Genomic DNA, 41,620 nt, shown 5'->3' on the forward strand with positions numbered 1-41,620 from the left:
ACAAAATCAACAAGCCGATGATTGTTTTGCAGGGAGCAAATGACCCGCGTGTCTTGAAGGTTGAGTCCGACGAAATCGTCGCCGCATTAGAAAAGAACAATGTACCGGTGGACTATATCGTCTTCCCTGATGAGGGACACGGGTTTCTGAAAAAAGAAAACAGGATAAAAGGCTACCAGGCCGTACTGGATTTCTTGGAACAATATTTAAAGTAATAATACTAAAAAGAATCGCCTGGAGTGTCTTCCAGGCGATTTCTCAATACAGGTCCACGAGACAAGGGACACATGTACGGTTCTAGCCAAAAAACACAGGTACGGTTCTAGCGTTTCATAAATTGTTAAAATATTCCATTTATTGAAACAGAAGAACCTAGGTTTCACCTGATAGACTTCCCATGATTGGAATAAGGATCGTCGTAATAACGGTTGATACCATGACAGAACCTAACACAGCAGAGCGGCTGAATCCTAGAACAGAAACAGCGAAGCCCTTGGGGACTTCGCTAGTTTTTATCTACTGACTAATAGTTGGTTGGGACAAAGGGACGATTCCGCCAAATGATATTATTGAATCTCCTAATTATTGAGACACTTGAATCGTCCCCTTTCCTCGTCCCCATGTTATTTAATTTCACTTTATAGAATATAGAAGACCCATAACATGATCAAATTGATTGGCAAACTGATAATCATGAACATACCCATATAGTTTTTCGGATTATTACCCTTTTTAATATTGAGAAATACTAAACGCCAAGATTATTTATAGATATTAATAAGACAAAAATCGAGAAAAGAAGAACCTTCTCTTGATACATAGATGTGAATGCAGGTGAAAAAAGTTTAGAAAGGTGAAGATTTGAAAACTACCTCTCGAAAACATATCGTATTCCCGCCTAAAAACTGTTTGAGTTTGTATTCTTTAACCATTTTGTCATTCATCCCTATATTCTTATCCTAAACAACCTGCAGCTGCTTGTGCAGACAGCCAAGTTCCACCGACTGCAGTTCCAATTATCCAGCCTGTAAAACACCGGAACGTTTCTTCTAGGTTTTCCTCTTCTAAGAAAATTAAAATGCAATTTTTTTATGAATTTATATTTGCAGATAGATTTTACTTTTTGTCTTTAAGTTCTCTAAATTTTTCGTCTAAATATCCAATGAGTTTAGGACTGAATTCTAAGTTAAAACTTTCTATGGTTCTGTTAACGCTGAAAACTTCCATCCCTTCTAGAACTCTATCAATAAAGTCATTAAATTCATCTGTATTCCTTCTTAATACTTTTAAAGGATTAAAGCTATATTTAAGCTCTACTTCATATTCAAGCTCCAAAACTTTTTGAGGATTAATATTTTCAAATGTTAATAATAATTTTGAATATTTTCCGTTTTTTCGAGCTCTTTTAAAAATCATCCTAAAGTTGACATAACCGTATTTAGAAGTAATTCGAATATTATTTGTGGTAGAAGGTACAATTTTAAACCCTTTGGGTAATGTTAATTCTACAGATTTAATACCATTTTTAAAAATTTCCCCACCAAGAATATCATCAGTATCTATGTACTTGTATTTGACCAATATTTCTTTTAATCTCTCTCTACTAACCTTTTCTTCATATCCTATAGAATGTTTGATAAAGTGAGAAAGAATAATTTGAACTATTGCATTTTCACTAAATATTTTCATTTCATCTGAGGGTCGGACTTCACCCTTGTGGTCTTCTATAATTTTTTCTTGATTTTTATTACTAAGAGCATTATAATGCATTCTTACATTAACACTTGTCGGACTATACGGAACATCTATAAATCTTTTATTTTCTATATCATAAGTAATTATCATGCTAATCGAATAAATTTGTTGATCATCGTACTTGAACATAATCCGTATAACTATCCAAATTATTATTATTATATTTAAAGTTACAATTGAGATAAAAAGAACTTTATGATTAGCATAAAACTCAGAAAATAATATATTACCTAATATTCCTATCTCCAATCCAAGTATCAGAACAGAAAATAAGAAAAGCCATAACTCTTTTCTCTTTGAATTTATATTCACAGAACCCCTCCATCGGTAATACTTTAAGTTAATCCCTCAATTCCTCCTATATTCCATTATGATTAATCATCTAGAAAACCCTCAGCTTGAATATAATAAATGCTTCTCTCCCCTTAATCACAAAACTACTTTACCTAATTATAACAAAAAGGCCGGACATTTACTCTGGAATTACACAACAGATTGTGCAGCTCTATCAGAACGAAAAGCCTAGCGGCAGCATAGGGACGTACCTTTTGTTTCCAAAAACAATTACGAAAAAAGGAGCAAAAGGTCACCGTCCCCTTGCTTCACACAATTATAGAAATCTTCAATTTTCAAAGAGTTTTTCTAGAGTTAATACCGCATCATTTTTTTACGATTTAGACATTGCACCATTCAATGAAGTGAAACCACTAAATTTCTATTATTCTCCGTTAAAACCTGAGAATAAAGTTCAACATTATTTCTCATGTCCACCCCCGTGCTTCCACTATACCTTTACTCTCCTCCATTTGAAGAAGCTGCGACTGCTGCCCCCGAAATAGCTGCAATCGATGCTGCTTGCTGAGCTTGGATCAATGTTTCAATTGTGGTGGAAAGATTGGTCTGCAGCAAGGATGAATGGTCAATTTTGTCGCTGATGACGAAATTGACGGCCATCATAAAATTGATGTCTTTCTTCCACTTAAGTAGCTTCTCATCGTTCAGTTGCTCCCATATTGCTTTTATCTCCAAAAGATTATCGTTCCCTTTTTCAATTAAGGTGAGCAGTGCAATCTGCGAGTAGAACATGGATTTGGGTTTGATTCCTTCTTTTTTCATTCTGTCATAGATTTCAGTGGACAGAGCAACCATGTCATCTGCCTGACTATTTTCATTCAGAGATAGTATATGGCTCATGCTTTGCAGGTCATTTCCTTTCCGGAAACCGTTTTGCGAAAGCTTGCTGTACAAGTCTTCAATATGGAAAATCAACTCATCCGTCTGGCGGTCGTTTAGAGCCAGCATGACAGCAAGCGGATAATCGCTGTGACCAGTCAGGAACAAATGCTCTTCCCTCATTTTCTTGTAGACCACTCTTGCCCGTTTAGAGAGAGACTTAAGGTCTTCAGCATTTGCTGTGACCAGCAGCATGGCGGCAATGTAGGTGAAATTATTTTTGCTGAATCCGGCTGAAACCAATGAATTGTATGCAGCAATAAAGGCAGGGTAATGATCTTTGGGACTGTCAAACTTTGTGTCGAGCATGGCAGCAAAGGTAAAACGAGACTCAGAGCGCAAAGGCGAAAACAACCCCGATTCTCTTTTTATATAATCTGCAAGCTCCGTAAATCGATCAATATCAAAGGACCGGTTGTTGGAAATATACAATGAAGCAACCATCATCAAAACCGATTGATCATTAACCTTCCAGCGGTATCTTTCTCTAAGCTGGGAATAAATTTGGATATAATCCTGAATACTCCTGTTTGCTTTTTCCATAAAAACCTCCATTGATCAGTCATACCTTACATACGATTCAAAATGGAAAAAGTTTTCTATTTTTATAGCTGAGGGACGGCATTTTACAGAATCCAACTTATAATCACCCTACAAGACAGAAAAGAAACTGGGTAAAAAACACTATACTATAAGTTCTTCTATAGGATTTCGGTAATCCTAAACTTCCTAAAAATAACAAATATCGTCTAATTCTATGATAAAATATATTGGAAAATATTAACTCATGGGGAGAGTTGGACAATGTACAATGCAGGCATACTAGGAATCGGAGCAAACATTCCGGAAACAGTCATAACAAATGAAGTAATTGCCAAACGCTTTGGTATTACGGAAGAAGAGATTTACAGGAAAACAGGCATTTTGGAAAGACGCTATGAATCTACCGATGCTTCGCTTACGGACATGTGTGAAATTGCAGGCATACGGGCTATCAAAGATGCCGGACTTGATCCAATGGACATCGACATGGTCATTATTGGAACGAACACTCATGACACCCATATCACGGCTGCATTGGTGCAAGACAGAATTGGAGCTGTACAATGCGCAGGCCTGGACCTGCACTCTGGATGTTCCAGTTTTATTACGGCTTTGGCAACAGGGGCCCAGTTTGTCCAGACCGGATTATACAAAAACGTGCTGGTCATTGCCGTGGATAAATGCTCTTCCCTCTTGAATCCCATGGACAAGAAGACTGCGCTGCTGTTTTCTGACGGTGCTGCGGCTGTCGTTGTAGGCCAAGTTGGAGAAAACAAAGGGATCCTGGGAATCAATATGCAGATGGACGGAAGCGGAGGAAAATACCTTCACCTTGATGAAAACAAGAATATCAAAATGGACGGAAGGGCTGTTTTCGAATTCGCTGTCAACAAGTTCCCGGAGGCAGTTCATAAAGTATTGGAAGTTTCGGGGCTGAATCTGGCGGATGTCGATTTCATCGTTCCGCACCAATCAAACCTGCGTATTATCGAAAAAGGAATCGAGACTCTTGGATATCCAGTGGAAAAAGTCCATACCAAAACCATCCAATATTACGGGAATTCATCTGCACCAACAGTAGCAATCGGCCTTTACGAGGAAGTGAAGCAAGGGAAAATCAAGGATGGAGATTTAGTTGTTCTAGTCGGGTATGGCGCAGGCCTCGGCTGGGGAGCCATCACACTTCGCTGGGGGAAGTGATTGCTTAAACTAAAGTCTTCGGATGACAGGGACTGGGGAGTCAGCGGGCATTCGCTGATTTTAATCAAACGTTTGATTAAAAGAAGTATAAAGCTAAACAGAGACAGTACCCCTGTCCCAGAGATGATTCAGTTAACAGTTAAAACCTCCATGAATAGCCAATTGACCCTGGAAGTGATTCATTAAAATTAAATAAATGGTAGTATTGTTACAAATACCCAATTTAAAAGGTGACCACATGATATCAAACTATAAAGATATAATCTCAACACAGGAAGAATTTGAAGAGTTTCGTTCTTCGATCGGAAATCCAAGCCTGAGGGCAGCAAATAAAGTGATTTCTATTATTGACGATCATTGTAAGAACTTCATTTCAAAGTCTCCCTTTTTATCTATGTCCACTTCTAACGCCGACGGCCATTGTGATGTTTCACCACGCGGAGATTTTCCCGGGTTTGTGGCAGTTCTTGATGAAAAGCATCTTTTTATCCCCGAACGTCCTGGAAATCGCAGACTGGATTCAGCTCATAACATTATTACCAATCCTCATATCGGGCTGCTCTTTCTCATACCTGGACTGGGTGAAACGTTAAGAATCAATGGGAAAGCCTATATCTCCCGTGATTCTGACCTTCTCGAAAAAACAGCCGTCAACGGAAAGACTCCTTTGTTTGGTATTTTAGTAGAAGTCGAAGAATGTTACGCTCATTGTGCTAAAGCATTTATAAGATCAAACTTATGGCAGCCGGAATCATGGTTACAGACAGATGCCCTTCCATCTGTCCCAAACATGCTAGTTGCGCACTCAAAGCTGCCAAACACAACCGCTGAACAAGTTGCAAAGGAATTAAATGAAGGATATACAACCAGGCTTTATTGATCATAGAGACTAGTAGACGTCTCACTCAAAACCGAAATAGTTATGAAAACCCCTGAGCTAACAGATTAAAGAGGATAGCATAATGTCTATCCTCCTTCTTCAGCACAATTCATTTCATTTCCTTATTACCATCATCATTTTCCAGGGGCGAATTGGAAAAGGAAGATTCACTTTACCAGAGCGCATGGCAACTCCCTGTTTTCTCCAGTTCTTGAGACGCCCTGTCCCCTTCTTGTACATATTTCTATGACCGTCTGGCTCTGTTGTTCCCTCCATAACATCTACTCATATCCAATTTGTGGTATCCTGAAAACAGTGCAAAGGGGGAGTTACGATTAAAAGAATCACTTTAATAATAAGTCTATTACTATTTCTTTTCGCTTTATTTTTCCTCTTCGATCATTCCGTGAGAATTGTTCCAGTTACCGAATTTACTAGTGACCCTAATCTCCATCTTGAAATAACAAAAATGCGCGAACAAAAAGAGGCTGGCCGAAATTTGATTGATGTATATAAAGAGCTTCCTTTGATTGATGTACATAGTCACGACGTCCATTTAGTTGATCGCAATGAGAAAAGAATACAGGATTACGGTTCATATATGAATGTTTGGGAAACTTATGGAATTGACCAAACCGTATTATTCGGTGATATATCGGAACCATCTGCTGTCCAATCTGATCGTTTAACCTGGAAGTATTATAAAAAATACACCGATTATATCGTTCCTTCTTTTGCGGGAATCCCTCTAAAAAAAGATGAAAACGGGGTTGAACTTGTAAAGGAAAAATTAGAGCAGGGTTACTTGAACATAGGGGAAATTATGGCCTCTTCTACTTATTCGCCATTTGCAAATGTAAAATGGAAGGCTAAACACCCCTACGATGGTGCATTGCCGGAAATTTATCATCTTGCTGGAGAATATAAAGTACCTATTTTACTGCATATCGATCCTCCAAATGGTGTACCCATCAATTCCCTTAAAACAGCGTTAAAGAACCACCCAAAAACAATCTTTATCTTCGCACACGGGAATGTATATAATTCTCCTGGAAATTTAGATTCACTTTTAAAACAATATGATAATCTTTATATTGATTTTTACGCAGGGTTTTCACGTTATCATAAAGGCAGCGAACAAGACCTAGAAGATTTTGTACCTTTGATTGAAAAATACCCCGATCGCTTCTTATTGGGCTCAGATTCCGGGTACGATATTGGATTAGAAAATTCTTATCTAGCGATGTATGAATTAATTGATCTGTTATCTCCAGAAACAGCGGCAATGGTTGCATCAGAAAACTATAGAAGATTAATAGAAGAACAGCCTCCAACAGATTATCAGATTAAAGAAATTAAAGATCTAACAAAGGATCTGAACATTAAAGATAAAAGTTATTTTCTAAATAAGCGGCAAGCAAATGAACTCATTTTTTCCTTAGAAAAGAACAAGTAGCAACAATGCGACACTGGGACGGAAATATTCAAAAAAAACTAATTAATTTTGGCCGTGTCCATAATGTGCAAGACGAAAAAAGAAGCAAGGGGCACGTCCCCTCGCTTCTCGGATAGTAATCCTGTTCTTTTACCCTACTTCAAAATAGCTAAAATCGTATCCTTAAAACTATCATAAACATCTGACCAAAGAGCTGATTCCTCTGTATACCTTTTTCTTAAAGAACCAAAGGCTCCTTTTTGTTTCTCCGCAAAGGAGGAATCATCTTTTGGCGGCAGTGCCGCACGAACTTCATCAACGATTTGCTGAGCTTTGGGTGCACGAGGTCCCCACTTTCCAAGCAATTGTCCTTGATTATCAAAGATTAAAATCATTGGAATTGCCCGTCCGCCGTTTGTTAAGTGACGATCAATCAAATCTGTATCTGCATCCCGCAATGCGACGCGTACTTCAATATCTGCCCCTTCTGCTAATTTGCGGATAACGGGATTGATCATCATGGCATCTCCACACCAATCCTCGGTAATCGTCAGGAAATGCAGTTGATGTTTTTTTAACTCTTCAGCGAATCCAGCTGCTGGGAGTTGAAATTGTTCATAAACAGCAAAGCTTTCCTCTTTTAACATGCTCATTTCATCCATATAAGTTTGAATCGATTTTCCCTCTTCAAAATACTGTTGTTCCGTTTTCATTTAAATTCCTCCTAAGTTAAATCCGCCGGGAAGGGACTGCAGGTATCGTCACGGGAATCCTTGCTTTTCAACTTGATCCAGATAATAGGTAAATTCTTCTTTTGTCGAAATTTTTATAACGTTTTTCTAAATGAATAACACCATTTATCGTAATCTAGTTTCTCTTCATAAAAACGATGAGCTTTATCTCGCTGAATTCCTGATTCTAATGCCACATATTCAGCTCCATTTTCTTTTGCCCAGTTATGTATGTAACTTAATAATTTCTCTCCAAAGCCAGAAGATCGGTGAGCATTATCAGTCACCAGATCATAGATAAATACATGACGTTTATTATAGAAGTTAACCCTCCAGCTTAAACCAGCAAGGGATACAATCCGATTATCTTTATATAAAGCATATAAAGTATATCCATCTTCCCTCATTTCCTCTAGTAACTCTAAGTATGTCTTTTGTGTCAAATCAGTACGTAACTGATTCATAATTGGAAAGGCTTCTAACCATTGTTCTTTATTGGTTAATTCCTGTATTGTCTCTGCCGTAGAATTCATATTTACACCCCTTTAAAAGTTAAACTCATGTAACCTTCCTGGATTAACGCCGCCCGAAGTAGGAAATACAGCCCTCAAGGATCGGCGAATTGCGATTCGCTAAACTTTCCGTTCGTACACAGTAAAAATGTCACCATTGTTTGGTGACACTATGTTCTAAAACGTCTTTTTTTCAACTGGTACAAATAAATCCACTCGGCATTTCCCTTCAGGATCCTCGGATGGGTTATTCATATTAAATTCCAGATTCTCTCTCTGAAAATCGGCTGCGTACTCGCTATGTGGCAGCCATTCGCCAAACATATATTGATAGGCGGAATGTAGTTTTTCAGGTTTTTCATAAAAGGAATAAAGTGCGTATTGCCCGCCATCCAACTTCCTGAATTCCATATCTTCATGGTTGTCCTTATTAAAACCGTCTGGTAATGTAACGCAGGCATCGTGACGGCAATCCTTGCTTTCCACTTGATCCGGATTATCTAAAGATATGCCGATGAATGACTGCTGAGGAGGGTAAAGTCCATTGCTGGCTGCCCAATGGATCAGCTTTCCCCAGTGTTCCTGGGGTTCAAAATAACTCCCCGTTCGTCTGATATAGGCTATTTGCATTTCAGGTAAGTTCTTGATTAGGATATTCATTTTTTCTGCCCCTTTTTGAAAAGATTTGGCATACCGCATCCTTATTCATTATTCATAAAGTTTTGTCTCTCCAGGTAGTTGAGCACAGTTTGTGAAAATTCCTGATGCGATTGCTTCGTATACTTGGCGATCGTATAAATCTGAGCCAGGTTTTTTAATCCCAATTGCTCTGTCATTTCTTTAAGTTTTGGGACGGCCATGTAACGGTTCCAGCCTTTTTCATTACGATCTTGATAAATTTCCTGAATATCATCATCCGTATAATCGTGATACTGATCGTGGTGAACAAGTCCCTGCAATGGCAACCTGTCACGCGGGGCAGGATTTTCTGCTGGATACCCTAATGAATAGCCGACAACGGGTACGACATTCGGCGGTAAGTTCAGCAATTCACCAATTTGATCACAATTCGCAAGCGTTGAGCCCATATAGCAAATTCCCAGTCCCTCATTTTCCGCTGCTAAAGCGCAGTTCTGTGCGGCAAGGGCTGCATCAATCGATCCAATCATAAAGCTCATGTAATTATCAAAATGTACAGGTGCGTCGTTAAGTGCAAGCCATTTTCTCATTCTATTAAAATCAGCACAAAAGGTTAAAAGGATTGGCGCATCGACCACCATCGATTGCTCCATATGTGCATGGTATAGCTTTTTCTTAAGTTCCTTGTCTTTCGTGACGACGATTGAGTATGTTTGCATATTGCCGCTTGACGAGGCACGGATACCCGCCTCTAAAATCCGCTCTAGCAGCTCTTGACTGACTTCCAGATCTTCATATTCTCGAATCGACCGGTGCCCATGGATTACCTCATTCAACTCCAAAACAAATCACTCCTTTTGTTTCTATTTTTCTAGCTCCACTAAATATTCCTTCAATCGCCCTTTTGTTTCAGAGGAAAGCGGCGTCGACTTTCTAGTGTCGTCATCCATTTGCACAATGACGGTTTCTGCCACGGCAGCAACTTCTCCATTTTGATAGATTCCTTGAAATAAAGACAAGGAACTATTGCCGATTCTTGTAATGGCACTGCCGATCTCCACCGTTCCAGGCCACCGTATTTCTGAAAGTAAATCCAGCTTCTGGCTCGCGATCACAAACGAAGCCTTTTCAGCATGCAGCGGCTCCTTTACATAGAGAAGCTCCGTTCTTCCCGTTTCCAGGAAGGTTGAAAACAATGCGTTATTTACATGTCCCTGCCGATCCGTATCTGCATATCTAATCTTATCAAATGCCTTTAGTGGGAAATCTTCATATTTGGGTCTCATCTGCAATACCATCATTCCTCCTGCCACTAGCTTTTAGAGTCATATACTAGATACACTCTTCAACACCTTTAGCAATAAATCCTTCTTCACCATACCTTTACTACATTTCTTGCCCCAAAACACTGATGGGACACGGGGGAGGCTCTCGCGTCTCACGCGGGAACCGAAGTATTTTTGTTTGAAGCCATGTAGCCAAGGAAGAAAGAAGCATGACAATGCTCATTTCAGTCTGTACGCGAGATTATACGGCTAGATTCCTAGATTCTTACAATTCACAAGATACCAAAACCGTCCCCTTGCCTTCTCACATTGCCACTGTAAATTTTATTATTCAATGAACATATATTTAAGTTTCAACAATCCATTTTTTAGGTAAAAGTATCTAAAACTTTCATCTCAGGAGGAGTCTTATTTGGCTAATGAAGAAATAGTCATTTATCAAGGAAAAGAATATATCATAGTGCATCAGTATGATTCAGGCTATGTAGAAATCAGGATGCTAAAAAGCAGGAGTATTGAACTGGTACACGAGTCAGAATTAAAATCGCGCAACTAATTCTGATTCCTGGAAAAATGGTGATTTCATAAGATAAGACGGAGGTACAATGTCTCTTTTTACACGCAAAAGATACCCTTACGAGGCCTCGAATACTAGCCAAAAGGTATCTTCATGGGGGAAAGGTGCCCTTATGAAGCCCCAACATCGGGCATAAGGGTATCTTTATGGGGGAATGGTGCCCTTATGATGCCTCAACACCGTGCATAAGGGTCTCTTTAGGGGCGAAAGGTGCCCTTATGATGCCTCAACACCGTGCATAAGGGTCTCTTTATGCATGAAAGGTGCCCTTATGAAGCTTCAACACCGTGCATAAGGGTCTCTTTATGAGCGAAAGGTACCCTTATGAAGCTACAACACCGTGCATAAGGGTATCTTTATGGGGGAATGGTGCCCTTATGATGCCTCAACACCGTGCATAAGGGTCTCTTTAGGGGCGAAAGGTGCCCTTATGATGCCTCAACACCGTGCATAAGGGTCTCTTTAGGCATGAAAGGTGCCCTTATGAAGCTTCAACACCGTGCATAAGGGTCTCTTTATGAGCGAAAAGTACCCTTATGTGACCTCATTCCCCTGCATAAGGGTCTCTTTATGGGGGAATGGTGCCCTTATGAAGCCTCAACACCGTGCATAAGGGTATCTTTATGGGTGAATGGTGCCCTTATGAAGCCTCATCACCGTGCATAAGGATCTCTTTATGGGCGAATGGTGCCCTTATAAAGCCTCATCACCGTGCATAAGGGTATCTTTATTGGTGAAAGGTGCCCTTATGAAGCCTCAACACTATGCATAAGGGTGTCTTATACGCGAAAGGAACTCCCTTATGAGATCTCGAATCCCCGGAACCGTCCCCTTGTCGCATTCTTATCACATAATTAATCAACAAAAAAACCAGCAGATGCACCCGCTGGTTTCAACTGATCATTTTGTTTTATAAAACCTGTCCCTAACCCTTTTTAAACGGGCATGATACCTCAGGATATCAAGCCTGGCTTTTTCAGCCTCCGGTGCAATCGGCCGCAATTTTTCAATTTCCCAGTAGTCTACAATGACATCTAGTACCTGATCAAAATACTCGAGCGGGCCGTAATTGGCTTCCTTGGCAATGATGGACATCCGATCTTCAAAGTCAGGCATGACGGCACCAGGCATTTTGAAGTTCATGATGACATTCCCCAGGTAGTAGCAGTAATTAGGCTCCAATTGCAGATGATACTTTATGACATCACGGTAAAAGGCGTAATGCAAGGTCTCGTCCTTTGCCAGGCGCCGCAGCAGGCTGGACAAATCCCGATCATGCGGCCCTGCTACCTTTGCCACATTATTATAAAAGACCATGGTGGCCAGCTCCTGCAAAGAGGTATAAACCATCGTCTCAAATGGCGTATGGAAGTCAGGGTTCCAGCCATTTTCAACGGTTTGCTTGTGCAACTGGTGAAGCCTGTCCGGATTGACATTCCGCGTGATTAATAGATAGGTTTCCAGCAGGTTTGAATGCTGATCCTCTTCCGCTGTCCAGGTATGGACGAAATCCTTGATGACCGTTAATGATCCTTTGAAGGTCTGATCCAGATAAGAGGTGAACCATGGCAGATTCACTTCCGTTAAGAGTGCTGTTTCAACGGCCGTAATTACGGATGCAGGCAGGGTCACCTGGCTTTCGTCCCATGGAACACGCCTGAAATCCTGTGCCTTATCCCATGGCAGGAATTCGTGATAGCCCCAGTCTATCTTCTCCGCCCTCTTCTTATGTTCTTCATATAATTCTCTGACCTTTGGTTCAAGTCTGAAATCTAAATGGTTAGTTAGCAAAGTACACCCTCCATGACGAATAAAGTTTGTTTAATAAACCGAAATCCAATCCTGAAAACTTTTTACAACTAACTTATAGGACCTGTTACTAATTTAACTATACCATATTAACACTATAGAAAACTAAGATTTGTATTCCTCAAGATAACTTCGGGACTTTTATCCTCTGTTGCTAATGGAGGTTTCAGGTCCGCTACCGAAAAGAGATTAAACGACTGCATTGTATTAGATGGGATTTGCCATTTATGATGTATATATGGAACTCATCACATATAAAGTCATTTCAATATCTTTATTCTTCTTGGTCGTAACCAGGATAGAAACATTAAGGGGAGAAAAATATGATTAATTATCACAATCGTACATTTGTATCAATTGATAATACTGCTAACGGCGAAGTATCTTCCAAAACAACCTTTAAATATAAGCAAGAAGGGAATATTATCTCAGCAACGTACAGTGGAGGAGAAATTGTCAAAGGCTTACTAATTGGTATTGTTAAAGAAGATGGATGTTTAGCGTTCAGGTATAACCACATTAATAGAAAAAATGAAATTAGAGGAGGAGAATGTGTATCAACTCCTGAAATCCTGTCTAACGGTCGGATCAGGCTGTTTGAGAAATGGAAATGGCTAGATGCAGAACAAACTGAGGGAAATTCAATTATTGAGGAAGTTGTAATTTAAATTCATTAAATAGCGAGAGGTCATTTTCAGTCTTTCGGATTTTAGTTACCCAACAAAAAAAACCCTTGATATCGTTAAAATCAAAGGGCTTACCCACCTTAATTATGTGCTTTTTCTAGAGCCAGTTTTATCCCAAAACCTATCAGTATTGCACCTGTGATTCCTTCAATAATATTTTGTGTTTTAGGTTTTTTCATAAAAGCGCTAATTTGATTGATTAAGGAGACATAAAGCACAAACCAAACCGCAGTCAATACAGTATAAGTGATGCCCATCATAAGGAACGGAATAAAGGTATTACTTCCAGGTTCCACGAACTGAGGCAAAAAGGTTAAGAAAAAGACAGCAACTTTGGGATTTAGAATATTGGTAAGGAAACCTTGTTTAAAACAGGATGCGTTTTCAGGGTGGGTTTTGGTGATCACTTCAGCGGTGGCTGCCTCTTCCTTTTTTCTCAAAGACCATAAAGTTCTGACACCGAGATAAATTAAGTAAACTGCACCTGCGAATTTGAAGATAGAAAATAATAACGCTGATTTTACAATGATTGCCGAAAGGCCTAATACAGCAGCAGAAGTGTGGATCATAAGGGCGCAACAAGTGCCTAAAACTGTTTTAAATCCTCCGATTCTCCCAATGGCAACTGTATTTTTTGTCGCAATGGCAGTATCGGGACCAGGTAAAATAATGAGAAAAATACACATGAGGACAAACAGATAAAAGTTTTCCATATAACTCCCCCCTTTTGGTTAACGATAGTATGTAATTCTTACACTGTATTATATATAAACCGTATTATTAAATGAATATAAATCTTTTTGAAAGTTCAGATGACTTTGCCCATTAAGGTGACATCCTTATTGTGCTATCAGGCCTGGTTTGTTGAAGGAGAATTCCCGTTTTAAGCGAATTAGAATTTCAAATAGTCCTAACACGCATACTGGGTTTAAAAATATCAGGAATAGAAGAGGTGTGAGATATGAAGATAAAAAGAATCGATCATGTAAGTATAAATGTAAATGATCTAACAGAGGCTAAGGCGTTTTTTATTGATTTAGGACTTGAAGTGCAGGCGGAATGGGAAATGGCTGGAGAACAGTTGGACAGAATAGTTGGGCTAAATGATGTTAAAACGACATGTGTAGGACTTGGGATGCCAGATGGTCAGGTATGGATAGAGTTAGTCAAATTTCATACACCATCCGATGAAAAAGGGATTCAGCAACCTTCTGCTAATACGCTAGGCATCCAACATATTTGCTTCTCTGTTGAAGATATTGAAGCCATTGTTGCCAAATTGAAAAATAGGGGCACTGAAATCTTTAGTGAGATCCAGCAATATGAAGAAAGTTATAAGCTATGCTACGTTCGTGGTCCAGAGGGGATTATTTTAGAGTTGGCGGAGAAAATTGGATAAATGCTTAAAAGATTTTCTCCTCAGCCAGCGGGTTTACCAAACCCTTTAGATTCTATGCAATATAACAGCCGGCAAAAAAACAGCATGCTAAATCCTATGCGATTTAACATGCTATTCCGGTTGTTATTTCTTTTATCATAATCCCTAATAAGGACTAGCAGCTGTAAAAGTAAACGGTACATTTGCTCCCGAATATAATCCGACATACACATAGCGTGTGCCGCCCGGGATGACCCCTGTTTCGTCAGCTCCAGATGTGGCCACACTTCCAATTAGCTCAAAGTTTTTATTATAGAAATAGACATCATAGTCATATGACCCGTCATTGCTTCCTTTTAGTGTGAAGTTATGGATGCCATCCCCATATTGCTCTGGAAGGGTCACAACATATCCATCTGCCCCCTGGGATGCCGGCTCTGGGTTTTGCGTTGTCACGAACTCATTCTCTGTAACGGCGAGAGTCGCTGGTACACCTGCCAGACTTCCGATTCCTGTTCCTGCATTCCCTGCCTGAACCGTGCCTTCGGCTGCAAACGGTGCTTCTGGTTCTAGTTTAAGCGGTTCAATCTTTGATTTCTGCTCAGAGAAGGCTTGCACTTCAGCCACTTGAACGAAGCCTTTTGCATTGTCCTGCGCATCATGTGCGACAAATTTAAGGTATTTTGCCTCTACTGGCTGAGGGAGATCGATTCCCTGGTAGTGAAGGTCCGCTACCGTTGGTCTTGGCTTCCCGGCTTCAAACTTACCTTTCCAGACGGTTGTGAAGTTTTCACCGTCAATTGACGTCTGCAGGCTGAAGTTTTTCAATGTGGCAAATCGTGAACCTGAGATATCCTTCATGGCACTCACTTGAACATGAGAAATTTCCACTGGCTCATCTCCCGCAAGGTCAACGATGAAGTCCGCGCCCAGGAACCCATTTTCTTGCGTATTTGAGGCAAACACACTGGCTTCCGTGTCGTCAATCGCAAACTTAACCGGGTTGCTGTCCGATGATCCGGATACATTGGAAATCGATGCCCCGTTAAAGGATGAGGCGACGTTTGGCCCAATTGTGAACGTTAATCGGTTCTTTTCCCCTGCCTTGATGGCTACATCACGGATGGTCCTGGATCCGAAGCCTTGTGCCTGAATCGTAATATCGTAGGTTCCTTCTGTTATATATGCCCCAAAGTCACCCTTTTGCCCGGATACCGCAATTGGGCTTGTTCTTGCCTCGAATTCACCGATGATGATTCGTGCATCCTTGATCGGTTTATTCGTAGCAGCGTTAACGACCTTACCAATTAACTGTCCATTTCGCTGTCCATCTGGATGGTTGAAGCCAGGAACTGGATCCGTATCATCACCGCCCTTGGATAATGCATTGGCCCCTAAGCCCCGTTGTGCGAATGCGGTCCATAGAGCTTCATAGTGCTTTCCATCATAGCGTTCAAAATCTGCTGCGATGATGGCGGTTCTCATGTCTTCCATTGATGGGTCAGGAACGGAGATTGGCATCGCATCCATGACAAGATGCTCGATGACTGATTCTGCTTCTGTTTTCCCTAGTCTATCAATCAATGTATCTCTTACATGCCATAAAATAGATGCCCAAATATCGCCGTCTGAGTGAACCTCTGGTCCGCCGACATCATAGCCAACATCCCCATAATTGTATGGAGCCTCATCAAGTGCATAACTGCGGATGCCTCGTTCTGCATTCCCTGTCACATATGCTCCAACAATTGGCTTTTCCTGCAATCCTTTTTTCACTAGATAGTGCATTCCAAAGAAGTCGCCCCAGCCTTCGCCCATCGAACCTGACTGATGGCTGCCGAGTGCTTCCCCGCCGGCAACGAAACGATTCGTCAACGCATGGGCGTATTCATGATAAATGATCCCGGCATCAAAATCGCCATCTGCATATTGTCCTTCAAATGCGCCTTTGATTGGTTCCCAGAGGAACATTCCACTCCAAGCCGGTATTCCATCTGGCAGTGTCAGCATGTAGGCATTATCTCGGCCCATATAGGTTGGCTCCCCGCCTGACAGCGCTCCTGCCTGAACAAGTCCCAAGACTGCATCGCCGTCCACTCCGCCTTTTCCAAAGTTTGAAAGCTGCAGGTTGCCAGCCGCTTCTGTCCATCCCAGGTTGTAGAAATAGTCGTGGAACAGATTATGATGGTAAAACAAGTTCGTCGCTGCACTGTTTAAGTCCTCTGCATAGGATGGAGGTGTCGTTTGCCCGTTTGTCTTTTGCCAGGCGTTTTTAAATATGAAGCTAAAATCGCCGTCTAATGCAAGTGGACGGACAGCTTGATCTGCCGGAACTAAAAAGTTGCTCCAATTCGCATACGAGTTGGCGTTGTTTCCGAATGTCGTCAATCCCAGGCTTGTGCCCGGAATCAGCCATCCTTTTGGTGACGCCTTTGGATCTCCTTTAAATGACTTTGCAACCTGTTTTCCGCCAGCTGTTGCACCAGGATAGTTCTCAAAAATCAGCCCCTCTGTTTCTAGTAGATAATCAACGAGGGAACGCTGATATAAAAGCTTGCCGTTCGCGGCATCGATCACCATCTCAAAGCCTTCATTCAGCTCCTTGATGAAAAGCACCCGAAACGCTGGCCGGACACCATCCTCTGTTATAAAGGTTGCCTTCTTCACACGCTGCTCAGCCGGCAGCACCTCTCCTCCATCAAAAACCGCCCAGCCGTTTTCCGTACGCATCAGCTTTGAAACAAAGCTTACGCCTGGCAATTCCAGTTCCACTGCTTTCTTTAACGCATCCGCTTCTGAAAGCTGGAAGTCTGCAATCAGGCCAGTTTTGCGGCTTAGATTTCCTGCTGCGGAAAGGATTTGGCCATCTTTATTGACGGCGATGATCACACGTCCTCCGTACACTGACTCAATGCCATCAAATGTCTGCTGGAGGGTAACGGGACGCAGCCCAGTTCCTGGCATTTCGAAATTTTTGCTTACCACAAATGAGTCAATGTCCGAGGGCTGAAGACCATATAGCGCTGCATTTTCCTTTAACCAGTTGCGGGCAATCGTCTCAGCGCTCTCATTAGAAGGAGCTGTTAAATATCCCTTTTCTTTAATAACGGTTGATGGGGTGCCAAACAGGTTGTTCCACTTAATCTTCGTTCCGGAACCGATTGATTGAATCAGTTTGTTAGCCGCATCAAGTTGATTCTGGTTCGGCAGAACAGTGTTTACCACATTTCGGACATCATACAGATGGGACTCATGATCCTCTTGGATTCCCTCTGCGGTCACAGGGCCTTTTACCTCATCAGCATGGATACCGCTTGTTAACAAAACCTGGCCAGCCAGCAGCGTCGAACATACAGCCGTCACGAGCTTCCGTTTTTTCATCTATACATAACCCTCCTCGAAAAATCTTGTTTCAAGGAAAGAATACGTGAGTCTCCTCTGTTTTACCTCTCACGCAAGGGCAAAATACATACTATAGGTCATGAAAATACTACTAAGAAACTATGGAGGATAGGACTTGTGGATAGGTCACAGAGACGGTTTGCGCCGGGGCAGCCGGACGGTTCTCAGTCCCCTATGTCTCACACGCTTTCCAAGCAGCTTAATTAGCTGGTAAACTATTCATAAATCTTTTATGAACGGAAGGAGCAGCACTTTGAAAAAGCACGGGATTATATCACTGGGCGAAGTAATCGTTGATTTGATCGCAACGGATTTCTCCAATACAACGTTTCAGCGATTATTAGGGGGAGCCACTGTTAATGTGGCAGTCGGGGTTAGCAGACATGGCATTCCATCGTATTATTTATGCAAATTGGGAAGGGATGAGAGCAGTAAATTTGTTGAGAGCGAATTAACGAAGGAAAAGGTTGATCTTTCTTTTTGTTCTTATGATTCGAATAAAGAAATTTGCTCGGTTTATATCTACTTAAACGAGCTGGGAGAACGTTATTTCCACTCGTATGTGAACGAAACGCCTGATGAGTGGATCACTGCAGGGGAACTTGATAACGGCCCTTTTCAAAAAAGTAAGCTATTTTACTTTGGATCTGGCACTCTTTTTCACCCTATTGCCAGAAAAACAACGGAACAGGCTATCCACTATGCAAGAGAAGAAAATTTGAACATTGCATTCGATACCAATATCCGGCTGAAGCGATGGGAAGGTGAGAGCCAGTGCAGAGAAACGATTCTTTCCTTTGTTCAAAAAGCCGATATCGTAAAAATGACGGAAGAAGAATTGCAATTTTTAACAGAAACAGACACTCTTAAAATTGGGTTAGAACACATTGCAAAATTGGATATCCCTTTCCTATTTGTCACGAAAGGAAAGGACGGCGCATACGCCATACATAAAAATAGGATCGTACATGTCCCTGGAATTCCGGTAAAGGCGATTGACACAACAGGTGCCGGTGACGCGTTCATGGCGGCCCTTCTATCCCGTTTTCATGACAATGGTATCCCTAACAATGAAGCTGAATTACGGGAATATACTGAGTTTGCCAATAAAGCCGGTGCACTTTCTGCCACTAAGTTGGGGGCTTTATAAAGAGTCTGTTCTCCACTTTACGGTTGGTCTCTGTCTTCTCTATTACAATTTACAAAACAACCAGTACATGCGAAATTATGAGAAGCCGGATGCGTGCCCATTACTGAAAGATGTCCTTATGTAAACTCTAAGCCTCATCAAAGGGTATCTTTATTGCCGAAAGGAACCCTTATGTGACCACGAACACCTCCCAAAGGGTATTTTTACCCCCGAATGATACCCTTATGTGGCTTCAAACTCACCTCAAAGGGTACCTTTACCCCTGAAAGATACCCTTATGTGATCTCATACCGCTTCCAAAGGGTATCTTTACCCCCGAATGATACCCTTATGTGCCCTCAAACTCACCTCAAAGGGTACCTTTACCCCTGAAAGATACCCTTATGTGACCTCATACCGCTTCCAAAGGGTATCTTTACCCCCGAAAGATACCCTTATGTGGCCTCAAATCCCCAAAACAAAAGCCCTCCTAATCATTAATGATCAAGGAGAGCCTATTTTTAAACTTAAGCAATCTTTACTTTCAATAACCTCTCCATAGCCATATGCAAGTCCGAGGTTACCGGGATGTCCGAAACATTAACGCCTAAATTAACCATGGTTTGCGCGATCTCTGGGCGAATACCAGAGAGTATTGTATTTATTCCTAACAGTGACAATGCTCTTACTACTTTGAAGATCCTGTCAGCAACCATGGTATCAATAATCGGCACACCCGAGAGGTCAATGATTAAATGTTCCAATGAATATTCACTGCTTTTCATCAGAGCTTTGTTCATCAATTCTTGAGCTCTCTGGGTATCTATATCCCCTATAATAGGGAGTACGCCAATCTTATCTGAAATTTTAATGACTGGAATGGACAATTCCAGCGCAGAGGCTTCTGCTACATTAATTCGAGTGTAGAACATTCGTGTGTAGGATATGCTTAACCAATGTACAGCGCGGTCAACTACGGCATCAAAGTCAGATAATAATTCATAAAAGTCGGCTATTGGCAAATTAAGCTCAATCGCTTCATCCTTGATTATGTGTCCTATAAGGTTTCTATAGTCTCTGACTTCATCGAGAGCAATCTCCAGCGGAAGGTTGTAGTTCACTAACGTATCTACTGCTTCCCGCCCCCATTCCTTTAATACTTCGAATGTAGTTTCTAAATCACTCGCAACAGAAAGTGCATATATGTCAACGATATTCTCACGCCACTCTTGTAGCTGGGAGTCAATTCTGGTTGATGTTTGGTGGGAATTCAGCTGAGTTTTGTGTTTAATGAGCCGTTGTTTCTCTAAAAGAATCTTATCAGATATTTTTTGAAGAAAATCAACTTGTGTTTGTTCGCTCATGGTTTCTCACTCCCTAAAAAGGTATTGTCTATTTAAGGGTAACATATAAGCTGATTAGGATAAATATTTGGTTATTTGTACCAATTGCTTTTTTGCCTCCATTCCATAAAAAAGAAGCACAAAATCGTCCTTGTGCTTCTACAGCCCTCTATAAAATTGGCAATGTGATTGTCACGGTTGTACCTTCGTTGAGTTTGCTTTGAATGGTCAGCTGTCCTTTATGGACTTCGATTAATTTCTTGCAAATCATCCATCCAAGCCCGATTCCTTTTTCATGATTGGCAAAGTGGGGTTCTCCAAGTGTTTTCAGTCTTTCGGGACTGATTCCTTTTCCGTTATCTTTGATATTTATAAGGACTAAGTCATTTTCGGTGACTGCTTCCACTACTACTTTTGCAAATGGAAGATTTTCGATTGAATCCATTGCGTTTTCAATTAAGTTATTCAATATATCGATCATCTGCTGTTCGTTGCCAAGCAGCTTCGTCTCTCGTGTCAATCCCGTTGCATTCAGGCTTAACCTGGATTCTGCATCCCGATTTTTATAGACAGCTTCTTCCAGCAAGTCGACTATTACGACTGGATTCAACTGTGAATTCCCATTCTTGCCTAGCTGCAATATTTGCTCAATAAACTTTTCAATATTAAGAATCTCTAATTCCATCAATTGATAATAATGATCAGGAATCCGATCATTCATCAATTGCAGGAACCCTTTAATACTTGTAAGCGGGTTTCGCACCTCATGGGCGATACCGGCTGCAAGGTTTTGCAGCATCAACAGCTTTTTTTGCTTTTGCAATAGCTCTTCTCTTTCTTTTAAATATGTGATGTCCTCTGCAACGCCAGCAATCCTTGTCATGTGGCTGTCAGTATTCCTGACATAAAAGACTCTTTCCTTAATCCAGCGGCGCTCTCCATTTGGAAGTTTAATATTATAAGAGACCATCTTCCCGTTTTCATCGGCACTATCAATATTATCTTGTTCGATTTTATAAGACTCCAAGGGTGACAAATCATGATGTGAGATAGTTTGTGGGGAGATCCCGATTAATTTCTCAAAACCAGGACTGATGTAGGTAAAACACTCTGATGTAATGTCTTTGATCCAGAAAATATCGCTTATATTTTCTGCGAGCTGCCTGAACTTTTCCTCACTTTGAACGAACGATTGGATTGCTTCCCTTCTTAATGAAACATCTCTTGCAAATACTAGTGAGCCTGTTTGATTATTCATAGAGATTTGTGTCGCATGAACCTCCAAAAATAGGATCGTACCATCAAGGCAAATGAACTTTTCTTCCAAAACGCCAATATTTCTATTTACATGAAGCTGAGCAATCCGCTGTTTGACTATTCCATGATATTCATGGTGAATGAAGTCATAAATAGATTTGCCAATAAAATCATAGGCTGAATCTCCTTTCAGCAATTTCACGCCTGCGGGATTCATGTATTCCACTTTTTCATCCTGCTGGACAAAAATCATTTCAGGAGAGTGCTCAATCAGCTTCTGATAAAGATCCTGGCTTGCCTTCAGATCCTTTTTAAGGGTGTTCTCGGCCGTGATATCCCTTGCAACCCCAAGAATGGAGAGAATGGTACCGTCATCATTTCTAATAGGAGAAACAGAAACGTGAAAGTCGACTGACTTGCCATTGATCTCCATCTCGCATTCATAAATATAGGAAGAACCATTAAAAGCAGCATCCATGGCAGCTTTGTGCTTGGAGTCAGGTGTAAATCTCACTACATCTTCTACTCGTTTCCCGATAATTCTATTTCCTTCCGGATGATGACGATCCATCCACTTCCCATACAAACCAGTATAGATATGATCTGTATTGACTGTGAAAATCAGCTCATCCATGGCTTGAATCAATGTATCGAAGCGGTGTTCAGCCTCTCTATAATGAGGTTCGTCCATTAAAGTGGCCGTCATATCTGAAATGGTGATGATCGAATATTTCCAATCTCCCTGAGTATCACAAACGACACTCTTGCTTAATTCAAACAACCTGATGGTCTCTTCATTGCGGACCCTGCATTGAAACAAATGAGTTTCACAAAGCTCCTCATCAAATAAAAATTGATCCATCATACCGTCTTCATCTTCTGAAAGAATCTGTAAAAATGGACTTAATGTGTTTTTTCCGATTAGCATACTTGGCTCTATATGAAGCTTTTCACTTAAACTCTTATTTAGAAACATAATTTCCTGTTGGGAATTAATAATTAAAATCCCTGTCGAAACACCATCCAAAAGAGAATAGTCCGTCAGTTCCATTACTGCTTTTACATCATTCATCGTATAACACTCCCTCTGCTTTCCGCGCTCCTGCCCAAATCGTAGCAACGGGAGTTAGATTATTTGTGATGACTCATCGTAAAATTTTATGTAAATGTTTAGGTGATGAAACTGAATGTAATTATGATGGCTGTCTATTACACGAACCATTGCCCCTATCATAACACACTAAGTATAGAACGAAAGCTTAATCACAATAATTATTGGAATCTTGCGAAAAACTTACGAAAACTCATCATTTCTACTTTCCATTGCCTAAAAAACACTGGATTTGTCCTCATAATGCCATAAATTTAATAAGAATTATTCCCTTCCAAAAATAGAAAAATTAACCTTACAAAACCTTAACATTCAATTTACAATCTGTCGGTATACTAAATTTAATAGGTCGATAGTATCATAATTGGAGGTAATGATTTTGAAGTTTACCACAAGATTTTCATCTTTCACCCTGGGCACTCGCCTTCTGTTCTTATTCCTCTCCCTGCTGATGGTTTCGGTCATCACCGTGGGTGTCAGTTCCTATGTGAAAGCAAGGGATATGGCTGTTGAGACGGTCGAGCACCGCCTTGGAAGAGAAGCGCAATTAATCGGATTCATAGCCGAGAATTTGAAGTTTGTGTATGTAAGTGACGAAGAATATTTCAAACAACAGCTTGAGGCCAATGTCCGCTTACAGCAGAAAACTCTTAAGGATGATGGAATGGTTTCAGATTTCTTTTATATTCGAGAAGGAAAAGCTGCTCCTTTCAACGCAAGCAAAAAGTCTGCATTTACCTTTTCTGATAAGCAAATTCAATCCATCCAAAAATACAGGAACGGGGTGCTCCACTCCGAATTCAATGGAGACGACTACACGATTGCTTTTAATGAAATGAAAGAAATCAACGGGATTTATGTGATTGTGATTCCTACCAGTACATATATGGGACCCGTTAACGAAATGGCCTATTTTACGATCATCGTCATCATAATAAGTCTATTAGCAGCGACGATCATGATCAGTCTGTTTGTCAAAAAACTGACGAAGCCTTTGAACGAGCTTCGGAATACGATGAAAAAAGTCCGCGATGGCCATCTGCAAAGCGCTCCCGTCATACGGACCTCAATCCCGGAAATCAACTCTTTGCAAAAAAGCTACAACAGCATGATTGAGCAGATGATGAAAATGGTTACGGAACTGTCTGCAACGACAAAAGAGTTAAGCAATACCGGCAATTCGCTGATGGATTCTTCCCAAAGCTCGCTGGCAAGCAGTCAGCAGCTCGTCGCAGCCATCCATCTTGTCAAAACGGGAGCAGAACAAACCGCAGCCAGCTCAGAGACAAGCGTTCGAAGCTTTACTGATATGAAGGATATGATTGAAGCAATGGTAACGAATATGGACAGTGTGTTGAGCAGTGCGGCCACAATGAATACTTCCGCGGCCAGCGGCGAAAAAAACCTGAGGGAGTTAATCACAATGATTCACTCTTTTGAAACAGACTTCAAACAATTAGCCAGCACAGTCCGCCAGGTAAAAGAATACTCGCATTCGATTACGAAACTTGTTGGCATGGTAAAGGCGATTGCTGATCAGACAAGACTGCTCGCGCTCAATGCCTCGATTGAAGCAGCCCGGGCTGGGGAAGCTGGAAAAGGCTTTGCTGTTGTTGCCAATGAAGTCGGCAGTCTCGCCGAACAATCCGCAAAAACGGCTGAGGAAATTACCCAGGCCATCGGAAAAATGGAGAAGATTACGGTAGGTGCCACCACAGAATTTGATGAGATTCACACGAAAATCAATACAAATTTATCGATGGCAAGCAGCTCACAAACTTCCTTCGACGAACTGATGAACGGGATATCCGCCGTGAGCAGCAGGATTCATTCTATGCAAAATGAACTAAAAGACCTTGAGAACACCCTTCCGCAACTAGCTGAAGGAGCCGACCGCTTCCTTTCCGTCTCTCAGGAAACCCTGGCAAGCGCAGAAGAAATGCTAGTAGCAAGTGAGGGCCAAGTCGACCAGATGGAAGCGACTGATCAAATCGGCATGAAGCTGAATAGCCTGGCCACGTCATTATCTGAAATCACCAATCAGTTCAGCCTTGAAGGCAAAGCCTGATCCATTGAGATCGGGTTTTTCTTTTAATAAATAACTGAATCTTCTTAAAAAATTCTTAATAATTCACCTGCATCTTCTTAATATCCTTCCTATACTCTATTGGTAATCGTTCCTATTAATCTAAAGGAGGATTCACCAATGAAAAGCAATCTTTCTGCAGAAGAACAAGAGAAATTAACTGACTTAAAGTTACAATTAATGAATGCCCTTGACCAAGATGAACGGCACTCCATTTTGAAAGAAATTGAACAATTGCTCAACAAAGCGAAATATCGGCATAGATTCGTGAAGACGCTGGAGAGAAACTGGGATCATTCCCAGGTCTCATTCGGAAACCAAAATCGTTAAGAGCCCGCGACAAATTTTAGAGGATAGCGAAATGGCTATCCTCCTTCTTCTATATGTTTTATGAAAGAGACTTTTCAAGTTCTCTAAGTTTTCGTTATGTCAGCCTTAACCATCCAATCTTTACGGATATTGAATGTCTAAAGCGGCCTCATCAGACTTTGTCTCTTTTCGAATGTTGCGATTTCTGTGACACCTTTTCCCATCAGCATGCTTTTGATTTGATCCGAGTAAATTCCAAGATCGTTCGGAAAATGTGAATCGGATGACATCGTGAACTTTACGCCTTCTGCGACCAATACATCCAAAAACCGGGGGCTTGGGCACATTTCCCTGACCGGGTATCGATAATACAGGCCAGGGTTGATTTCAGTCGCAACATCATTTTCAACCAAGACCCTCGCCACTTCTTTATACATTCCCAATAAGGATTCTTCGTCTGGACGATGATTGAATACTTTCATATTGTCAAGATGGGCAATAAAGTCGAACATCTTGCTTTGTGCTGCCTTTTTCACCGTTTCAAAATGTTCCTTGTATAGCTGAACTAGATCATATTCCTGGAATGTATCCTGAAGCTCGGGGTTATCAAATCCCCACCCTTGATGGAAGTGAACAGATCCAATAATATAGTCGAAATCATAACCGCTTAAAAGTGACTGCAGCTCTGCTTCTCCGCCGACAAAATAGTCTGCTTCGATTCCGAGTTTCAATTGTACTCCCTTTGCTGCCCATGCTTCTTTCTGGGAATTGATGAAACTGACAAACTCATCGAGGCTTCTGACCATCACCTGGTCCAGCCATTTGGCCTGTTTGCTGCCTGCTTCACTTGATGATACATCCATGAACTTTCTGAAGTAGGCTTCTGTTTCCTTGAATCGGTACAAATGATCCACGATCCCTACTTCTTTTATTCCTTTATTTAAAGCTTCCTGCAGGTAAAGGTCCAGCCACCATTGGGAGTATTCCCCTTCAGCTAACCGTCTGCTTATTCTCGCCATACTTTCATTCAGCCATTGTTTTGAATGCCGCATTTCCCCATTTGGTTCAAAATGCTCCATTGCCTTTAAAGTCTTGTCCACAAAAGAAAGGGAGTACGGACCTTCTTCAAGATGGATATGATAGTCTACTTTCATGATTCCCATCCTTTCTCCATGATGGATCCACGTTGATCCATTCATATCGATTCTGATGCCAGTCATCCGGCTTTTCTTGATCGCAAATAATTTTGGTCAGGTTGGTAATCGGTCCTATTTCAAACAGGGATTTTTTATTCAGTTTTGAGGAATCTGTCAGGAGGATGGCTTCGCGGCTGCACTTCATCATTACCTCTGATACGAGTGATTCCTCGATATCAAAGTCATATACAGCCTCCTTAGTCAGTCCGCCGCAGGATATGAAGCTTTTATTCAAATTAAATCTTCTTAAAAATTCAACTGTGTACGTTCCTTTGACGGATAGCTGGTAAGGATTCGTGACACCCGGAAGCATGATGACCTCCGCAGTGATCCTTCCTTCCTCAATCGCCAGATTAAATCGATTGGCTGCACTCAAAGAGTTCGTCACAATTGTCAGTCCATGCACATCTTCCAGCATATCTGCTATATGCACAGTAGTCGTGCCTACATCCACACCAATGGTATCGCCATCTTGAATCATTCCTGCCGCATATCTGGCAATTTGCTTCTTTTCTTCAAGGTGAAGGGACAGCTTTTTGGCATAGACCATCTCTTTTTCCACTGAACTAAAAGCTACGGCCCCGCCGTGAACCCGGCTGACCTTTTCATTCATTTCCAGTTCAGCTAAATCCCTGCGGATCGTTTCCGGCGTCACTTCAAGGCAACTCGCTAATTCTGTCACCCACACTTTTTCCTGCTTTTGCAATTGTTCTAAAATGAAGTAATGGCGCTGATTTTTATTCATTTCACTGCCCTCTATCAATCTATATTTCTGCTATCCCTCAATCGCGACAATGTGATCCTGATGGATATACAATTCTGTCTCCTGATCCAGTTCCCTCTTATCCAGGTCACGATTCAGCAGATCAACTGTCAGCTTCACTGAACCAGTATTGTAATAGCAGCGAATGGTACTTCCCAATGTAATCGCATGTTCCAGCTTCCCTTGAAAACGGATGGCCTTTTCGCCCATCATCGGTTCGAGACTGATCGTTTCACTGCGGATCGCATATTTGTTGTTTCCAAGTTTCGGAGAAAAAGTGGAATCCAATTGTTTCAACTCGCCAGCTGATAAAATATTGTAATTTCCGATGAAGGTTGCGACAAAGTTAGTTTTCGGCTTGGCATACAGTTCCGAAGGGCTTTCCTGCTGAACGATCTTCCCTTCACTCATGACGAAAATCCGGTCTGATAAAATCATCGCTTCTTCCTGGTCATGTGTCACAAAAATCATCGTGATTCCGAGCTTCTTCTGCAGCGATCGAATATCCATCTGCAGCTGTTTCCTGATTTTTGCATCCAGGGCACTTAAAGGCTCATCTAATAATAACACTTTTGGTTCCGTCACAAGGGAACGGGCTAACGAAATCCGCTGCTGCTGTCCGCCTGATAGCTGCTCAGGATAATAATCGGCCTTATCCTCCAAATTCACTAATTGCAAGGCAGCCAATACTTTTTCCTTAATGACTGACTTTGCCAGCTTTTTAACCGATAGGCCAAACGCGATATTCTCATAGACTGTCATATTAGGGAAAAGCGCATACGATTGAAACACCATCCCTACATTCCGATCCTTTGGCGCCCGATCACTGATTTCTTCTCCGTCCAGATATACTTCTCCTTCCTGGAACGTTTCCAAACCAGCTATAACACGAAGCAAGGTGGACTTTCCGCATCCACTTGGACCAAGTAATGTAATCAATTCACCTTTTTCAATCGAAAGAGAGATATCTTTCAAGACTTTGTTTTCACCATAGCTAAGAGATAAATGATCGATTGCGATAAAGTTCATATTCTCTGCCTCTTTTCTTTTTTGACTCCGATTTTTAAAATGGACACAGATTTTAATGGTTCTGCAAGCGATATTCTGTCGGCTCTTTTGCCAGGAACTTGTTTGCGGTTTGAATTCTTCCGGCCTCTTCTATCCGGAGAGGTTAAATACGTAATCACCAGGCTGATCAGGATTAACAGGATAAAATAAGCGACCATCACGGAACTTGCCAGGTGGCCATTCTCATTCATCCTTCTAAGCATATAAATCCGGATCGTTTCATAACGGCCGCCAATCAATAGATTCGTAAGGACAAACTCTCCAAAAAAGCTCGAAAAGATCAATAAAGTCGTAATCAGCAAGCCCAGCCGAATGTTCGGCAGGATGATTCTGATGAAGGATGTAAATCGATTGGCTCCCAGAATTTCGGCGGCTTCGATTAATTTTTTCGTTTGGATGCTCTCAAGACTATTGCGGACACCCTGGTACATGAAGGGCAAGGAGCCAATAAACAAAGCGCCTACCAGAACCAAATACATCGGGATCACTGAACCGGAATACATCCTGAGCAGCCCCGTAGCTAAAATGACCCCAGGTATGGCATATGGCATCAGGACCAGGCCTTTCATGAATTGATCCACCTTTGGGAAGTACGTATACACCAGGAATACGGTCGGCACCATCACAACTAGTACCACTGCCAATGTCGTGAACGTTAAGGTAAAGGACCGTACGACAGCTGAAATGAAATTTGGATCCTCGATCAGCTGGATAAACCATTTAAAGGTGAAATCATTCGGCAGCATCGTGTTGGACCACTTTGTCGATGTTGCATAAAAGAAAGTAGAGACAAACGGGAAAAGCATATACAATCCAAAAAGGGCGAGGATCAGGTAACTGATGTAATGTGTTTTCTTTGTCTTCATGCCAGATCCCTCCTGACTTTCTTCAGAAGCATTTGTGACAGGGCCAGAATCGCCATCATGATGACGGCAAACAGGACAGCCAGCGTACTGCCAATCACAGGCCGCGCATAAATATCACCTGATACAAGTGCAGCAATCCGGATGGTGACCAGGTTGATATTGCTGCCGGTCAAGGCATAAGCCGTTTCATACGTGCCCATCCCATTGGCAAACATAATGACGAAGGTTCCCGCAATACTTGGCATAATACTAGGCAGTCCAACCTTTCGCCAGTAAGTCCCGCTTGAAGCTCCCAGCATGAAAGCAGCTTCCTTCCACTCTCTTTTGATTTTTTTCAGTGAAGGATAAATAAAGAGAATCCCGAGCGGAATTTGGAAATATAGGTACGTGAGCGCCAACCCCTGCCATGAATAGAGCTTGAATCCGTTGATCAGCGGGAGGTTCGCATCTTTAAGAAATAGAGTGAACACCCCTGAATTTCCAAGAAGGATGATAAAGGCGAATGCCAGTGGAACACCGGCAAAATTTGCTGCTACATTGATATACACAGTCAGTTTATCCTGGACCTTTTCCGGCAGATTCGTCATCGCATAAGAGACAATAATCGCCAATACAAGCCCGGCAACAGCAGAGAACAGAGAAATCAATCCGCTGTTCAAAAAGGACTGTGAATAAAAGGAATTGGTCAAGACTTCTATATAATTGTCTAGCGTAAAGCCTCCTGTGGATTCGCTCGTAAAACTTGATGTAATCATGAGCGCCATAGGAATCACTAAAAACATCACAGTCATGAGAAAGAACGGGACCAATAGCAGTATCGTTTTACGCGATTGTTTCCTTTTCAACTGAATCCTCCTCGCTTTCCAATACACCCCAGTCTAGTTCCTGCATCTTATGCCCTTTTTCAATCCCAAGCATGTTGCAGACAAGCGGAGCTAATTGAAGCTGTTCGACCACTTTTGAACCAATATGCGGTCTGATACAATCCGAAAATAGGAATAACGGAACCTCACGATGTTCAGGCATAGTGCCGCCGTGATTTCCGAAGTCATCCATTCCGTGATCGGAAGTGACCAGGATTTGATAACCCATTTCCATCCAGATTGGCAGATAGACTCCTAATATCGTATCGATTCGATTGACCGCCTGACGGTATTGAATGGAATTCCCAGTATGCTTGTGTCCTTCATCATCAATATTCATCGAATGCACATACATGAAATCAGGCTCGCAGGTGGAAATGATATGATGAGCATCCTGAAAAAGGTGTGAATCCGGATAAGTATCATCCGAATAAAAGATTCCATGCTGGATATTTCTTGATTCGTCATGCTGGATCCGATCCTCGAGCATCGAGTAAGGCGCCCGGTTATACAGCTCACTTACCCAGTGGTAAGCAGCCGCGCCAGTCTTCATCCCCGCCTCTCTTGCCAGGGAAAAAATGCTTTGCTCTTTCGACCTTTGGACAGAATAATTGGTAGAAATCCCATTTTCATGTGTGGGAACACCTGTCAGCAATACTTCATATAATGGCCTCGAATTACTGGGCGTTTCAGATTGCACCTTAAAACGGCTGGCCAGTTTCTTTTCAACGAAATGATTTAAAAATCCTAATTGCTGGATGGCAGTGTCGTAACGACAGCCATCCAACGTAATCATGATTACTTTATTATTTGGCATTGACTAACACCTCTTGTTGCCATAACTGAGGTAATTCCATGGCAGTTTGATCCCATGCACTGTAGTCTTTTACTGGCTTGGCATTCTCATATGCCTTATCCGGCAGAAGCTTTGCCTGAACTTCTTCCGGCAGCTCCACATCACGGATCGGACGAGCATACCCTTTTGCCAGGTTGGTTTGGCCTTCATCCGATAAAATGTATTCTCTCGCTAACTTCGCTGCATTCGGATGCGGAGCATTTTTGTTAATCACTGTTGTATACCCGCTCACTACTGAACCATCTGTTGGAATCGTCACTTCAAAACGCTCCGGATCGATTTGGTCTCGATAGTTCAATCCATTAAAGTCCCATACGATCGCAACATCGATTTCCCCTTTTTCTAAATTTGCCACACTGACATCAGCGGAGGTCAAGCGGCCCTCTTTTGCAATTCCCTTAAAATAATCAACGCCCGGTTTGATGTTTGTTTCATCCCCGCCATTCGCAAGTGCTGCAGCCAGCACACCGAATTGCGCCTGGGTTGCTTTTGTCACGTCCCCAGTGGAAATGCTATAGTCTCCATTCGCAAGTTCTTTCCACGAAGTTGGTGCTTTATCAACATTTTGCTTATCCGTAATGAAAGCAATTGTCCCTGTATAACTTAACATCCAGTCGCCGTTATCATCCTTCGCCCATTCAGGGACTTCATCCCAATAGGAAGTTTTGTACGGCATTGTCAATCCTTTCTTTTCTGCCAGCGGCCCAAAGTTAATGCCAACATCCCCAATATCTGCTGTGCCATTCTTTCCCTCTGATTCGAATTTCGCCAACTCTTCCGCACTTGACATGTCCGTATCAGATTGAGTAATTCCGTATTCAGCTTCAATTTGGTCCCAAGTGTCAATCCAGTTCGCCCAAGTATCAGGCATCCCGACACTTGCGATCTCCCCTTCTGTTTTCGCTTTTTCAATGATCGTATCAACAGAATCTTTTTCATTCACATTCGACGCAGCACTTTTATCATCACTATTTCCACAACCTGCTAACGCTAAAGAAATCATTCCTATTCCAACTGCTGCCTTAAATTTTGTCAATTTCATGATAACCTCTCCCTGTCTTTGTTTTTTTCATTCAATCGATCTTCGACACCAAACAACTCCGGCGCCCCTATGTTTGAAAATCTTCGGACATTCATAACGCACCTTAGTGGAAACGAATACTGATTGCCCCCTTACGTCAGAAGTTGAAAATGAAATTCTTTTCTCGTAATCAGACATGTTTTTGCTTTATGTTTGTTTCATGTCTGTTTACACCTATAAATCTATCAACCAAATATAAAGCAGACATTTATCGTTCATTAACATTATGTAAAAGATTATTAAGGTTGATTAACAATCTTTCCTATCAGTCCTGGATGCGATGCACTGCTCCATCCACCTTTTTCAAGAAATATGACATGTTGTTACATTGACATATGACACTGTGTCATATATTATTTAACTATAATATGACACAGTGTCACATCCCTAAACTGAGGTGATTACCATCCCTAAGCAAACGTTTTTTAATTTGCCAGAGCCTAAAAGGAAAAAGCTTATTGAATCAGCAGAAACCGAGTTCACCAGGGCTCCCCTTTTCGAAGCGTCCATCGCGAATATTGTGAAAGAAGCGGGAATATCGAGGGGCAGCTTTTATCAATATTTCGAGGATAAAGACGATTTATATTTCTATTTATTAGAGGATAAATTGAAAATGGCCAAAATCTATTTCAGCGCATTATTGGAAAAACATCAGGGTGACTTAATCGAGGCACTGATTGAACTCCAGAATTACTTCTTGCTTGCCTTATCAGATGAAGAAGAGAAGCAATTTTTAAAAAATGCCCTGCTCTACACCACAAATAGAGTCGAAAGCTCTTTTACAAGTATCTGGGATGCCTATCTGGAAAAAGAGGAATATAAGAAGATTGGGAAACTGATTGATCGAAAACTTTTGAATATCCATGCAGAAAAAGAGCTGCTGCATATCTTCAAAGTCGTCTCTGCGTTGGCCTTTAACAACTTAATTGAAAAAACGGTAAAGGGCTTATCGGATGAAGAGGCAATCGAATCGTTCAAACTTAGCATGAGTTTGCTGAAACACGGAATCTACCATTCGGAGGTGCACGATAAATGACTGTAACGATTTATGGATTAGGATGCAGATCAACGAAGAAAGCAAGAAAGTGGATGATCAATAACAAAATCCCTTTCGTCGAAAGGAATATGATGGAGGAGCCTTTAACGGTTCGTGAACTTCAGGAACTGCTGCGGATGACAACGGATGGCACGGATGACATTATCTCTAAGAGATCCCTTCCATACAAGACCCTTAATATCGATTTTGACAAACTTTCCTTAATTGAGTTACTGGAGATTGTCCATCAACATCCACGGTTATTAAAAAGCCCGCTGATCGTGGATAACAAGAAGCTTCAAGTTGGGTATAACGAGGAGGAAATCCGCCAGTTCCTTCCGAGGAAGGTTCGTAAATTCCAGTGGCTGCAATGGAAAATGGAACATTTATACCCTCTCGAGGGATAGCAGGAAACTGAATTTCAAACTTCAAGGAGCAGTGTACAAATGGAGGAATTGACTCAGCAGTATACCATCAATCCTAAAAAATTGCGGAACGACCTAAAAAGGTTTTCGTTACTCTATAAATTCGCATTGGATGAAATGAATACCAAAATCAATATTTTAAAAGAAGAATTCATCCACATTCATGATTACAATCCAATCGAACATTGCAATTCAAGAATTAAATCACCCGAGAGCATCATGAAAAAACTGCAAAGGAAGAACCTTGAGTTTTCAATTGGATCGATCAGGGAGAATATCAAAGACATAGCCGGAATCCGGATCATCTGTCCCTTCATTACGGATGTTTATAAAATAAGCCAGATGATTGAAAAACAACAGGACATAGAGCTGGTTGAACGAAAGGATTATATCAAAAATCCAAAACCAAACGGTTATCAGAGTCTCCATCTCATTATTAAAATTCCGGTTTTCATGTCTGACCGAGTCGAAATGGTCTTTGTCGAATTGCAGATCCGTACCATCGCCATGGATTTCTGGGCCAGTCTCGAGCATAAAATTTACTATAAGTATGATAAGGAGATTCCGGAAAGGATTAAAAAGGATCTTAAGGACGCAGCCCTTTCCGCTGCTGAACTGGATTTGAAAATGGAGAGGATCAATAATGAAGTCGCCCATTTAAAAGGGCAGGATGATGCAACTGAAGACCTTCTTCTTTTACAAAAGAACAATGTCCGATCCTTCCTTAATGGGTTTTTGGTGGAGGTACCTAAAGACTTAAAAAGGTAGGTCGTCTCAACTCTCGCGAAGCAATGGATAATCCCTTGCTTCTTTTTGCCCTTCAGCCCGCGGGACGCACCGTCAGCTATCCCTCCCTAAAAACAGAAGCATAAGTTTCATCCCTTTGCTTTAAGATATAAGAGAATTAGCTTTTCTGTTGGGATCCTTAAATTCCCAGGGTTCATCATTTGACTTCACGGCTATTTCATACTATATTAGTTGACGTATCAATAATTGAGCTATCAATTAATCAAAGGCGGCGGTTGCAGATGGAGAACGGCAGCATGGAAAATGAACTCATCATCCAAAGGTTGTCCGAGATAAACAAAAAAGCCATGGCGAAGTTTGAGCGCTGTGCTGGCATCAGTCCATCACGGCTTGAGATTCTCCGGGTAATTTATGAATCGGAGGAAATCACTCAGAGGGCACTTCAGAAAAAAGTCAATATTGATCATGCGGCGGTGACCAGGCATCTGAAACAGCTTGAAGATGACGGGATGGTAATCCGCAGGAAAAATTCTGAAGATCAGCGGTTTACCTATGTCCAGCTGTCTGAAGAGGGAAAACGGAGAGTGAGCGCGTACTGCGAAGAAAAACAACGGTTCATTTCCAGCTTCCTAAAAGGTTTTACAAATGAAGAAACTGAAGCTCTTCTCCAAATGCTTACACGCCTCCAAAAGAATATAGAAGAGATTTAACCTTACACCAAGACGAACATAAGGAGAGTGCAACATGACCACACTTACACAGAACGACTTCAAAGAAATCATCACAGGCCGCCGCTCCATCAGGAACTATGATTCAACGGTAAAAATCAGCAAAGAAGAAATGGCCCAAATCCTTGAGGAAGCAACTCTGGCTCCATCCTCCGTGAACCTGCAGCCATGGCGTTTCGTCGTGATTGATTCGAAGGAAGGAAAAGAAACCCTTGCACCTTTAGCAAAATTCAACCAGAGACAAGTCGAAACATCAGCGGCCATGATCGCAGTGTTTGTAGACATGAACAGTGAAGAATACCTGGAAACGATCTATAATACTGCAGTGAAAAAAGGGTTAATGCCAGCTGAAGTCAGAGACCAACAGGTTCCCGCAATCGCAGGACTTGTGGAAACCATGACAACCGAGCAAAAGAAAGAAATGTTCCTCATCGATGCTGGACTCGTTTCCATGCAATTGATGCTCGCAGCTCGCGCACACGGCTATGATACAAACCCAATTGGCGGATACGAAAAAGACCAAATCGCAGAAGCCTTTGACCTGGACAAGGATCGTTTTTACCCTGTCATGCTCATCTCCATCGGGAAAGCCGCTGACCAGGGGTACCAATCAGTCCGCTTGCCTGTAGATGTCATCGCACAGTGGAAATAATAGAAAAAGGAGAAATGAACAATGATTATCATTCATGCCGGTTTTCAAGTAAAAGCAGACGTAGAACAGGAGTTTCTAAAAGAAATAAAGCCATTAATCGAAGCATCAAGAGCCGAGCAAGGCAATGTCTCCTATGACCTTTTAAAAGACACCGAAAAAGCCGGAGCCTACACAATGGTTGAATTATGGAAAGACATGGAGGCCGTCAAGCTTCATAACCAGGCAGAGCATTTCACCGCCTTCATGGCCAAAGCACCACAATTCATGGCCGCTCCAACAGAAGTAAAGCTATTTAATGCCGAGCCGATTTCAAAATAGAAAGCAAAGGGACATTTCCTTCCAGCAAAGTAATGGGTTTTCTTTTGAAGTGCAAATTTGAAAAAAGCATTATGAAATAGCAGGCCAAATCGCTTAATAAAAAAGGAGTTAGATCTAAAAAATCTTAGCTCCTTTCATTTGTATTCTTTGTTCAAAGTAAAGCATCCTATAGTATAGGTGCATTATTTTTGATTTAATTGATTTTTAAAACTTAACTTAATAAATTGTATAACAAATTAAAATAGCCCAATTTCTTAGTAAGAAATTGGGCTTTTACTGTTAATATGAAAAATTTCTATTCTATATTTTCTATTTACCTATATGAATCATGAATTGGATTGAACAAGTCTTCCATTGCATTTCTAACAACTGAAAAGTGTTCCACATTGTAATGACCATGAAGAGTTTTATTATGATGCTTAATAATTTGTTCTGCACTTAAAGCACCACTAGCCGTTGTTGAATGTCCATCACCTACTAATGTAACATCCATCCCATTAATCGTGGCTGTTCTGACTGCACTGTCTATACAGTGCTCAGTTTTACACCCCATTATAACGACATGCTCACTCTTTTGAGATTTTAGGTAATTCAGTAGTCCTGTTCCATGAAAAGAATTCGTTGCAGCTTTATCAAAAATCATTGTATCCGCAGGAATATTAATTTCTTCATGAACTTGAAATCCTTTATCTTTTCCTTTAGCAACATCTAAATCTCTTACAAAGACAACTGGAACACCGAATGTTTTTGCTTTTTCAATTACTGAATTGATATTACTTATTAGTTGTTCTTTATTAAATACAGCACTTTCTTTCTGATTTCCATCAATTAACTCTTGTTGGGCATCAATAATTAATAATGTTTGATTCAAGTGATTTTCCCCTTTCAATTATAGGAAAACGCATTATTAAATTTATTTAGACGTATTCCCCTTAGTATTCATTATCCCAATATATTTTTTCTTTGCCATAATATCTACCTCCTAAATGAAAATATTAGACTGAATTTTCAGACGTTAAAATTTTAACACAAAAATAATAATTTATATAGTACCGTTAGTGGAAAAAGAAGAAACAAGTTTCAACTAATAATTAGCTTGAGTTCTTGCTTAAAAGATCCTTGGTTACCTCTCGTGCCTAAAATACTTGTCGTAATTCAATCTGACCTTCCCCTTGTCCTTGCGGGTCGGGCATCCGCATGGCCCACTCGATGGCTTCTTCCCTCGTATTCACATCAATCAAAATGAACCCGGCAATCAATTCCTTTGTTTCCGGAAATGGGCCGTCCGTAACCACCGGATTTTCACCTGTTTTCGGGAAATAAATGCGAATCCCCTTTGTACTTGGATGAAGCCCTTTAGCCATAACCCGCACACCTGCCTTATCTAATTCCTCATTGTACTTATCCATGGCTTCCATGAGCTCTGGGCTCGGGAGATTTCCGCCTTCTGAATTCTTCGAGGCTTTGACAATCAACATAAACAGCATAAAAAATTCCTCCTTAAGGTTGAATTTGAGTCGTGTCTAACTCATATCTTACTGAGGAGCCCTATTTTTATCAAAGCTCAAAAACAACAATCTACAGGAATGCTAAACTGCCTGTTTAGCTTATTTAATGTTTTATTTTGCTGGCGGAACCCTTTTCAGCATAAATTTATGATAAAGTTATTTAAAGGCTCATATGTCTATTTCAATGGGGTGCACATGTGGAAAGTACGCATTTAATGGAAGTTAATGAAATTCAAAACCTTACTAAGGGCCATGTTTTATATTTCTATGAGAATCAGGATCAGTATATTTTAAATGCGGCCGAATTTATCACTTCCGGTTTGGAACTGAATGAATATTGTATCATTGTAGAAAATGATCGAAATACATTGTTGATTAAAAAAAGACTCACGTTATTAGTGAATGAATACCAATTAGAAAAAGTGGTGTTTGTCAATAATTATGACTTCTATTATGCCACGGGAGACTTTAGAGTTAATTCTATTTTCGATTATCTTCCTGACTTAACTGGAGGTAATTCAGAAATTGATTTAGTCGCCCGAAGCTGGGCCCATGTAGAATGGCGGGATGAGCGGGAAGTAAGTAAAAAATTATTGGATTCTGAAAATGAAGCTGATAAAATTGTGACCGAAACAAATCTTCTTTCTGTTTGTGCCTACGATTCAAAAAGGGTTAGTAAGGAATTTAAGGAAGGGCTTCTACCTTGCCACAACTTTCTTGTAAAAGAGAAGCAGTGAAGCAACAGGATAAACATATTATTACAGATTTATTTTTTCTGAATATGTCCTGTTTACGAAATTAAGCTCACTTTGAATAAAATGGTTGGTATTATAGCATATAAAATAACAGTGTGATGATGACCATTCTCATGCTGCTAATCAGTGTGCTAAATACAGTGTTAATTCTTATGAAAAAACGTCATAAACCTTGATATATCAATTAAAAGGCATGCAAAATCATATGGATTCAGCATGCCTTTTGTTTAGTTTTTTCACGTTTTGCACTCCAAAAGAGAACCAATATCCTGCAAAGTACCGTTTTCTCTTTTGAAATGCAAAATAGGAAAAAGCATAGCAAATAACAACAAGTTTCATATATGAATTAGCAAACCAAAGCGCATCCTATTTAGCAATAAAGAAGGAACTAGATATGAAAAATTCTAGTTCTTTTCTTTTACTTCTTTATTAAAGTAAAGCACCCTTATGTTTAAGTACATTTTTTCACAAAGCCTGTATTAAGTAGGAAAGCGATGCTTTAAAAGCATCGCTTAAACTTTGATTTTAGAAGATACTGTTCCCTGTTTTAAAATTTCATTTTTTATTAATAAAAATGCCTTATAACCAAATATAAAACCTAATGTATTTAGAAGTAAATCATCAATATCAAAACTACGATAAGAATAACCAATAGATAAGGAAATTGATAACTGAATAATCTCAATCAAAAATGAAATTAGAAATCCGCTAACTATTAATTTCCTTAGGCTTAAATTCCTCTTAATAAAGTGGAAATATAATCCTAAGGGAGCCAATAGAACAAGATTCCCTCCTATATTTCTAAGTTCTAAAAAATAGGTATGATAAGTAACTGCGTTCTGAAGTGAATTCCAGACAGTCATAAAAGGAATTAAATTATACTTATAAGGAACATCAACACCAAGGGATATTAAGTAATCATTAATAAAGTTCTTTTGAAATGGAATTGGAAAAATAGTTATATTTAATAGACATATCAAATAAATTAAAAAAACTGCGTCAATAATTGAACGACCGACTGTAATTCTCTTATTTTTCAACCTAATGAAGTAAATTATAAGGAATATAATACTGCTTAAAAACGCTAATGGTTCTATTCCAATCAAAATGATTTCCCCCAAAAAGTGATACCAAAATTTTACACGATTTACAGTGATGTGTCGATAAAGTTCTTAAAGATTACTGCTTCTTTTGTTCAATAAGGAATTCAACAAAAAAGGTGGCTAATCCTTCTGGATCAACGCACCCGTTTCTTTAAAAATACTCATTTGTTACTTCAAATGATCCTTATAAGTCGGATATTTCGGGAAATACATACCTCCACCTGATAGGAATTCTTTTGTTTCAACATCATAAATTGCATATTTACCTCTAAATTCTTTCTCTGTGTCTTTAAAGGAATAGAAGAAAAAAACTTGCCTATTGGGGCTGACTGTCTGATGGTATTTTAAATCTATATCAGGATAGGTATGAAAAACATTTCCATCCCAAGTCATATAATTGAATCCTTTAAGCTCATTAAACAATACCTTTTTCCTAATATTAACTGATGCATCAGTCATTTCTTTAAAGAGACCAGCATCCAAATCTTCTTGGCTATACTTATGTCTTACGTAAAATTCCTGATGTACTGGATACCTTCTATCTCTTAGAGCCTGGTAAAATCCATCTACAGTTTCATCAATTATTTTTTCCGTATTTGCAGGATACAGGTAGTCAACTTTATTTGGATAAGAAGCTCGTGAATAAACAGGATTTCCTAATAACATAAAAATGCTACATACAATGTACAAGCTAATTAATAATGAATTTTTCATTTAGGTTACTCCTTTTTGAAAGTAATGTGCCCTAAATGTTCTTTAACTAACCTGCTCCTTATGTTAAATAAGGAATTGCATTATTCTTCAAGAACAATGCATCCTTGCTATTAATACTTACCTTTTTCAATGTTACTTCCTATCCTTTTCATCTTGTTGGTCGATGTTCTCGCCCCATTTAAATCCAGACTTCCCCATATAATAAAGTATCCCTATAGAAGATAAAACAGCTAATATTGCTATAACTAGCTCCATTTATTACCCTCCTATTTATTCAAGACACCTGTATCTTTACTTAAATAAGAAATTCAACAAAAAATGCGTTAATCCTTTATCGATCATCGCATTCAAACACACCCATTTGTCCATCTAGAATGATTTATTAACTTTCTCTTTTTTAGATTTTTTGCCCCATAAAGCCGAAGCTATTGCACCGAAGAAATTACTTAGAGCTTCTATCATAAATGTTTTCACCTTTTTATTGATGTAGCCACAATTCCTCTTCAAGATTACTGCTCCTTTTGTTCAAATTGTAAGGATATTAGAATCAAAATTAAAAATAATCTCTGTAAACAAAAATCATTGTTATTAAAGAAAGAATGGTATAGGCAATTGCAGTATATAACGCAAAGTTTGGTCTGATTTTAAATTTTTCAGGTGCCATTTTATACATAGTTTGAGCTTGGATCAACATATTGCTATTTTGAGTAGTAAGGCCACCTCTGGAAGTGAAAAATCCAATTATTATTGAAGTTATAAGTCCCACAAAAAAAGAGTAATCTATAAAGGCTGCATTTAAAAAATGGGATACTACATAGTTTATTCCCAATATCAAAACCAAAGTTATAACAATATTAAGAATCTTCCCCACAAATACTCCCCCCTTTTCTTAATTATTACGTAAAATTTTGGGGAAAGTTTCATTTATGTGTGTAAAACCTGGCTGGTTTACTTTTTTAACTATCCTGCACCGTTCGTATTATAAGGTCATCGTATTATAAGGTCATCCAGATAAGAAAATATTTCTGGTTGACCTTTTTCTATATGGTCTTATTATAACGGTAGCCGGGGTAAAACGTAACTGCACGTGGGACCTGGATCCCGTCAACAAAACAGTTTGCCCCCTACTTGTAGAAACATGATTGAGGCTGGTTGGGACATAGATCTCGTATAACAAGCGAAGCTGTGACACTGCAAGGAAAATAAGGGGTACCGGCAAAATAAAAGATTAGGAGATGGTTATGGATGAATCCAGTCGTTGGTCTGGATATTTCTAAGGGGGAAAGTCAGGTTCAAGCTTTTGTCGATAAAGGCAAACCATTCCGTAAGAGCTTTAAAGTAGCTCATACACTTCAGGGGCTTGAGTCACTTGTAGAGTTTTTAGAGGTAGTACAAAAAGAATCGGGTCTAAAACCTCCAGTTATTCTTGAAGCTACTGGACACTATCAAACATCAGTAGTCCAATATTTAGAGGAACGTGGTTATTTATTAATCATTATTAACCCATTGATTTCCTACAAGGCGAAAAGTTCAAGTTTAAGGAAAGTAAAGACAGATGCCGTCGATGCTTACCACCTCTGCGAGTTGTATTACAAGGAAGAGTTAGAGCCATATAAAAAGCGAGGGGTCCAGCTTTTAAA

The 41,620-nt window shown here is 40.4% G+C and carries 44 protein-coding genes (1 of these 44 only partly in view); 19 read left to right on the plus strand and 25 right to left on the minus strand.

Features of this window, described 5'->3' with window-relative positions; translation table 11 throughout:
* On the plus strand, positions 1-215 hold the 3' portion of the coding sequence (locus tag FS736_RS06255) for a S9 family peptidase (protein ID WP_144475484.1). 1,612 nt of this gene lie to the left of the window's left edge; the window shows 215 of its 1,827 coding nt (coding positions 1,613-1,827); the start codon falls outside the window, past its left edge; its stop codon occupies positions 213-215.
* Positions 216-1,116: 901 nt separating this feature from the next.
* Here FS736_RS06255 and FS736_RS06265 read toward each other — a convergent pair.
* Both FS736_RS06265 and FS736_RS06270 read right to left on the minus strand, forming a co-directional pair.
* Positions 1,117-2,067 carry a hypothetical protein gene (locus tag FS736_RS06265; protein WP_144475485.1) on the minus strand — a complete coding sequence of 317 codons (951 nt, stop codon included), beginning with the start codon at positions 2,065-2,067 and terminating at the stop codon, positions 1,117-1,119.
* Positions 2,068-2,547: 480 nt separating this feature from the next.
* Positions 2,548-3,531, minus strand: a complete 984-nt coding sequence (locus FS736_RS06270) for a DUF4003 family protein (RefSeq protein ID WP_186326685.1) — start codon at positions 3,529-3,531, stop codon at positions 2,548-2,550.
* A 261-nt stretch (positions 3,532-3,792) separates the two neighbouring features.
* Between FS736_RS06270 and FS736_RS06275 the strand changes: the two genes are divergently transcribed.
* The 4 genes from FS736_RS06275 to FS736_RS06290 all read left to right on the plus strand — a co-directional run bounded on the left by FS736_RS06275 (position 3,793) and on the right by FS736_RS06290 (position 7,067).
* Positions 3,793-4,731 (plus strand): 3-oxoacyl-ACP synthase III family protein, encoded by a 939-nt coding sequence (locus tag FS736_RS06275; RefSeq protein WP_144475487.1) that lies wholly within the window; start codon positions 3,793-3,795, stop codon positions 4,729-4,731.
* Entirely contained in the window at positions 4,732-4,917 is a 186-nt protein-coding gene (locus FS736_RS06280; RefSeq protein ID WP_144475488.1) for a hypothetical protein, read from the plus strand. It begins immediately after the preceding gene.
* Positions 4,918-4,969: 52 nt separating this feature from the next.
* The gene (locus FS736_RS06285) at positions 4,970-5,611 is read left to right on the plus strand and encodes a pyridoxamine 5'-phosphate oxidase family protein (protein WP_144475489.1); all 642 of its coding nucleotides are present in this window, start codon (positions 4,970-4,972) and stop codon (positions 5,609-5,611) included.
* A gap of 499 nt (positions 5,612-6,110) precedes the next feature.
* Positions 6,111-7,067, plus strand: a complete 957-nt coding sequence (locus tag FS736_RS06290; RefSeq protein WP_186326686.1) for an amidohydrolase family protein — start codon at positions 6,111-6,113, stop codon at positions 7,065-7,067.
* Positions 7,068-7,201: 134 nt separating this feature from the next.
* On the opposite strand, the gene FS736_RS06295 is transcribed toward FS736_RS06290, so the two are convergent.
* The 5 genes from FS736_RS06295 to FS736_RS06315 form a co-directional block, all read right to left on the minus strand.
* A complete protein-coding gene (locus tag FS736_RS06295; protein WP_144475491.1) occupies positions 7,202-7,759 on the minus strand; it encodes a thioredoxin family protein in 558 nt (185 codons plus the stop codon).
* 113 nt (positions 7,760-7,872) lie between these two features.
* The gene (locus FS736_RS06300) at positions 7,873-8,310 is read right to left on the minus strand and encodes a GNAT family N-acetyltransferase (protein ID WP_144475492.1); all 438 of its coding nucleotides are present in this window, start codon (positions 8,308-8,310) and stop codon (positions 7,873-7,875) included.
* 156 nt (positions 8,311-8,466) lie between these two features.
* Entirely contained in the window at positions 8,467-8,949 is a 483-nt protein-coding gene (locus FS736_RS06305) for an AraC family transcriptional regulator (RefSeq protein WP_144475493.1), read from the minus strand.
* Positions 8,950-8,990: 41 nt separating this feature from the next.
* Entirely contained in the window at positions 8,991-9,770 is a 780-nt protein-coding gene (locus tag FS736_RS06310; protein ID WP_144475494.1) for a nitroreductase family protein, read from the minus strand.
* Positions 9,771-9,791: 21 nt separating this feature from the next.
* Complete coding sequence (locus tag FS736_RS06315) at positions 9,792-10,229, minus strand: acyl-CoA thioesterase (protein ID WP_222125056.1); 438 nt, start codon at positions 10,227-10,229, stop codon at positions 9,792-9,794.
* Between the two features lie 397 nt (positions 10,230-10,626).
* Here FS736_RS06315 and FS736_RS24190 point away from each other — a divergent pair, with 397 nt between their 5' ends.
* Positions 10,627-10,770 (plus strand): hypothetical protein, encoded by a 144-nt coding sequence (locus FS736_RS24190; protein ID WP_186326687.1) that lies wholly within the window; start codon positions 10,627-10,629, stop codon positions 10,768-10,770.
* A 921-nt stretch (positions 10,771-11,691) separates the two neighbouring features.
* On the opposite strand, the gene FS736_RS06320 is transcribed toward FS736_RS24190, so the two are convergent.
* The gene (locus tag FS736_RS06320) at positions 11,692-12,582 is read right to left on the minus strand and encodes an acyl-ACP desaturase (RefSeq protein WP_144475495.1); all 891 of its coding nucleotides are present in this window, start codon (positions 12,580-12,582) and stop codon (positions 11,692-11,694) included.
* Between the two features lie 341 nt (positions 12,583-12,923).
* On the opposite strand from FS736_RS06320, the gene FS736_RS06325 reads away from it, so the two are divergent.
* Positions 12,924-13,268, plus strand: coding sequence for an avidin-fold protein (locus FS736_RS06325; protein ID WP_186326688.1), 345 nt, complete (start codon positions 12,924-12,926; stop codon positions 13,266-13,268).
* 98 nt (positions 13,269-13,366) lie between these two features.
* On the opposite strand, the gene FS736_RS06330 is transcribed toward FS736_RS06325, so the two are convergent.
* Complete coding sequence (locus FS736_RS06330) at positions 13,367-13,999, minus strand: LysE family translocator (RefSeq protein WP_144475496.1); 633 nt, start codon at positions 13,997-13,999, stop codon at positions 13,367-13,369.
* Positions 14,000-14,247: 248 nt separating this feature from the next.
* Between FS736_RS06330 and FS736_RS06335 the strand changes: the two genes are divergently transcribed.
* Positions 14,248-14,685, plus strand: coding sequence for a VOC family protein (locus tag FS736_RS06335; protein ID WP_144475497.1), 438 nt, complete (start codon positions 14,248-14,250; stop codon positions 14,683-14,685).
* A gap of 144 nt (positions 14,686-14,829) precedes the next feature.
* Here FS736_RS06335 and FS736_RS06340 read toward each other — a convergent pair whose 3' ends face one another.
* Positions 14,830-18,045, minus strand: a complete 3,216-nt coding sequence (locus FS736_RS06340) for a M36 family metallopeptidase (RefSeq protein ID WP_144475498.1) — start codon at positions 18,043-18,045, stop codon at positions 14,830-14,832.
* A gap of 274 nt (positions 18,046-18,319) precedes the next feature.
* Here FS736_RS06340 and FS736_RS06345 point away from each other — a divergent pair, with 274 nt between their 5' ends.
* Positions 18,320-19,216: a carbohydrate kinase family protein gene (locus FS736_RS06345; protein WP_260983536.1), complete on the plus strand. Its 897-nt coding sequence runs from the start codon at positions 18,320-18,322 to the stop codon at positions 19,214-19,216.
* A 506-nt stretch (positions 19,217-19,722) separates the two neighbouring features.
* On the opposite strand, the gene FS736_RS06350 is transcribed toward FS736_RS06345, so the two are convergent.
* Together FS736_RS06350 and FS736_RS06355 are read right to left on the minus strand one after the other, a co-directional pair.
* Positions 19,723-20,559: an STAS domain-containing protein gene (locus tag FS736_RS06350; RefSeq protein ID WP_144475500.1), complete on the minus strand. Its 837-nt coding sequence runs from the start codon at positions 20,557-20,559 to the stop codon at positions 19,723-19,725.
* A 148-nt stretch (positions 20,560-20,707) separates the two neighbouring features.
* A complete protein-coding gene (locus FS736_RS06355; RefSeq protein WP_144475501.1) occupies positions 20,708-22,867 on the minus strand; it encodes a PAS domain-containing sensor histidine kinase in 2,160 nt (719 codons plus the stop codon).
* A 418-nt stretch (positions 22,868-23,285) separates the two neighbouring features.
* On the opposite strand from FS736_RS06355, the gene FS736_RS06360 reads away from it, so the two are divergent.
* Together FS736_RS06360 and FS736_RS06365 are read left to right on the plus strand one after the other, a co-directional pair.
* Complete coding sequence (locus FS736_RS06360; RefSeq protein WP_260983537.1) at positions 23,286-24,974, plus strand: methyl-accepting chemotaxis protein; 1,689 nt, start codon at positions 23,286-23,288, stop codon at positions 24,972-24,974.
* A gap of 138 nt (positions 24,975-25,112) precedes the next feature.
* Entirely contained in the window at positions 25,113-25,322 is a 210-nt protein-coding gene (locus FS736_RS06365) for a hypothetical protein (RefSeq protein ID WP_144475503.1), read from the plus strand.
* Positions 25,323-25,459: 137 nt separating this feature from the next.
* Here the strand turns inward: FS736_RS06365 and FS736_RS06370 are convergent, their stop codons facing one another.
* Genes FS736_RS06370 through FS736_RS06400 form a run of 7 tightly spaced genes read right to left on the minus strand, consistent with a single transcriptional unit; the run spans position 25,460 to position 31,955 of the window.
* Positions 25,460-26,455 (minus strand): histidinol phosphate phosphatase domain-containing protein, encoded by a 996-nt coding sequence (locus FS736_RS06370; protein WP_144475504.1) that lies wholly within the window; start codon positions 26,453-26,455, stop codon positions 25,460-25,462.
* Positions 26,427-27,242, minus strand: coding sequence for a DeoR/GlpR family DNA-binding transcription regulator (locus tag FS736_RS06375; protein WP_144475505.1), 816 nt, complete (start codon positions 27,240-27,242; stop codon positions 26,427-26,429). The genes FS736_RS06370 and FS736_RS06375 overlap by 29 nt, the downstream gene beginning before the upstream one ends.
* 30 nt (positions 27,243-27,272) lie before the next feature.
* On the minus strand, positions 27,273-28,289 hold the full coding sequence (locus FS736_RS06380) for an ABC transporter ATP-binding protein (RefSeq protein WP_144475506.1): 1,017 nt from the start codon (positions 28,287-28,289) through the stop codon (positions 27,273-27,275).
* The gene (locus FS736_RS06385) at positions 28,286-29,194 is read right to left on the minus strand and encodes an ABC transporter permease (RefSeq protein ID WP_144475507.1); all 909 of its coding nucleotides are present in this window, start codon (positions 29,192-29,194) and stop codon (positions 28,286-28,288) included. The genes FS736_RS06380 and FS736_RS06385 overlap by 4 nt, the downstream gene beginning before the upstream one ends.
* Positions 29,191-30,039, minus strand: a complete 849-nt coding sequence (locus FS736_RS06390) for an ABC transporter permease (RefSeq protein WP_260983538.1) — start codon at positions 30,037-30,039, stop codon at positions 29,191-29,193. The genes FS736_RS06385 and FS736_RS06390 overlap by 4 nt, the downstream gene beginning before the upstream one ends.
* Positions 30,017-30,874, minus strand: a complete 858-nt coding sequence (locus FS736_RS06395) for an alkaline phosphatase family protein (RefSeq protein WP_144475508.1) — start codon at positions 30,872-30,874, stop codon at positions 30,017-30,019. The genes FS736_RS06390 and FS736_RS06395 overlap by 23 nt, the downstream gene beginning before the upstream one ends.
* Complete coding sequence (locus FS736_RS06400) at positions 30,864-31,955, minus strand: ABC transporter substrate-binding protein (protein ID WP_144475509.1); 1,092 nt, start codon at positions 31,953-31,955, stop codon at positions 30,864-30,866. Before FS736_RS06400 ends, FS736_RS06395 begins: the two co-directional genes overlap by 11 nt.
* A gap of 469 nt (positions 31,956-32,424) precedes the next feature.
* On the opposite strand from FS736_RS06400, the gene FS736_RS06405 reads away from it, so the two are divergent.
* The 6 genes from FS736_RS06405 (at position 32,425) to FS736_RS06430 (ending at position 35,900) form a co-directional block, all read left to right on the plus strand.
* The gene (locus FS736_RS06405; RefSeq protein WP_251543632.1) at positions 32,425-33,030 is read left to right on the plus strand and encodes a TetR/AcrR family transcriptional regulator; all 606 of its coding nucleotides are present in this window, start codon (positions 32,425-32,427) and stop codon (positions 33,028-33,030) included.
* A complete protein-coding gene (gene spx / locus FS736_RS06410; RefSeq protein ID WP_144475510.1) occupies positions 33,027-33,437 on the plus strand; it encodes a transcriptional regulator Spx in 411 nt (136 codons plus the stop codon). Before FS736_RS06405 ends, spx begins: the two co-directional genes overlap by 4 nt.
* Before the next feature lie 39 nt (positions 33,438-33,476).
* Positions 33,477-34,223, plus strand: coding sequence for a GTP pyrophosphokinase (locus FS736_RS06415; RefSeq protein WP_144475511.1), 747 nt, complete (start codon positions 33,477-33,479; stop codon positions 34,221-34,223).
* A 260-nt stretch (positions 34,224-34,483) separates the two neighbouring features.
* Entirely contained in the window at positions 34,484-34,912 is a 429-nt protein-coding gene (locus FS736_RS06420) for a MarR family winged helix-turn-helix transcriptional regulator (protein ID WP_144475512.1), read from the plus strand.
* 34 nt (positions 34,913-34,946) lie between these two features.
* Positions 34,947-35,582, plus strand: coding sequence for a nitroreductase family protein (locus FS736_RS06425; protein WP_144475513.1), 636 nt, complete (start codon positions 34,947-34,949; stop codon positions 35,580-35,582).
* Between the two features lie 21 nt (positions 35,583-35,603).
* Complete coding sequence (locus FS736_RS06430; protein WP_144475514.1) at positions 35,604-35,900, plus strand: putative quinol monooxygenase; 297 nt, start codon at positions 35,604-35,606, stop codon at positions 35,898-35,900.
* 313 nt (positions 35,901-36,213) lie between these two features.
* Here the strand turns inward: FS736_RS06430 and FS736_RS06435 are convergent, their stop codons facing one another.
* Both FS736_RS06435 and FS736_RS06440 read right to left on the minus strand, forming a co-directional pair.
* Positions 36,214-36,771, minus strand: a complete 558-nt coding sequence (locus FS736_RS06435) for a cysteine hydrolase family protein (protein ID WP_144475515.1) — start codon at positions 36,769-36,771, stop codon at positions 36,214-36,216.
* A gap of 265 nt (positions 36,772-37,036) precedes the next feature.
* The gene (locus FS736_RS06440) at positions 37,037-37,387 is read right to left on the minus strand and encodes a YciI family protein (RefSeq protein WP_144475516.1); all 351 of its coding nucleotides are present in this window, start codon (positions 37,385-37,387) and stop codon (positions 37,037-37,039) included.
* A gap of 218 nt (positions 37,388-37,605) precedes the next feature.
* Between FS736_RS06440 and FS736_RS06445 the strand changes: the two genes are divergently transcribed.
* Entirely contained in the window at positions 37,606-38,145 is a 540-nt protein-coding gene (locus tag FS736_RS06445; RefSeq protein ID WP_144475517.1) for an MEDS domain-containing protein, read from the plus strand.
* A gap of 530 nt (positions 38,146-38,675) precedes the next feature.
* Here FS736_RS06445 and FS736_RS06450 read toward each other — a convergent pair.
* From FS736_RS06450 to FS736_RS06460, 4 genes are all read right to left on the minus strand, one after another.
* Positions 38,676-39,269 (minus strand): VanZ family protein, encoded by a 594-nt coding sequence (locus FS736_RS06450; RefSeq protein WP_186326689.1) that lies wholly within the window; start codon positions 39,267-39,269, stop codon positions 38,676-38,678.
* A gap of 165 nt (positions 39,270-39,434) precedes the next feature.
* Entirely contained in the window at positions 39,435-39,980 is a 546-nt protein-coding gene (locus FS736_RS06455; protein WP_144475519.1) for a hypothetical protein, read from the minus strand.
* Between the two features lie 132 nt (positions 39,981-40,112).
* Entirely contained in the window at positions 40,113-40,235 is a 123-nt protein-coding gene (locus FS736_RS25100; RefSeq protein WP_260983539.1) for a hypothetical protein, read from the minus strand.
* Between the two features lie 298 nt (positions 40,236-40,533).
* The gene (locus tag FS736_RS06460) at positions 40,534-40,851 is read right to left on the minus strand and encodes a hypothetical protein (RefSeq protein ID WP_144475520.1); all 318 of its coding nucleotides are present in this window, start codon (positions 40,849-40,851) and stop codon (positions 40,534-40,536) included.
* A 374-nt stretch (positions 40,852-41,225) separates the two neighbouring features.
* On the opposite strand from FS736_RS06460, the gene FS736_RS06465 reads away from it, so the two are divergent.
* Positions 41,226-41,620 (plus strand): IS110 family transposase (locus FS736_RS06465; RefSeq protein ID WP_144475521.1); only part of this gene is annotated, 395 nt, incomplete at its 3' end.

Source organism: Cytobacillus oceanisediminis 2691 (assembly GCF_007678455.1).
Classification (GTDB): domain Bacteria; phylum Bacillota; class Bacilli; order Bacillales; family Cytobacillaceae; genus Mesobacillus; species Mesobacillus oceanisediminis_A.

Excerpts from the sequence above, each read along its gene's own strand:
- FS736_RS06335 (WP_144475497.1), top strand. The coding sequence starts at position 14,248 with ATGAAGATAAAAAGAATCGATCATGTAAGTATAAATGTAAATGATCTA.
- FS736_RS06330 (WP_144475496.1), bottom strand. The coding sequence starts at position 13,999 with ATGGAAAACTTTTATCTGTTTGTCCTCATGTGTATTTTTCTCATTATT.
- FS736_RS06430 (WP_144475514.1), top strand. The coding sequence starts at position 35,604 with ATGATTATCATTCATGCCGGTTTTCAAGTAAAAGCAGACGTAGAACAG.
- FS736_RS06415 (WP_144475511.1), top strand. The coding sequence starts at position 33,477 with ATGGAGGAATTGACTCAGCAGTATACCATCAATCCTAAAAAATTGCGG.
- FS736_RS06355 (WP_144475501.1), bottom strand. The coding sequence starts at position 22,867 with ATGAATGATGTAAAAGCAGTAATGGAACTGACGGACTATTCTCTTTTG.
- FS736_RS06295 (WP_144475491.1), bottom strand. The coding sequence starts at position 7,759 with ATGAAAACGGAACAACAGTATTTTGAAGAGGGAAAATCGATTCAAACT.
- FS736_RS06395 (WP_144475508.1), bottom strand. The coding sequence starts at position 30,874 with ATGCCAAATAATAAAGTAATCATGATTACGTTGGATGGCTGTCGTTAC.
- FS736_RS06275 (WP_144475487.1), top strand. The coding sequence starts at position 3,793 with ATGTACAATGCAGGCATACTAGGAATCGGAGCAAACATTCCGGAAACA.
- FS736_RS06455 (WP_144475519.1), bottom strand. The coding sequence starts at position 39,980 with ATGAAAAATTCATTATTAATTAGCTTGTACATTGTATGTAGCATTTTT.
- FS736_RS06315 (WP_222125056.1), bottom strand. The coding sequence starts at position 10,229 with ATGATGGTATTGCAGATGAGACCCAAATATGAAGATTTCCCACTAAAG.
- FS736_RS06285 (WP_144475489.1), top strand. The coding sequence starts at position 4,970 with ATGATATCAAACTATAAAGATATAATCTCAACACAGGAAGAATTTGAA.
- FS736_RS06340 (WP_144475498.1), bottom strand. The coding sequence starts at position 18,045 with ATGAAAAAACGGAAGCTCGTGACGGCTGTATGTTCGACGCTGCTGGCT.
- FS736_RS06375 (WP_144475505.1), bottom strand. The coding sequence starts at position 27,242 with ATGAATAAAAATCAGCGCCATTACTTCATTTTAGAACAATTGCAAAAG.
- FS736_RS06385 (WP_144475507.1), bottom strand. The coding sequence starts at position 29,194 with ATGAAGACAAAGAAAACACATTACATCAGTTACCTGATCCTCGCCCTT.
- FS736_RS06270 (WP_186326685.1), bottom strand. The coding sequence starts at position 3,531 with ATGGAAAAAGCAAACAGGAGTATTCAGGATTATATCCAAATTTATTCC.
- FS736_RS06350 (WP_144475500.1), bottom strand. The coding sequence starts at position 20,559 with ATGAGCGAACAAACACAAGTTGATTTTCTTCAAAAAATATCTGATAAG.
- spx (WP_144475510.1), top strand. The coding sequence starts at position 33,027 with ATGACTGTAACGATTTATGGATTAGGATGCAGATCAACGAAGAAAGCA.
- FS736_RS06325 (WP_186326688.1), top strand. The coding sequence starts at position 12,924 with ATGATTAATTATCACAATCGTACATTTGTATCAATTGATAATACTGCT.
- FS736_RS06440 (WP_144475516.1), bottom strand. The coding sequence starts at position 37,387 with ATGCTGTTTATGTTGATTGTCAAAGCCTCGAAGAATTCAGAAGGCGGA.
- FS736_RS06420 (WP_144475512.1), top strand. The coding sequence starts at position 34,484 with ATGGAGAACGGCAGCATGGAAAATGAACTCATCATCCAAAGGTTGTCC.
- FS736_RS06305 (WP_144475493.1), bottom strand. The coding sequence starts at position 8,949 with ATGAATATCCTAATCAAGAACTTACCTGAAATGCAAATAGCCTATATC.
- FS736_RS06300 (WP_144475492.1), bottom strand. The coding sequence starts at position 8,310 with ATGAATTCTACGGCAGAGACAATACAGGAATTAACCAATAAAGAACAA.
- FS736_RS06425 (WP_144475513.1), top strand. The coding sequence starts at position 34,947 with ATGACCACACTTACACAGAACGACTTCAAAGAAATCATCACAGGCCGC.
- FS736_RS06370 (WP_144475504.1), bottom strand. The coding sequence starts at position 26,455 with ATGAAAGTAGACTATCATATCCATCTTGAAGAAGGTCCGTACTCCCTT.
- FS736_RS06380 (WP_144475506.1), bottom strand. The coding sequence starts at position 28,289 with ATGAACTTTATCGCAATCGATCATTTATCTCTTAGCTATGGTGAAAAC.
- FS736_RS06365 (WP_144475503.1), top strand. The coding sequence starts at position 25,113 with ATGAAAAGCAATCTTTCTGCAGAAGAACAAGAGAAATTAACTGACTTA.
- FS736_RS06400 (WP_144475509.1), bottom strand. The coding sequence starts at position 31,955 with ATGAAATTGACAAAATTTAAGGCAGCAGTTGGAATAGGAATGATTTCT.
- FS736_RS25100 (WP_260983539.1), bottom strand. The coding sequence starts at position 40,235 with ATGGAGCTAGTTATAGCAATATTAGCTGTTTTATCTTCTATAGGGATA.